This is a genomic window from Pseudomonas sp. Je.1.5.c (assembly GCF_051129895.1).
GTDB classification, from domain to species: domain Bacteria; phylum Pseudomonadota; class Gammaproteobacteria; order Pseudomonadales; family Pseudomonadaceae; genus Aquipseudomonas; species Aquipseudomonas urmiensis.
The window spans coordinates 168995-224577 of record NZ_JBCPSP010000002.1 but is presented as its reverse complement, the minus strand read 5'-3'; the positions used below and the strand labels follow the sequence as shown (position 1 = coordinate 224577).

The following is a 55583-nucleotide window of genomic DNA, read 5'->3' as shown; positions in this document are numbered from 1 at the left end:
CTTGACTGCCTTGAGCCCCTCGACCATTTGCCGGGCGACTTCGGCCGGGTCATCGATGATGATCTGGTAGTGCTGCTGGGCCGCTTCGCCCAGGGTCGCGCCGACGAAGGCGTGCAACTGCTGCAGATAGGCCTCGGCACTGCGTGGGCCGGTCAGCACGACCGGGAATGGCAAGTCGTGGTTGTCCGGGTGCATGAGAATGCCCAGCAGGTAGAGGAACTCTTCTGCCGTACCGGCGCCGCCGGGGAAGATGATGATGCCGTGGCCGACCCGCACGAAGGCTTCCAGACGCTTCTCGATATCGGGCAGGATCACCAGCTCGTTGACGATCGGGTTGGGCGCTTCGGCGGCGATGATGCCCGGCTCGGTCAGGCCCAGGTAGCGGCTGCCATGCATGCGCTGCTTGGCGTGGGCAATGGTGGCGCCCTTCATCGGCCCCTTCATCACGCCCGGACCGCAGCCGGTGCAGACGTCCAGCTTGCGCAGGCCCAGCTCGTGGCCGACCTTCTTGGTGTACTGGTATTCCTCGGTGCTGATCGAGTGACCGCCCCAGCACACGACCATCTTCGGCTCCACGCCCGGGCGCAGGGTGCGGGCGTTGCGCAGCAGGTGGAAGACGTAGTCGGTGATGCCCTGGGAGCTCTCCAGGTCGATGCGCTGGCTGGCCAGCTCGCTTTCGGTGTAGACGATATCGCGCAGGGCGCTGAACAGCATTTCGCGGGTGCTGGCGATCATCTCGCCATCGACGAAGGCATCGGCTGGGGCGTTGAGCAGCTCCAGGCGTACTCCGCGATCTTGCTGATGAATACGGACTTCGAAGTCTTTGTAGGCTTCAAGGATGGTCTTGGCGTTGTCGACATGCGCGCCGGTGTTGAGGATTGCCAGGGCGCATTGACGGAACAGGGTGTAGAGACTGCCGGTACCGACTTCACTCAGTTGCTGGACTTCACGTTGCGACAGCGTTTCGAGGCTGCCTTTGGGGCTGACGGATGCATTGATTACATTGCGTTGGGGCATCTAAGTCTTTCCTGTGCATGTAAAACTCCTACTTAGCCAACACCATACCGACAATTTTGCGCCGCAACGAGGGGGGCAGGGAAAAACCTGCCCCCGTTGATCATCCGAACAGCCGTTGGACACCGAGGGTGATCGCCAGGCCGCCGAACACCAGCCACAGGTTGAGGATCGCCCCCGTTGCCAACGCGCGCGGGCCGGCCTGGCGGATCTGGCTCAGGCGGGTCTCCATCCCCAGGGCGGTCATGGCCATGGTCAGGGCGAAGGTGTCGAGCTGGTTGATCGCGCTGACCGCGCCGCTTGGCAGGATCTGCAGCGAGTTGACCAGCACCAGGGCGAGGAAGCCGAAGGCAAACCATGGGACAGGGATCTTGCCATTGCCTTCGGCCTGGCCTTGGCGTTTCGCGCGGCTGATCCATATGCCTACCACCAGTAACACCGGTACCAGGAGCATTACCCGAGTCATCTTGACGATGGTCGCGACGTGGGTCACTTCAGGGCTGACATTGCTGGCAGCGCCCACCACCTGTGCCACCTCATGCAGGGTGCCACCGAAAAACAGCCCCGCGCCGAGCGTATCGAGTCGCACCCAGCCGCTATTGATCAGCAGCGGGTAAAGCAGCATCGACAGGGTGCCGAACAGCACCACGCTGCCGACCGCCATGGCGCTCTTGTGCGGCTTGGAACGCAGCGCCGATTCGAACGCGAGCACGGCCGCAGCGCCACAGATGGCACTGCCGGCGGCGGTGAGCAAGGCAGTATCGCGATCAAGTTTGAACAGTTTCATCCCCACCCCAAGGCCAATCAGCAGGGTGCTGGAAACGACCAACAGCGACACCGTCAGCCCCGACCAGCCGACCTGGGCAATCTCCTGCAAACTCACGCGCAGGCCGAACCACGCCACGGCGATGCGCAGCAGGCCGCGTGCGGAAAAATTGATGCCGGCCGCCCAACTGGGCGGCACTCCCTGGCGCAACGCGTTGCCGTACAGGGCGCCAGCGATGATGCCGACGATCAGCGGGCTGATGCCCAGGTTGGCAAAAAAAGGCAGTGCGGCAAGTTGGGTAACTGCCAGAGCGAACAAGGCGACAAACAAAATGCCATTGAGCCGCCCACGGGTATCGTGGGTAGGCGCAAGGCTGGGGGTGGCTGGGACCGTGGCCATGGTGTGTCCTCCGATCGAGGTGTTGCTGAGATGGCCTTAGGTTAATTCGGTTATAAGCTTATAAAAAATCGTCATTTGGGATGGCAAGTATCCGCTAAGCTGATATTTTCAATGGATGACCCCAGAACAGCTGATAACCTTCGCCACCGTTGCCGAGCACGGCAATATCAGTCATGCAGCACTCGCCCTGCATTTGTCGCAGCCTGCCGTGTCCGGCCAGCTCAAGCTGTTGCAGGAGGAGTTTGGCGAGCCGCTGTACCAGCGCGCCGGGCGTGGTGTACGCCTGACTGCTGCGGGCGAGCAACTGCTCGGCCACGCCCAGCGACTGCGCGAAACCTTCCGCCAGGCCCAGGCGCTGCGAGATGCACTGCGCGGCCTGGAGCGCGGTACCCTGCGCATTGGCGCCAGCACCACCCCGGCCAGCTACCTGCTGCCTTATCTGATCGCCGATTTCCGTCAGCGCTATCCAGACATCGTGGTTAGCACGGAAAACGGCAACACCGCTGAGATCGTTGCAGCGCTGGGCTCACTGGACATCGCCTTGATCGAGGGGCCACCGGGGCAGGAGCTGCCATTGGGCACGCGTGTCACTGCCTGGCGCGAGGATGAGATCGTCGCCATCGTGCCCAGTGATCATCCGCTCGCCGCAGCGGGCCAAGCGCAGACCTTGCAGGCGCTCGGTGACTACCCGCTGGTGCTGCGCGAAAGCGGCTCCGGCGTACGCCAACTGGTCGAGCGGGCTTTTGCTCGCTGCGGTGTGGCGATGCGCGTGGGGCTGGAGATTGCTGGGGTGGAAGGGGTCAAGGAGGCGGTGCGCGCGGGGATGGGGGTAGGCTTTGTCTCGGCGATGTCGATCCGTCATGAAGATGGCGCGCTGCGTCAGTTGCGCATTGCTCCTGAGCCCCTGACGCGACGGTTCTCGATATTGATGCCGCACGCCGCAACGCCGTCGCGGGTGGCAGCACGCTTCTTCCAATTGTGCGCTGAGCAGTGACTGGGCTAGCCTGCGCTGATAACTCGTGCAGGACGGCTATGCTTTTCCCATGACCAGCCCCTCCCTACGCCAACCCTGCCCGCCAGGCGCCTGCATCTGTGGTCGCGAACGCCTGGAGCAATGCCCTGCCAACGCGCAGCGTATTCTGCTGCTCACCCGCCAGGAAGAAAAACGCCTGCTCGAACGCTTGGAGAACCTCAAGGACTTGGACGACCTGCATCGCCTGCAACTGCGCTTGTACGATCAGTTGGGCATTCGCCTGAGCATTGCCCCTGGCCACAACGAAGTGCGCACCATGCGCGGTATCGTCATCGAACTGGCCGAGCAACCTGGCCTGTGCCGCAAGACCCGCCAGGCCATCCCCGCGGCAATTCGGCGGGGCCTTGAGCGTAATCCTGAAGTCGCTTACCGGCTGCTCGACGTTCACGACCTGCTGCGTGATGCCTAGCGCATCGCCGCTAATTTGATGCCAAACCCGACCAGGCATGCCCCGGCCAAGCGCTCGAGCAGGTTCGACACCTTGGGGCTGGCGCGCATGCGCTCGGCCAGGTGATGGGTCAACAGCACGGCGACCAGGCCATAGAGCAAGGTCAGCGCCGCTACCGTCACCGCCATGAAGGCGAAGGTCACTACGCCCTGGTGGCGCACCGGGTCGATGAACAGCGGGAAGAACGCCATGTAGAACATGATCGCCTTGGGATTGAGCAGGGTGATCAGCATGGTCTGGCGCAGGTAGCGACCGTTGTCCATGCGGCTTTCCCGTGGTGCGCCGCCCGGTTTGCTGAAGACCATGCGCAAGCCCAGCCAGGCCAGGTAGGCTGCGCCTGCCCACTGCACCACGTGGAAGGCTGTCGGGTAAGTTGCCAGCAGGGTTGCGACGCCGGCCACCGCCAGCCACATCAACACCTGATCGCCAAGAATCACCCCGAAAGTCGCCGCCAGGCCACCCTTGATGCCGCCTTTGCCGGTGGCGGTGATCAAGGCGAAGTTACCCGGCCCAGGGATGGCCAGGAGGATGAGGAACGCGATCACGAATGCGCCGTAGTCGGTCACGCCAAGCATGCTGATGACTCCAGGGTGGGCTGGGTAAGGTAGGACAACGATATATGCCATCATCGGCGGCGTTTGCAAAGGCACAGTGTAGGCCTGAGTTGACTAATTTTTCTGAAGCTTCCTACGTTTAGTGAAGAGCCGCCCTGCGCCGGGTGCGCAGCGGCCTTCATCATTCAAGGAGACAGGCAATGACTTCCGTATTCGACCGCGACGACATCGTGTTCCAGGTAGTGGTCAACCACGAAGAGCAGTATTCGATCTGGCCCGACTACAAGGCGATCCCCGCCGGCTGGCGCGCCGCTGGCAAGAGCGGACTGAAAAAGGACTGCCTGGCCTACATCGATGAAGTCTGGACTGACATGCGTCCGTTGAGCCTGCGCCAGAAGATGGCAGAAGCCGTGGCTCAGTGAGACGTTATCGGTGACTGCAGTGAATCTGTTGTGCCTGCCTTACTCCGGTGCCAGCGCCATGGTTTACAACCGCTGGCGGCGCAAGCTGCCGGCCTGGTTGCAGGTGCGGCCGGTTGAGCTGCCTGGGCGCGGTGCGCGCATGGGCGAAGCCTTGCACACCGACATGCAGGCCCTGGCCAGGCAGCTCGCCAGCGAGCAGCGCCTGGCCGCCAGCACGCCCTACGCGTTGCTTGGCCATAGCTTGGGCGCGCTGCTGGCCTTCGAGCTTGCCCATGAGTTGCAGGCACTGGGCTGTGCGCCGCCGCTGGCGTTGTTTGCCTGCGGCACTGCGGCGCCGACCCGGCGTGAGGACTACGACGGCAAGAACTGGCGTGTTGCGAAAAGCGACGACGAGTTGATCGCCGAGCTGCGCGAGCTGCAAGGCACTCCGGAAGAAGTCTTGGCCAATGCTGAGCTGATGAGCCTGACCCTGCCCATTCTGCGCGCCGACTTCCTCCTGTGTGGTCACTATGCCTACCGTCAGCGGCCAGCGTTGCGCTGCCCGCTGCATGTATTGGGCGGCGCAGATGACCGGGCCAGTGAAGAGCAGCTGTTGGCCTGGGGCCAGGAAACGCTGGCTGAGTTTTCCTTGCAGACCTTTCCTGGCGGACACTTCTTCATTCATGAGCACGAGGATCGAGTCCTGGCCGTGTTGGCCCAAGCGCTCGCGCCGCATCGCCTGAGCGCTTGATTGACGGCGTCTCTTGCATGGGCGAGGCTTGAGCTTTTCCCAGGCAAGAGGCTGACAATGCTGATCGATCCGCACCAGGCCACGCTGTTGGTGGTCGACATCCAGGAAAAGCTCATCGGCGCCATGAGCGATCCACAGGGCACGCGCGCGCGGGCACGCTGGCTGCTCGCGGCGAGCGCCGAGCTGGAGCTGCCGACAGTGATTTCCGAGCAGTATCCCAAAGGCCTCGGGCCGACCTTGGCTGAGCTCAAGGCGGCCTCGCCTGGCGCCCAGATCGTCGAGAAAAACCACTTCTCCTGTGTGGCCGCGCAATGCTTGCCGGCCAGTCTGCTGGAGCGTGAGCAGGTGATCGTCTGTGGTATGGAAACCCACGTATGCGTGCTGCAGACCGTGCTGGGCCTGCGTGCGCTGGGCAAGCAGGTATTCGTGGTCGAGGACGCCTGCGACAGCCGCACCCCGGCCAGTAAAGCCGCAGGCCTTGCGCGCATGCGCGATGCCGGCGCCCAGCTGGTCACTGGCGAAATGGTGCTGTTCGAGCTGATGGGCAGCGCCAGCCATCCGCTGTTTCGCCACATCAGCAAGACCTACCTGGTCGGTGAGCAGCCCTGAACGCGCGTATTGCAACGGCAGGGCTGATGGTGCTGGCGCTGCTGCAGGGTTGTGCCGGGCGGCGCGAGGAACAACAGGCTGCTGACCCTGCCCAGGTACGTGCCCAGTTGATGCGCCTGCTGCCTGCCCAGGTCAAGGACCGCCAGGGCTGGGCGCAGGACATCCAAACCGCCTTTCAAGCCCAGCACATCACCGCAAGCAAGAGCAACCTCTGCGCGGTCTTGGCGGTGACCGAGCAGGAGTCGACCTTCAGCGCTGACCCGCAAGTGCCCAATCTTGGGCGGATCGCACGCCAGGAGATCGATCGACGGGCAGCCCGCCTGCACATTCCCCGGCTGCTGGTCGATGGCGCGCTGAATACCCCCTCTGCCAACGGCAAGACCTACCAGCAACGCCTGCTCGCCGTGCGCAGTGAAAAGCAACTGAGTGCGCTGTTCGATGACTTCATCGCCGGACTGCCGCTTGGGCGCACCTTGCTCGATGGTCTCAACCCGGTGCACACCGGCGGGCCGATGCAGGTCAGCATCGCGTTCGCCGAACGCCATGCCAAGGACTACCCGTACAGCTATGCCGGGACGATTCGCCAGGAAGTGTTCAGTCGGCGCGGCGGCATGTATTTCGGCATTGCCCATCTGCTGGGCTATCCGGCCAACTACCAGCGCCAGCTGTATCGCTTCGCCGACTTCAATGCCGGTTGGTACGCCAGCCGCGATGCGGCGTTCCAGGCAGCCTTGAGCCAGGTGACGGGGATTAAGTTGGCGCTCGATGGCGACTTGATCGCGCCGGGGGCCATCATGCCCGGCAGCACCGAGCAGGCAGCGCGCAAACTGGGGCGCCAGCTTGGCCTGCGCAATACCCAGATTCGCAGCCAGCTGGAGGAGAGCGACAGCCTCGAGTTTGAACACACCGAGCTGTACCGCGGGGTGTTTGCCCTGGCCGATGCCAAGGCGGGCAAGCAAGTGCCACGGGCGGTGTTGCCGGGGATCGAGCTCAAGAGCCCGAAGATAACCCGCAAGCTGACCACGGCGTGGTTTGCAGGGCGAGTGGATGAGCGCTATGAACGTTGCATGAGGCGCTAGCCCGGCGGCGCGCAATTGGCGCATAAGGTGTTGCAGCGCGCCGCCGAAGAGGCCCGTGAGGGCCTCTCTACCTACATCAGCCTTGACTCAATGCCCCGACCACCTGCTCGACACTGGCTTTGAGCCCGGCCAGGGTATCTTCTGGATCGCTATCGACCACCAGCAGCTTGGCGCCAGCGGCCTTGATCACCTCGGCCACAGCCGGATCAGGTTGGCGGTGGTGCAGCACCAGCGCCACGTCCTGGCCCTTGAGGTTATCGGCCAAGGCCTTGAGCGCCGCCTCATCCCATTTGTCCTCGGCCGGCAACGGCTGATCGACCACATCCAGGTTCAGCCCGCTGGCCAGATAGCCCAGGCGTTCCGACAAGCTGACCACGCTGAGGTTGTCAGCCTCGGCCAAGCGGCTCTGGCTGCTTGAAATCAGTTCCAGCATCTGCCGCTTGAGGGTGGCGAGGTTGGCCTGGATCTTGTCCTTGTCAGCGGGCGACAGGCGCTCCAGGTCATTGGCCATGACATCGGCCATGCGCCCCAGGTTGGTCGGGTTGAGCCAAGGGTATCCAGCGAAGGCATCGTCACCCTGTACCGCGATGCCTGGCAGTGCACCGTCGACCGGGCGTGCTGCATCGATCTCGACGATGCGGATGTTGCTGCGCCGGGCCATCGGATACAGCGGGTCATCGCGCCAGATCGAGCGCAGGCCAATCACCGCATCGGCCTGCTGCGCGGCTTTGTGCAGGGTCACTGCGCCACGGCCGCTGAAGTACGAAGGCTGGCGGGTCGCCGGCAGGTTGGCCGGCGCGGCACGCTTGAGCTGCACCGAGGTGCCGTCGAGCAGGCTGGCGGCCAGGCTATGGGTCACCGGCAAGGTGGTCAGCACGCTGGTGGCGGCGCTGTTTTGCGCGAGCGCCGCAGGTTGCGCCGCCAACGCCAGGCCAGGCAGGCCAGCCAGGGCGAGGGCCAGGGTCAGATGCTTGAGGTTCAGGGTCATGCCGGGTTTCCTTGCAGGCGGGGGACGAGTGCGCGGGCCAGCGCGGCGAGGCCGAAGCAGACACCGGCGACCAGGATGATCGCAGCGCCCGACGGCACCGGCAGGTCGAAGACGATCGGCAGCAGGATGCCGCACAGGGTGCTCAAGGTCGCGATCACTACCGAGATGAAGAAAAAGCCCTTGAGCGACTGGCTCACCAGGCGTGCGGCAGCGGCGGGAATCACCAGCAGCGCGCCGACCAGGATGGCGCCAATGACTTTCACCGAGGCCACGGTGACCAGGGTCACCAGCACCACGAACAGGTAGTCCAGGGTCTTTACCGCAACCCCCCGCACCGCCGCCAGCTGCGGGTTGAAGCTGGCCAGCATGATCCGGTTGTACAGCGGCAGGGCCAAGGCCAGCACCAGGATCGCAACGATCCCCAGCACCACCAGGTCCTGGGCGCTGACCGTCAGCACCGAGCCGAACAGCACGTTTTCCAGGATGTGCACGTTGATCTTGCCCGCCAGCATCAGCAGCAGGCTTGCACCGAGCGCCAGCGACACCGACAAGAACACCCCGATCAGAGTGTCCGGCGACAGCCCGGTGCGGTTACGCAGGAAGTTGAGCAGGATGCCGAACAGCAGGCAGTAGCCGAACAGGCTGCCATACGGGCCGGTGTAGGGCTCGCCGAGCAGGATGCCGATGGCCACCCCGGTCAAGGCGGCGTGGCCGACTGCTTCGGAGAAGAAGGCAAAACGCTTGACCACCACCAGGGTGCCCAGGCCGCCCAGCACCGGGCCGATCATCAGGCCGGCGATCAGGGCATTGATCACGAAACCGTAGGCCAGCGCCTCCGGTAAGTAGCCAGCGCTGGCCCATTCCTGGACCAGTTGGCGGAAGGCTTCAAAGCTCATCAGGCGAGGCTCTCGCTGCGGGGGTGAACGGAGAACAGCCCGAGCAGGCGTTCTGGGGTCAGGGCCTGGGCCGGCGGGGCGTCGAACAGCACCTTGCGGTTCAGCCCGGTGACCCGATCGGCCAGGCGCAGTACCGCTTCCAGGTCGTGCTCGATCCACAGCACGGTGGTGCCGGCCTGGCGCCAGCTGTGCAGCAGTTGCTCGAACACCTGGATGCCGGCCTCGTCCAAGGCCGACATCGGCTCGTCCAGCACCAGCAGTTGCGGCTCAGGGATCAACCCTTGGGCGAGCAGCACGCGCTGGCGCTCGCCGCCAGAGAGCGCGCCCATGCGCCGTTTGCGCTTGTCGAGCATGCCGACCCGCGCAAGCGCTGCGTCGATGGCCGGTTGCACGCGCCGCGACAGGCCGAGAAAGGCCGGGCGGCGCTGGCACATGGCGGCCATGAAGTCGTCCACGGTCATCGGCAGGCCCCGATCGAACTCCAATGCCTGGGGCACGTAGCCGATCACTTCGTGCTCGCTCGGCCAATTCAAGGTCAGCTGCCCTTGATGGGGCATCTGCCCGAGCAAGGTCTTGATCAACGAGCTCTTGCCGCCGCCATTGGGCCCGACGATGGCGTGCACGCTGCCTGGTGCGACGTTGAACGCGACCTGTTCAAGAATGCGCGTGCGGCCCAGGGTCAGGTCGATGCCGGCAAACTCGATGCGCGGTCCGCTGGCGACGGTGAGGTTGGCCGCCGCAGTCATGCGCGGTTCTCCTGGATGGCCTTGACCACGGTATCGAGGTTGCGCTTCATCTCCACCTCGTATTTTTCCTTGGTGTATTCGCCGTAGGAAATGTGCGTCAGCGGGTACAGGTGCACGCCGGATTCACGCTGGATGGTTTCGACGTAGGCAGAGGGGAAGTCCATCTCCGAGAAGATCACCTTGACGTCCAGTGCCTTGAGCTGGTCGATGGTTTTCTTCAGCTGCGCAGGGCTGGGTTCGATACCGTGGGCTGGCTCGACCACGGCAGTGACTTCCAGGCCAAAGTCGCGCACCAGGTAGTCATAGGCGGCGTGGATGGTGGCCACGCGAAACTCGGCATTGGGCGCCTCGGTTACCTTGGCCAGGGCGTCGGCGCGCAGCTTGCGCAGGCGCTTGGCATAGGCGCGGGCGTTCTGCGTGTAGAACTTGGCGTTGTCCGGGTCGATCTTGCCCAGCTCGCGGGCGATGTTGTTGACCTGGGCGATGGTGGCGCTGATCGACAGGAAAGTGTGCGGATTGACGACCTTGCCGGCGCCGCGTGCAGCGATGCCGGTGGCGGCCAGCAGCGGCACGTTGGCGTTCGATTCGATGGTCTTGATCTGCGGTTTTTCGCTGGCGGCGATCATCCGGTCGGCAAAGTCATCGTGGCCAACGCCATTGAGCACGATCACGTCCAGGGTGCCGATGCGCTTGATGTCTTCGGCGCGCGGCTCGTAGGCGTGTGGATTGAACCCGGCCGGAATCAGCGGCACCACCTCAGCCTTGTCGCCGACGATGTTGCTTACGTAGCTGTAGTAAGGGTGCAGGGTGATGCCGATTCGCAGGGGTTTGCCGTTCTCGGCCTGGGCCAGGGCCGGCAGGGCGCAGGCCAGGAGCAGGGCGAAGACGCGGCGAACGAAGACGGAGCGCAGCATGGGGGAGTCCTTGGATTCAGTGACGGTGTTGGCGGGTGACCCCGGCGTCGTAGTGGCTGACGATTTGCTGCCAGCCGGCGGCGATCAGTGCTTCCTGGCCCAGATCGTCCGGCACCAGCGCTGCGCTGTCGCGACGCAGCCAGACGTCGGCCTGGCCATCGGCGTTAGCCGGCAGGATCAGCAGGAAGCTGCCGGCTACCTGGGCATCCTGGCTGCTTCCCAGGTAGGCGCCGGCGGCAAGCCACTGCCACTGATGACGGCCACGGCTGTCGCTGCTGGCATCGTTGACGAAGGGCGGCAGGCCCTCTTCAGCGAGCGCGGTGACCGTTGGCGCTGCAGTGTTTTCTTCACGCAGCATCTGGATCTCGTCAAACGCTACCCACAGGTCTGTGAAAACACCTTGTTCGGCGGCATTCAGGTCGCGGCGGGCATCGATCTGGTGGTTGGCGATGCTGACCTCGTCCTCGCGTTCGCCGCGCAGCCCGACCACGGTGGCCGCCAGCAGCACGATCAACAATGCGCTCAGCAGCACATACAGCGTTTCATGCCCGGCACCGGCCGGGCGGATGACCTGGGCGCGGCTCATGGCTCGCCTATATCGGCATAGTCGACTTCAACCACATGGCCCGGGCCGGCATCGAACAGCACGTAGAACTCGCCGTCGGGGCGCTTGAAGGTCAGGGTCGAGTCATCGCCCAGTTTGCTGCCGACCAGCACCTGCTCGTCATAGCCGATGACATCCAAGGTCACACCCGGTGCGCCGCTGCCATCGGAGAAACCGCCGGTGCATTTGATCTGGTCGCTGCCGACCGGCTCGCATTCGCACATCGGGTTGTGCGCCAGGGCAGGGGCGGCAGCGACGAGCAGCAGGGGCAGGGCCAGCCTGCGCATCAGGTGTTTCATTTCTTGCCTCCTTGTTTTTCGAGCCAGGCCACAGTGGCCGGCGATGCTTTGGCCAGCGCCACCGGCGCCTGGTGCATGCTGCCGTCCCAGCCTTCGATGGTGATCCAGATCTGCGCATCAGGTTTGGTGCGCGGGGGCACCGGCAGTGAGGTCGCCATGCGGTACGGTGCGCCAAAGAAGATGGTGCCCGCAGCGCGCAGGCTGCGCGGCTTGCCTATGCGCAGGTAAACCGCCTTGACGTCCTTGAGACAGGCTTTGCACAGCGCTGCGTTGAACAGTTTGAAATAGCCTGCCGGACCGTCCGCCCTGGGCGCTTCATCGCGCATTTCGGCCAGATCCAGGGTGTACGGGCCGACCTGGATGGCGCTTTGCTGATTGGCCCCCAGGCCGCTGTCGCCCCGGAACATCGCCGCATCGGCAAAGTACTTGGGCATAAAGCCCAGCGGAATCAGGATCAGCAGGATGTTCAGGTGAAAGCGCCACTTCAGCCAGAATTGCTTCAACGGGCTTGCGGGCAGGGCTTGGGCCTTGCTCATGGCTGGACCTCCACAGGAGTTTCAACGCGTGCTTTACGTGAGGCAGGTGCACGTTCGCTGCGCTTGAGGGCGGCGGCGGTCGCCTGGGCGGTGCGCTTGGTCCAGATCAGCAAGCCGCTGAGGACCATCAAGGTCAGGACCAGGCCGAAAAAGAACCAGACCAGCTTGATGGCCAGGCCGCCAAAGTCGCCGGTGTGCAGCGGGCGCATCGATTCGGTGACGAACTCCAGGGTCGAGCGGTCCTCGAGCAGGAACTTACTGTCGACGGTGCGCGTGTAGGGGTTGACCGCGGCGGTCTGGTACATCAGCGGATACCAGCCGCGACCGCCCATGCTGACATGGCTATAGGACGTCGCGGGCATCATGATAAAGCTGATATCCAGGCCCGGGATGGCGGTGGTTGCAATGCGCGCAGCCTCATCCAGGTCAATGCGTGGCGCCGGGCTGCCATCAGCGGTCTGCGGCACATCTTCGCGGGAAATCACTGGCACCACCGGCTCGGTGGAAATGGTGATGTGATTGTCAGACAGGATCGCCTGGATAAGGAACCAGATACCGGTAATCGAAATGACCGCAATGAACCAGATTGACCAGACCCCCGCCAGGCGGTGCACATCACCCCAAAAGATGCGCGAACCGTGGCCGGTGCGCAGCGGCTTGAAAAAGCCTTTCCAGAACTTCTTGTAGACCACCAGGCCGGTTACCAAGGATGCCAGCATCGGCAGCCCGAGCAGCGATACCAGATACCAGCCCCAGCTAAAGCCGTTGGTGAAGGGCACCAGCCACCAGCCATGCAACGCGCGAGTGAACGCCTCGAAGTTGAAGTCGGGGACCTTGCCCTGGATAGCACCGGTATAAGGGTTCACATACAGCGTCGGTGTGGTGCCATCAGGGTTGGTGACATTGGCGGTCAAGGCGAAGTGCGAGCCGTCAGGCTGCACCAGCCTGCGCACGGCCATCTCCGGCTCGGCCTTGTGCATGGCATCGAGAATCTGCTGGAAGCTCAAGCGCTGGGCGTCGTCACTAGGCTTGCTGGCGCGCACGTCCGGGTTGGCCAGCCAGACGATCTCCTGGCTGACCACCGCGAGCATGCCGGTGAAGCACACGATCAGGACAAAGAACCAGATCGGCAGGGCGAGCCAACTGTGCACCAGAAACCACAGCTTGGACTTGGACTTCTTAGTTTTGGTTGATTGGGCCATCGGTCATCTTCTGAAAATGAGGGTCGAGCGCATGCTCAACCTGTAAGGCTGCATTATTAAGGACGAATGAGAATCAAAATCCTGCCTTTTTAAATGCAAGCAAATGTTTCAGAAAGCGCAAGCCGGCATGCGCGTTGAGGCGACATGCCGGCTTGAGGCCCAGCGTCAGGGCGGTTCAGGCACCGGTCAGGGCGGCTAGCGGTTGTGCATTGCCTTGTCGGGCCAGATCCTTGTACAGCGCCTGGCCGATTTCTGCGGCCCTTGCCGGCAACACCGAGAGCAGGGTGTCGCTCAGGCCGTGGGTGGTCTCGCAGAAGCCTTGCAGGTAGACCGACGCTTGCAGGTCCGGGCTTGCCAGCAGGCGGTAGTTGCGGTCGGCGCTGAAGTCATCCAGATAGCCTTCCAGCGGCGCCAGCAACTCGCGGTGCGAGCGACGCTCATAGCCGGTGGCGAGGATGACCGCATCGTAGCGGTGGGTCTGCTGATGGCCGGTAGCCAGGTCACGCAAAGTCAACTCGATGCCATCGCGCGTCGCCACGACCGCTTCGACATTGCGTCGGCATAGCACGTTATGCCGGAACTGGTGGGAAACCTTCTGCCGATAGAGGATGCCGTAGATGCGATCGATCAGATCCAGGTCGACCACCGAGTAGTTGGTGTTGTGGTATTCGCCGATCAGTTTGCTGCGTTGCTCGGCCGGTTCGTTATAGACCAGGTCGGTGTAGTCGGGGGCGAAGATCTCGTTGACGAACGGGCTGTCATCGGCGGGCTTCAAAGCGGTGGCGCGCAGGATCATGTCGACCTTGACCGAGGGGTAGCTGTCATTGAGGTCGATGAAGGCTTCGGCGGCGCTCTGCCCGGAGCCGATCACTGCGATGCGCATTGGCTTGCCCTCGGTGCAAGGCAGTTTGGCCAGGCTGCTGAGGTACTTGGAGTGGTGAAAGACCCGCGGGTCGTCCTTGAACGCGGTGAACTTCTCGGGGATCTTCGGCGTGCCGCCGCTGCCGATCACCACCGAGCGGGTGCGCCGGCTATGCTCGCGGCCATTGGCATCACGCGACACCAGGCGCAGGTGTTCGACCCGCCCGCCGGTCACTTCAGGCTCGATACGCAACACCTGCTCGCCGTACACCGCTTGGGCCGCAAAGTGCTCGGCTGCCCAGCGCAGGTAGTCGTTGTACTCAAGGCGGCAGGGGTAGAAAGTGCCCAGGTTGATGAAGTCGGCCAGACGCTGCTTCTGGTGCAGGTAGTTGACGAAGCTGTAGGGACTGGTGGGGTTGCGCAGCGAGACCAGGTCCTTGAGGAAGGAAATCTGCAGCTCGCTTTGGGTGGCCAGGGTGTCACCGTGCCAGCGGTAATCGTGTTGCTTGTCGATGAACAGCGCATCGAGCGCGTGGCCTTGGCTTTGGGCAAGCTCTTCCAGGGCGATGGCCAGCGCCAGGTTGGAAGGGCCGAAGCCCACGCCGATCAGGTCTTTGATTGTTTCTGGGGTCTGGCTCATGGCTGCGATTCCCTAAAGTTCGAATGTGGACGCCTGCCGGGGTCCGGCTCCTGCGCCTGATACACACTTGGAACGAGCCAGCTTTCAGGGAATTTAACCGACGACTGTTGCCTGGATGGGCTTGCGCCCTCAAGAACTGCACCGCCCGGCCGATAAGTGAGTCAACGCAAGGACCACCTCAAGGCAGGTTAAGAACATGGTTGGAATTACTGCAGTTACCATCAACAGTAATGCTTCGCTTGAGGCCGCGGCGAAAACCGCTCAGGTAAGCGAAGCCGAGCAGGGTGAGAAAGCGGGCGCAACCACCCAGGCAGACCTGGGCAAAGTCGCCGGTGGCGGCCAAGCGCCGGCAGCAGGCGCCAGTGAAGAAAGCAGTGAGCCTGCGCACATCAAGCAGTTGCGCGAGATGATCAAGCAGCTGCAAAAGCAGATGGCCGAGGAACAGAAGCAACTGGCTGATCTGATGGCGCAGAACACGGACGATACCGTCAAGTTGGCGGCCGTGACCGCCAAGCAGGCCAGTATCGCCACGCTCAATGGCCAGATCATGGCCGCTACCGCGCAGTTGCTCGAAGCACTGAGCAAGACCGGCGGCAGCAGCGCGGGCGGTATGGTCAATACGCAGGCGTGACAGCCGATTCGGGCCGCCGGGCGGCCCGTGTGCACAGGGTGCGCGACAGGCTCAGTCCGCCGCCACGCGATTGCGCCGCTCAGCCTTGTACTGCATGGCCACCGCAGGTGCCGGTTTGGCGGCGCCGGTCTCCAGCCACTGGCGCATGCGGCTGGCATCGGCAAAGTGGGTGTACTTGCCGAATGCATCGAGAATCACCATCGCGACCGGCCGGTTGTCCATCTTGGTCAGCAGCACCAGGCAGTGCCCGGCTTCATTGGTAAAGCCGGTCTTGGTCAGCTTGATATCCCAATTGCTCTTGTTGACCAGGTGGTCGGTGTTACGAAAGCCCAGGGTGTAGTTGGGCTTGCGGAACGCTACGGTTTTTTCGCGGGTGGTCGACAGCTCGCTCAACTGTGGGTACTTGCGCGAAGCCATCAGCAACTTGGCCAGGTCCCGTGCAGTGGAGACGTTCAAGGTCGACAGGCCGGTGGGTTCGACATACCGGGTGTGGCTCATGCCCAAGCTGCGGGCCTTGGCGTTCATGGCCTTGATGAACGCGTTGTAGCCGCCTGGGTAATGGTTGGCCAGGCTGTTGGCGGCGCGGTTTTCCGACGACATCAAGGTGATCAGCAAGGTCTCGCGGCGATCGAGCTGGCTGCCCAAGCGAACGCGGGAATAGACGCCCTTCATCTCCGGGTTGTTGGCGATGGTCATGCTGAGCATTTCGTCCATGGGCTGCTTGGCATCGAGCACTACCATCGCGGTCATCAGCTTGGTGACCGAAGCGATGGGGACCACGCGATCAGCGTGGCTCGAATACAACTCCTTATTGGTGTTCAGGTCGATCAGCAGGGCGCTGCCAGAGGCCAGGTGCAGTTTCGAAGGGTCGCGTTGAACCTGGGCCGGGGGTTGTGCAGCAGCGGTCGACGGAAGGGTCGCAGTTCCTGTGAGCAACAGCAGCAGGCTGAGGATGGACAGGGAAGTTTTCACGTTGAGGCTCACTAAAAGTTGGTATGTCGTTGGCTGTGCAAGGGTTTCCCCCAAAAAACCGTTGCATTGTGGAGTATGGTCGAAGTGCTGTCGATTGCTCGCTCAGAGCCGGCCATGAAATGAAAAAAGCTTCATGCTGGATCGGTTCTTCAGGCGCCGTTCGTCGTCTGATCTTTTGCTTGGCGGGTGTTGGTTTGCGGCTCATTGCGGGGCAAGCCCGTTCCTGTAAGCCTGCGCTGAGCCTATGCCTGGCCTGCGATGAACTGAGGCGCGCCGGTGGCGCTGTCTGCTAGGCTGCGTAATCGATTCAGTGACGGTCAAGGAGTAACCCTGGCGATGACCCCTAGCAGAGACACCGTACTGTGCATTTCCCTGGCCGGCCGCCCCGGCACCTTTGGTGTGCGCTTTCATAATCACCTCTACCAGCAGTTGGGGCTGGATTACTACTACAAGGCCATGACCACCCAAGACCTGCCCGCTGCGGTCGCTGGGATCCGCGCCCTGGGGATCCGCGGCTGTGGGGTGTCGATGCCGTACAAGGAAGCGTGCATGGCCTTGGTCGACGAAATCGATCCGTCGGCGCAGGCGATCGAATCGGTCAACACCCTGGTCAACAGCAACGGCCATTTGAAGGCCTACAACACCGACTACCTGGCTGTGCGCCAGCTGCTTGAGCAGCATCAGGTGGACCCGGCGACAGCTTTTGCCTTGCGTGGCAGTGGTGGAATGGCCAAGGCCGTGGCCAGCGCCTTGCGTGATGCCGGTTTTCGCGAGGGGCTCATCGTTGCCCGCAATGAGCAGGCTGGGCGGCAGCTGGCGGATGTCTGTGGTTATCGCTGGCAGGCCGAGCTGGGTGATCTGGCGCCGCCCATGTTGGTCAACGTGACGCCAATCGGCATGGCTGGCGGGGCTGAGGCCGAGCAGCTGGCATTTGCTGAAACGGCCATTGCCGCAGCCGAGCGAGTGTTCGATGTGGTCGCGATGCCTGCACTCACGCCACTGGTTCGCAAGGCGCAAGCGCTAGGTAAGCCGGTGATTACCGGGCTTGAGGTGATCGCCTTGCAGGCGCTGGAGCAGTTCGTGCTGTACACCGGCGTCAGGCCGACAGCTGAGCAGGTCGAATCTGCCATCGAATACGCGCGCGCTACCTGAATACTTGAACCGCCCGTTATGGGGCCGCTTCGCGCCCCTTCGCGGGCGAGCCCGCTCCCACAGGTACAGCGCTAATCCAGAGAACAGCGCTGTACCTGTGGGAGCGGGCTTGTCGGGACGCCGAACCGCCGCGAAGGGCCGCGAAGCGGCCCCAATTAGTGGGCGATATCATGGCGTTCGTCTATCACCATCGAGCTTTTGATCCACCAGCCATTTGCCGTGGGCCAGAGACGCATGCTGGGCGTTGTTCAGATCAGACAGCAAGGCCATTTTCAGCGGAAGCGCCAAGCGCCTGCTGGTGTGGCCTTCAGGGTCGGTGATCAGGCATCCAGCGGCGTAGGGCAGGGGTGACCCAGGGTGGGCCATGACGCTGGCAGTGATGGTGTGGTCGCGGTATTCACAGTGAAGGGTTTGCATCGTCCTTACCTCGCTGTGGTGTGGAAGCGGTTACTTCCATATACCACAGCAAGGGGCCGGTAGTTCCCGGCCCGACGAGCGCGCCCAGGCGGGCGGCGTGCTTACAGCTCGGTTGGCTGGATCACTTCGACCCAGTAGCCATCCGGGTCCTTGATGAACGCCAGGTGGTTCATGCGGCCATCGGCCAGGCGTTTCTGGAACGGCACGTCGAGCGCTTCGAAGCGCGCGCAGGCAGCCACGACGTCTGGCACCGAGATGCAGATATGGCCGAAACCACGTGGATCGCTGTTGCCGTTGTGGTACGCGAACTCAGGATCGTTCTCGGTGCCGTGGTTGTGGGTCAACTCCAGTACGCCTGGGATCGACTTCATCCACTGGTGGCGGGCCGCGTCATCGGCAGGGATCTGCGCCGGGTCGACCAGGGCCAGGAAGTACAGGCTGAACTGTGCTTCGGGGAAGTCGCGCTTGTCTACCAAGCGAAAACCCAGGACGCGGGTGTAGAAGTCCAGCGACTTCTCGATGTCCTTGACCCGCAGCATGGTGTGGTTGAAGACGAATTGAGCGGTGGCGGTGTCCGGTTGAGCGGTAACGCCAGGCAGGGTGTTCAGATCGTTCAGGCTCATGGGGGCTCCAGAGACGGGGCCGGGCCCTAGGCTTTGTATCCTGGGGCGCCAGCGGTAAAGACAGGCCGGCCATGATACGGGACTGAAGCGATTGCGCAAAATGAAAGCGCCCTGCACGAGGGCAGGGCGCTTGAATTAGAGGCCCGCGTGTGCGGGCGCAGATGGGGTCGCTAATCCTTTAGCTGGTTCGATAGTGCGCCAGGCGCTGTGAAAAAAGTGTGAAGTGTATGTGCACGTTTCATGGGCGCAACCAACTTTCTACCGTCTTGGCGCCATACTCCTCTTTCCAGGCTTTAAGGCCCCGGTGATTGCCACCTTTGGTCTCGATCAGTTCTCCGGTGTGCGGGTTCTCGTAGACTTTCACTACCCGGGGTCGACGCTGCTGTTTGGGCGCCGCGCCCGGCGTCTTGGAAGCCACCTTGCTGCCGGCTTTAGGGTCGAGGATGGCAACGATATCGCGCAGGCCCTTGTCATAGCTTTTCATCAGCCCGAGTAGTTTCTGCTCGAATTCGATTTCGCGTTTGAGGCCGGCATCCTTTTTCAGCGCTTCCAGTTGGGCAATCTGTTCCTGGAGGGCTTTTTCGGCAGCACGAAACTCTGCAAGTCTGGACACTGTCATCACTCCTGTAATTCAACTGTGGCAAGGGCGTGACGAACATTGAAGACGCGTTAAACGCCGGCCACGTGGGTGGGTACAGCTGTTCGCTGTGGTCGAGTGTAGTAGTCGCTGGCTAGTGGGTAAACCGTAAACTTTCAATCAATTGATCTGGAACTAATTTAGTTTTTCGAACGGCAATTTATAACGTCCACGGGTGCCAACCGCCAGTTGTTTAGACCATGGTCCAATTGCCCGCGCCAGAGGCTTTGGGTGAACATTCAAGATGCTGGTCGATATGTCTTCGGCTGTGCTGCAGTACCGCGGCCATTGACGGCGGCGGATTTGTTTTCGCCTTTCTTTTTGGATGTTCCCTCGCATGTTTGCCCCCCTCCCACTCGCCCCCGGGCGTCGTGTTGCCGGCCTGTTCTTGCTGTGTGCCGGTGTCAATGCCCAGGCCGCCGGTTTTGTTGAAGACACCACGGCCAAGCTTGAAGCACGCAATGTCTATTTCAACCGGGATTTTCGTGACGGCCACAGCAGTTCCAGCCAAGGCGCGTCCAAGCGCGAAGAGTGGGCCCAAGGCTTTATTCTCAATGTTCAGTCTGGTTATACCCAAGGGCCGATCGGTTTTGGTGTAGATGCGTTGGGCATGCTCGGCTTCAAGCTCGATTCAAGCCCGGCCGACAGTAACAGTGGTTTGCTGCCCTCCAGCGGGCATGACCCACGCCGCTCTGCCGACCAATACGCAAAGCTCGGTGTGGCCGGCAAGGTGAAAGTTTCCAACACTGTACTCAAGTACGGTTCGATGATGCCGGATGTGCCGCTGCTCAAGTACAACGACGGTCGTTTGCTGCCGACCCTGTTCCATGGTGCGATGCTTACCTCCGAAGAAGTGCATGACCTCAAGTTCACCCTGGCGCGCTTGAACCAGTACACCGCGCGGGACTCCACCGATCGCCAGGACATTCGCGTTCATTGCAAGAACAAGCGCTATGCCTGCGATATCGAAGCCGATCACTTTGACCTGGCGGGCCTGGACTATCGCTTCAACGACCGCCTGAGCGCGCAATACCAGGTGGCCAAGCTTGAAAACATCTACCGCCAGCACTTCCTCGGTGTGGTTGCCAGCCAGCCGCTGGCGATGGGTAGCCTGTCGGCCGACCTGCGCCTGATCAAGAGTGACGACATTGGAAACGCTCGCGCCGGCGAGATCGATCATCGTGCCTTCAGCGGCATGCTCGGCTACAGCCTGGGTGGCCACAAAGTCAGCGCAGGCTGGCAGCGCATGTATGGCGAAAGTGCCATGCCTTACCTCGATGGCAGCAACCCGTACTTGGTCAACTACGCCCAGGTCAACGACTTCGCTGCCGCCCAGGAGCGCTCCTGGCAGCTGCGCTATGACTACGACTTCAAGGCGCTGGGCGTGCCGGGCTTGAGCTTCTTCACCCGCTACATCAACGGCGACCATATCAAGGTCCCGGGCAGCCGCGACGAGGGCAAGGAATGGGAGCGCGACACCGAGCTCAAGTACCAAGTGCAGAGCGGCACTTTCAAGGACGTCAGCGTGCGCCTGCGTAACTCCACCTACCGTAGCAACTATGAGAAGTGGGCACGCGACATGGACGAAACCCGGGTCATTGTCAGCTACAACTTCTCGATCCTGTAAGTCGCTTTGCCAAAGCCCTGCGGCCAGCGCGACAATGGCCGCAGGTTCACAGACGGGCAGAGCGATGAAGCAGCTGTTACTGATCGGCATCGGGCCTGGCGATCCACGCCAGGTCACCTACGAGGCTGTGGATGCACTCAAGCGTGCCTCGGTGTTCTTCGTGCTCGACAAGGGCACCGACAAAGACGACTTGCTGCACCTGCGCAAGGCCATCCTTGAGCGTTACCGGCCGCAGGGCGGCTACCGCCTGGTGCAGGTCGAAGACCCGCTGCGCGACGGCCAGGCGGCCGATTATGTCGGCGCCGTGCGCGACTGGCACCAGCAGCGCGCGGCACTGTATGCGCGTTTGCTCGACGAGCAGTTGCAGCCCGGTGATGTCGGCGCCTTCCTGCTTTGGGGAGAGCCTGGTTTGTATGACAGCACCCTGCGCATCCTTGACCTGGTGCGTGAGCTGGGTGTGCTGCTTGAGCTGCAGGTGATCCCCGGCATCAGCAGTGTCCAGGCCCTTGCCGCGCGCCACCAGATCCCCCTCAATCGCATTGGCGAGCCACTGACGGTGTTGCCTGGTCGGCGCCTGGTCGAACAGGGGCGAATCGACAACGTGGTGGTGATGCTCGATGGCCAGTGCGCGTTCGCCGGATTGGACGATCCACAGCTGCACATCTACTGGGGCGCGTATTTAGGGACGGCGGACGAAATTCTGATCGCCGGGCCCCTGCAGCAGGTCAAGGCGAGGATCGTTCAGGTGCGAGAGCAGGCTCGCCGGCGTAAGGGGTGGATCATGGATACCTACTTGTTGCGCCGAACAATCTAGAGGGATTTTGCCTGTTGCGGCCTCATCGCGAGCAAGCCGGTCCTACACCGTCATCACCCAGATCGGACGCTTAGGGTGCGCCGAGAATCCCCACCACTTTGTCGCGTAGCTGATCGATGCTGAACGGCTTACCGATCATGTGCATGCCTTCAGGCACGTTGAAGCTGTCGGCATAGCCGCTGGCAAACAATACCGGCAGCAACGGGCGGATTTCCCGCGCTTTGCCCGCCAGCTCTTCGCCGCGCATGTCCGGCAAGCCGACGTCGGTCATCAGCAGGTCCAGGGGCTGGTCGGGGTTCTCGAGAATCCGCAGGGCAGCGGTGGCGGTGTCCGCTTCGATGGCCGTGTAGCCCAGCTCGTCGAGCACTTCGACCATCAGCATGCGAACGATGTCGTCGTCTTCGACTACCAGAAGGTGCATTGATCGGGATCCTGTACAAAAGAAGTGTCTCTACTCTGTGCCCAGAGCAGTGACAGAAGTTCCCCAGCATAACGTTGCTGGTAATTCGATGGAACGATTGACGCACGCTGTTCTCAAATACTGGCTAAATGCCCCTGCCAGATGCGGCAAAGCTGGTTAGACTTTGCGCTTGAACCAGTCAGCGCAGCAGCGGGCGCCACGCTACCAAGGGTGTTTCCGCCACATGTATTCAACGGACTTTTTTCGCTCGGGCGTTTTCAGATGATTCAAGCAGCCTCGATGGACCAGCAAAGCTTTCGCAAGCTGTTGAGCCGCAACGTCGGCTTGCCTTTAGGGGTGGGCCTGCTAGGCGCCGTGGCCTTCGTCGCGGTGATCAACTACCTGCTCTCGGCCATGCAGTGGGTCGAGCACACCGACCGGGTGATCGGCAATGCCAATGAAACGGTCAAGCTGTCGATCGACATGGAAACCGGCATGCGCGGTTTTCTGATCACCGGCGATGAACGCTTCCTCGACCCTTATGAGGTGGCTAAACCGCGGATCTTCAGCAGCCTCGAAAGCCTGCGCGAGATGGTCGCGGACAACCCGACCCAGGTTGAGCGGGTTAATCGGCTGATCGCCCTGCAAAGAGCCTGGAATGATTTTGGCCATGAGATGATTGGCCTGCGCCGCACCCAGGGCGACTATCAACTGGCCCTTGGTAACGGTCGCGGCAAGCGGATCACCGACGAAATCCGTAAAGAATTCGACGCCTTGGTTGCAGCCGAACAGCAGCTGCGCCAGGCGCGTAACGAAACGGTCAATACGGTCACCGTGACCGCCATCAGCGCGTTCGTGCTGTTCATCGTTGCCTTGAGTGGCTTGTTGGCCTACCTGGGCCGTCGCGATCTGTTGGCGCTGTCTGATAGCTATACCGAGAACCTGCAAGCCCAGCAGCGTTCGGCTGAGCGCCTGGAACACCAGGCCTGGTTGCGCAACGGCCAGACGCAGCTGGCCGAACAGGTGCTGGGCCAGCTGACCCTGCCCATGCTCGGTGACAACATCTTGCGTTTCTTCGCCACTTATCTGGGCAGTGTGGTGGGCGCCCTCTATGTGCGTAACGAGCATGGCCAGCTGTTGCGAGTGGCCAGTTATGGCCTGAACGCCGAAGAGCAGGCCCGCACCCAGACCCTCGGCTCGCATGACGGCTTGCTGGGCGAGGCTGTACGTCAGGCGCGCATCGTGCGCCTCGAGCAGCTGCCCGAAGACTATTTTCATCTCAGTTCAGGGCTTGGCAGCGGCTTGCCACGCAGCGCGCTGCTGATGCCCAGCCGCGATGATGGCCAGATCAACGGCGTGCTCGAACTGGGCTTCCTGCGACCGCTCAGCGAGCGTGACCAGGAGATGGTGGAGCGGGTCGCGGAAAACGTCGGCATGTCGATCGAGAGCGCCCGCTATCGCCAGCGCCTGCAAGAAGTGCTGGCCGAGACGCAACAGCTCAATGAAGAGTTGCAGGTCCAGCAGGAGGAGCTCAAGACCGCCAACGAAGAGTTGGAAGAACAGTCGCGGGTGCTCAAGGAGTCCCAGGCGCATCTGGAAACCCAGCAGGCCGAGCTTGAGCAGACCAACGAGCAACTGTCCGAGCGCACCGACGCCCTGGATCGCAAGAACAGCGAGCTCAACCAGGCCCAGCAAGAGCTGCAAGCGCGCGCCGAAGACCTGCAGCGCTCGAGCAAGTACAAGTCCGAGTTCCTCGCCAACATGTCGCACGAGCTGCGCACGCCGCTCAATAGCTCGCTGATCCTGGCCAAGCTGTTGGCTGAGAATGGCGAAGGCAACCTCAGCGAGGAGCAGGTCAAGTTCGCCGATTCGATCTATTCGGCCGGCAACGACCTGCTCAACCTGATCAATGACATCCTCGACATCGCCAAGGTCGAGGCCGGCAAACTCGAAGTGCGCCCCGAGACCACTCAGGTCGAGCGTCTGGTCGAGGGCCTGCGCGGCATGTTCCAGCCGCTGGCGGCCGACAAGGGCCTGGACTTCCAGGTGCAACTCGAGCATCCGTTGCCGGCGACCCTGTTCACTGACCGCCAGCGCCTGGAGCAGATTCTCAAGAACCTGCTGTCCAACGCCATCAAGTTCACCGAGCGCGGCCAAGTCAGCATGACCATCAGCCAGCAGGCCGGACTAGGCATTGTGTTCGCCGTACGCGACAGCGGCATTGGCATTGCTGCCGATCAACAGCAAGCGATCTTCGGCGCCTTCCACCAGGTCGACGGCACCAGCAACCGCCGCTATGGCGGCACGGGCCTGGGCCTGTCGATCTCGCGCGACTTGGCGCACCTGCTCGGGGGCCAGATCAGTGTCGACAGTAGCCCCGGACAAGGCAGCGTGTTCAGCTTGATCCTGCCCGAGCGCTATGAATCGGACGCTGAGCAGGTCGAAGTGCAAACCCTGCGTCCGGCCGTGGATCAACTGCCGCCGGCGCCACAGCTGGCGGCGCCGGCGCCGGTGGCCCGGCATAACTTTGCCGACGACCGTGAGCTGGCACCCTTTAGCAATCGCTGCATCCTGGTCATCGAGGACGAGCCGAATTTTGCCCGCATCCTGTTCGACCTGGCCCATGAGCTGGGCTACAGCTGCCTGGCCGCCCAGGGCGCCGACGAAGGCTTCCAGCTCGCCGCACAGTACTTGCCGGACGCGATCCTGCTGGACATGCGCCTGCCCGATCACTCCGGGCTTACCGTGCTGCAGCGTCTGAAGGAACAAGCCAGCACCCGCCACATCCCGGTGCACATCATTTCGGTCGAAGACCGCATCGAAGCGGCCATGCACATGGGCGCAGTCGGCTATGCGGTCAAGCCCACCAGCCGCGAGCAGCTCAAGGAAGTCTTCGCCCGCCTGGAAGCCAAGCTGACGCAGAAACTCAAGCACATCCTGCTGGTCGAAGACGACGACCTGCAACGCGAGAGCATTGCCCGCCTGATCGGCGACGACGATATCGAGATCACCGCCGTGGCCATGGCCCAGGACGCCCTGGAGTTGCTGCGCGAGAACATCTATGACTGCATGATCATCGACCTGAAGCTGCCAGACATGCTCGGCAACGAGCTGCTCAAGCGCATGACCGCCGAGGATATCCGCAGCTTCCCGCCAGTGATCGTCTACACCGGGCGCAACCTCACCCGGGAAGAAGAGACCGACCTGCTCAAGTACTCGCGCTCGATCATCATCAAAGGCGCACGCTCGCCTGAGCGTCTGCTCGATGAGGTCACGCTGTTCTTGCACAAGGTCGAATCGCAGTTGTCCAACGAGCGCCAGCGCATGCTCAAGACCGCGCGCAGCCGCGACAAGGTGTTCGAGGGGCGCAAGATCCTCCTGGTCGATGACGATGTACGGAATATCTTCGCCCTGACCAGCGCCCTGGAGCACAAGGGCGCCATCGTCGAGATTGGCCGCAACGGGCGCGAAGCGCTCGAGCAATTGGACAAGCACGACGACATCGACCTGGTGCTGATGGATGTGATGATGCCGGAGATGGACGGCTACGAGGCGACCCGGCTGATCCGCCAGCAACCGCGCTGGCGCAAACTGCCGATCATCGCCGTAACCGCCAAGGCGATGAAGGACGACCAGCAGCGCTGCCTGCAAGCAGGCGCCAATGACTACCTGGCCAAACCGATCGATCTGGACCGACTGTTCTCCCTGATCCGCGTCTGGCTGCCGCAACTGGAGCGAATTTGACTAGCGAGCGCAACACCGATATCGAGATCCGGCTGCTGATCGAGGCGATCTACCTCAAGTACAGCTACGATTTTCGCAATTACTCCGGCGCTTCGATCAAGCGTCGGATCCTTCACGCCCTGCGCCAGTTCGACTGTCGCACGGTGTCGGCGCTGCAAGAGCGGGTGCTGCACGACCCCGGCATGTTCATGCAGTTGCTGCAGTTCCTCACCATTCCGGTCAGCGAGATGTTTCGCGATCCCGGCCATTTCCTTGCCTTGCGTGAGGAAGTGGTGCCGCTGCTGCGCACCTGGCCCTCGATCAAGATCTGGATCGCCGGCTGCAGCACGGGCGAGGAGGTCTACTCCATGGCCATCCTGCTGCGCGAGGAAGGGCTGCTGGAGCGCACCATCCTCTATGCCACCGACATCAATCCGCACTCGCTGGAAAAAGCCAAGCAGGGCATCTACTCGATGCAGAGCATGCACGGTTACGAAGAAAACTACCGCAAGGCGGGCGGGCGGCGCGACTTCAATGAGTACTACACCGCCGCCTACGGCAACGCCATCATGGACAGCAGCCTGCGCGACAACGTCACCTTCGCTGACCACAGCCTGGCCACCGACAGCGTGTTTTCCGAAACCCAGCTGGTGTCGTGCCGCAATGTGCTGATCTATTTCAACAAGGACCTGCAGGATCGCGCCTTGGGCCTGTTTCACGAATCGTTGTGCCACCGCGGCTTTTTGCTGCTCGGCAGCAAAGAGTCGGTAGACTTCTCCGCCTACAGCGACCGTTTCGAAGCGTTGGTCAAGCCTGAACGGATTTTTCGCAAATCATGAACGGCGTCGATGCGGTAGTCATCGGCGCCTCGGCCGGCGGTGTCGCTGCGCTGTTCAAAGTGCTCGGCGGATTGCCACAGGGCTTTGCCATCCCGGTGCTGTGCGTGCTGCACCTGCCCGACGATCGCCACAGCCAGTTGGCCGAAGTGCTGCAGCGCAAGATTGGCCGCCCGGTGCGTGAGGCGCTGGACAAGGCGACGATCGAGCCGGGGCTTATCTATGTCGCAGGGCCCGGTTATCACCTGTCGGTGGAGGGTGATTTGAGCCTGTCGCTGAGCCAGGAGGCGCCGGTGCATTTCTCCCGCCCGGCGATCGATTTTCTGTTCACCTCCGCGGCTGATGCTTATCGCGCGGGGTTGCTTGGCGTGCTCCTGACCGGTGCCAACGAAGACGGCGCCCAGGGCCTTGCCTATATCAAACAATGCGGAGGCCGGACGGTGGTCCAGGACCCTGAAGATGCACAGGTCGCGCTGATGCCGGAGGCCGCGCTGGCCCTGCACAGCCCAGACCATATACTTTCTCTGAGCGGTATCGGGCAGTTGCTCGCCACCCTGGAAGCTCGCGCATGCTAAGCCAAATCATCGCCAAACTGCTGATCGTCGACGACCTGCCGGAAAACCTGCTGGCCCTCGACGCCCTGATCCACGGCGAGGATCGTGAGGTGCATCAGGCGCAATCGGCCGAGCAGGCCTTGTCGCTGCTGCTCGAACATGAGTTCGCCCTGGCCATTCTCGATGTGCAGATGCCGGGCATGAATGGCTTCGAGCTGGCCGAACTGATGCGTGGCACGGAAAAGACCAAGAACATCCCCATCGTCTTCGTCAGCGCCGCCGGGCGCGAAATGAACTACGCCTTCAAAGGCTACGAAAGCGGCGCAGTGGACTTTTTGCACAAGCCGCTCGATACCCTGGCGGTGAAGAGCAAGGTCTCGGTGTTCGTCGACCTGTATCGCCAGCGCAAAGTCCTCGATCGCCAATTACAGGCGTTGGAGCGCAGTCGCCAGGAGCAAGAGCTGCTGCTCAGCCAACTGCAGGTGGCCCGCGGCGAGCTGGAGCACGCGGTGCGTATGCGCGATGACTTCATGTCGATCGTCTCGCACGAAGTGCGCACCCCGCTCAACGGCCTGATCCTCGAAGCCCAACTGCGCAAGATGCACCTGGCACGGGGCAATCTGGCGGCGTTCAGCGAGGACAAGCTGCAGGCCATGATCGAGCGCGACGAGCGGCAGATCAACAGCCTGATCCGCCTGGTCGAAGACATGCTCGACGTCTCGCGCATCCGCACCGGCAAGTTGTCGCTGCGGCCCAAACCGTTCGATCTCGCCCAGTTGGTGCGCGGCCTGCTGGAGAATTTCGTCGCCCAGGCTACCGCGCTGGACACGCGCATCGAGCTGGAACAGTGCCAGGCCCTGGCCGGCGAGTGGGATGAATTTAGGATTGAACAAGTGCTGGCCAACCTGTTGTCCAATGCCTTGCGCTACGGGCAACGACGACCCGTCAAGGTGCGGGTGTTCGCCCAGGACGGCATGGCTTGGGTGCAAGTCCAGGACCAGGGCATTGGCATCAACGCGGCCAACCAGCAGCGGATATTCCAGCAGTTCGAGCGGGTGGCGACCCAGCAGGCCAGCGGTGGCCTAGGCCTGGGGCTGTACATTTCCGAACAGATCGTCCAGGCCCATGGCGGGCGCATTCAGGTCGACAGTGAGGAGGGCAAGGGCTCGACATTCAGCGTGCTGTTGCCGCTACCGGCGCTGTCGCAACAAACCGACCAGGCGCAGGCAACCTCTGCGTAAGCCTGGGGTCAGATGGCCAACTTATTGAATTTCAAGGCGTTGTCATGAGCGAAGATGCACAAGACGTGGTACTGGTGGTCGAGGATGAACCGGCGATTCGGATGATCCTGCGTGATTACCTGTCCGGTGAGGGCTACCACGTGCTGGTGGCCGAGGATGGCCAGCAGGCGTTTGACATTCTGGCGAGAAAACCGCACCTGGATCTGATCGTCACCGACTTTCGCTTGCCGGGCGGCATTTCTGGGGTGCAGATCGCCGAGCCTGCCGTGAAGCTGCGACCGGATCTGAAGGTGATCTTCATCAGCGGTTATCCGGCGGAGATCCTCGAATCCGGCAGCCCGATCGCGCGCAAGGCACCGATTCTGGCCAAGCCGTTTGATCTGGATACCCTGCACGAGCAGATCCAGATGCTGCTGCGCTGATCATTCAAGGCCTCATCGCACGGGGCAAGCCGCTGCCGCCTTGCCCGCGATCAAGCCCCTACTGGCGAGCCGTCACTGCTGGTAATCGCGCCCTTCGCGATCGAGCTGACGGATCAGTGCATCCCAATGGCGCTGAATGCCTTCTCCAAGCCCATCGGAAAAGCGTTTGGACTGCTCGTGCACCTTGGCAATCGCCGCCGCTGAGGCGTGCAGCAACTCGGCATTGCCGCCCGCCTGCGCTGCCACCTGGATGTTGCAGGCACGTTCCAGCCCGTGCAGTTCACGGAACGCGTGCTCGACGCTGATGCCGCCGGTCAGCAGGCCATGATTGCGCAGGATGAGAATGTTGCTCTGACCCAGATTGGCCACCAAGCGTTGCTGCTCGTCCAGATCCAGCGCCACGCCCTCGTAGTCGTGATAGACCACGCGGCTGTAATAGGCCAAGCCATGCTGGGAAATCGGCAGCAAGCCGTGGCGCTGTGCCGACACCGCCGCACCATCGCGGGTATGGGTGTGCAGCACGGCTTTCAGATCCGGACGAGCGCGGTGGATAGCACTGTGAATGACATAGCCGGCCTGGTTGATGCCCAGCCCCAGCGGATCATCGATGATGCTGCCATCGACGTCGACCTTGACCAGGTTGGAGGCGGTGATCTCGTCGAACAGCAGGCCAAAGGCGTTGATCAAGAAGTGCTCGTCCGGGCCTGGCACGCGGGCCGAGAAGTGCGTGTAGATATGGTCGGTCCAGCGAAACAGCGCCGCCAGGCGATAGGCGGCGGCCAGCTTGACCCGCACCTCCCACTCCTGGCTGCTGACTCGCTGGCGCACCGAGCGGGTGGCATCGGTGACGATAGACAATGAACGCATGACAATCTCCGCTAGAGGGGGTTATGCACTGGTCTGCGCCAGCGCTGCACGACCAACCTGGCCGAGGACTACGTCGTCTTGTGGGGTGTGGATGCGGCTGCACAGCACGTCGCGATAATGCCGCTCCAGCGGGTTACGCCGCGACAGCCCGGGATTGCCAGCGGCTTCGATAGCCAGTTCGACCGCGCTGATGGCGTTGCTGCTGACCAGGTGCTTGATCTGCCCGGCATGCCGCGCATCGACCCGCCCGGCGGCCGCAGAGTCGAGCAGGGTGCGGTTGGCGAACAGCAGCGTGTCGATACGCCCGAGCACTTCCTGGAACCGCGCAAGGCTCGCCAGCGGCGCGCCGAGGTTGCTGGGTGTGCGCGATTGCAGGAACTGCACCAGCCAGTCGCGTGCGGCCTGGGCCACGCCATCGTACAGCGCTGGCAGCAGCACCGACATCCACAGCTGGCCTTCGCCATCGAGCTCCGGGCGTGGCGCGCTGGCCGGGCTGACGTTGACCGCATGATCAAGTGGGATCAGTACATCGTCGAAGCGCACTTCATGGCTGCAGGTGGCGCGCATGCCCAAGTGATCCCAGTCATCGATGATGCGGATGCCGGGGCTGTCCTTGTGCACCAGGAAGCCGCCGATCAGAGGATCGCTGTCGTCACTGCGTGCCCACACCAGGTACCAGGTCAGGCCGTGGCTGCCGGTGGAGTAGATCTTGCGCCCAGACACTCGCCAGCCTTCAGCGGTGCGTCGCGCCACGGTCGCAGGCAGGCCACCGCGCGTCGGCGTGCCCAGTTCTGGCTCGACCCGAAAGGCGTTGATCAGCGCGCCGTTGTCCACGGCATCGCGAGCCACCCGCAGGCGCAGGTGCTCGGGCCAGCGGCCGTGCTCTTGCAAGCGCACGTGTTGCAGATACTGCATCGCCAGGATCAGCGCAGTGGCCGGGTCGCCCTTGCCGACGGCGGCAATCACCCGCCGCGCGGTAGCCAAGTCTGCACCGCCGCCGCCCAGGGCACTGGGTACGGTCAGCCCGAGCAGGCGGTATTGGTGCAGCAGGGCGAAATTGTCGTGAGGGAACTGACCACTGCGGTCATAGCGCTCGGCGTTGGCAGCCAGGGCTTGAGTAAGCTCGGCCAGGGCGCGATCGGAAGGTGGGTGACTCATGGGTATTCATCCCTGGAACACGGTAGATTTGTTAAGACCGTATTCGTCTGGATGAGAGCTGTAAAAGTCTTTTTGGTTCTATGCTAATTATTTGTTTTAAGAATTTAATTCATCCTACTTTATGCGTTTATTTCATTAGTTTGCTTGAGTGAAGCCTTGATCCGCAGCCAAGGGTACAGCGAGGCCTAGCTGCGCAACCGCGCTCCAGCAATTTCGCCAAACAGCTCCACCGGCTCCTGCAAATTGCCCAGGTAGCGCGGATGGAACAGCCACAGATCCACCTGCGGCTTGAAATCACTGACGTTGACCACCTCCAGTTGATCCCTGTGACGACTGGCCAGCAGCAGCGGTTCAGGCACCAGCCCCAGGCCCTGGCCACTGGCGACCAGGCCTAACTGCAAGTCCGTGCCAAAGGTCTCCAGGTTGATCGACAGCGACAAACCCTGCTCGCTGAGCGCCCGTTGCAGACCTGCGCGGAACCCGCAACCATCAGGGTTGAGCACCCAACCTCGGGTATAGCAGTCCTTGAGCTTGTAGTTGCGTTTGCTGGCACTGCCCTTGGCTGCGACCACGCGCAGGGGCATGCGCCCGATCGACTGGCTGGCGATGCCTTCGGGGAAGATCTTGCCGGGCGGGAACAGTGCGGCTGCCGCATCGAGCTCGCCGTTTTCCATGCGCGTGATCAAGCTGCTGCCCCAGCCGCTGCTGACCTGGGTGCGCAACACCGGATAGGCCTCGCGAATCTTCGCCAGGGCATCGAGCAAGACCACATCGCCCAAGGTTTGCGGCACGCCCAGGCGCAGGGTGCCGGAGGGGGCGCCATCGTTGGCTACCAGCTCGCGCAGGGCATCGATTTCACGCAGGATCGCCTTGCACTGCTCATACACCCGCAAGCCCATCGGCGTGGGTTTGAGCGGTTTGGTATTGCGGTCGAGCAGGGTGGCGCCCAGGTCTTGCTCGAAGTTCTGCAGGCGCCGCGTGATGGCCGGCTGGGTCAGTTGCAGGGCTTCGGCGGCAAGGTTGGTCGACTGGCAACGGATAACCGCCACGAAGGCGTCCATGTCATCGATTTTCATATTCGGCGCTCACATATTGAGACGGGAAAACATACCTCTGAAGAATAATCTGCCTACGCTCGGTTGTCACAGTTGGCGTTAATCAGTTACGGCCTTTTCGTGGGCAGTCGTTTGTGCGCTTACTGGTAGGCGTATGTATGTCCCGCAATGCGCTACGGGCACCGCGTTCAGCGCAAGGCGCCTGCCAAAAACGGCGCCGTGCGGCTGTGCCGATGCTTGGCCACCGTCTCAGGCTTACCGCTCACCACCACTTTGCCCCCGGCTGCACCAGCCCCCGGCCCGATATCGATCACCCAGTCGCTCTGCGCAACCACCCGCATATCATGCTCGACCACCACCACCGTGTGCCCGGCGTCGACCAGGCGGTTGAGTTGCACCAGCAGGCGATCGACATCTTGCGGATGCAGGCCATTGGTCGGTTCATCCAGCACATACAACGTCGCGCCGCGCGCCGTGCGCTGCAACTCGGTGGCCAGCTTGATCCGTTGTGCCTCACCGCCAGACAGTTCGGTGGCTGGCTGCCCCAGGCGCAGATAACCCAGGCCGATGTCCTGCAGCACCTGCAAGCTGCGGCGGATAGCGGGCTGTTCGGCGAATACCTCAACGGCTTGGTCAACGGTCATCTGCAGCACCTGGGCGATGTTCATGTCCTGCCAGGTCACCGCCAGGGTTTCGGGGTTATAGCGCGCACCGTGGCAGGTGGGGCAGGGTGCGTAGACGCTGGGCATGAACAGCAACTCGACGCTGACAAAGCCTTCCCCCTCGCAGGTTTCGCAGCGACCTTTGGCGACATTGAACGAAAAGCGCCCGGCATCGAAACCTTGCGCCTTGGCCTGCGCGGTGGCAGCGAACAGCTTGCGCACGTGATCGAACAACCCGGTGTAGGTCGCCAGGTTGGAGCGCGGGGTGCGGCCGATGGGTTTCTGGTCGACCTTGACCAGGCGCTTGATCTGCTCCAGCCCGGCGACGATCTGGCCAGTGCTGGTCGCCTGCGGTTCATCTTCCAGGCTCTGTTCTTCAGCTTCCTCAGGCTGCTGCGGCTGGCCCAGGTGGGCGCCGACCAGTTCCAGCAGGGCCTGGCTGACCAGGCTCGATTTGCCCGATCCGGAGATGCCGGTGACGGCGCTGAAGCAGCCCAGTGGAAACTGTGCGCTGAGCGCATCGAGGTTGTTGCGGGTGATGCCTTCCAGGCGTAGCCAGGCGTGTGCCTGGCGAGGCTGATGTTGGCGGCTGGCCTGCTCTGCGAACAGGTAGGCGCGGGTGCGCGATGCCTGCACCTGGCGCAAGCCTTCGGGGGGGCCACTGTAGAGAATCTGCCCGCCATGCTCGCCCGCAGCCGGGCCGACATCGACCAGCCAGTCGGCACGGCGCATGGTGTCCAGGTCATGCTCGACGACGAACACCGAGTTGCCGCTGGACTTGAGCCGCTGCAAGGCGGCATAGAGCGCTTGGCTATCGGCCGGGTGCAGGCCGGCCGAAGGTTCGTCGAGCACGTAGATCACGCCGAACAGCTGCGAATTGAGCTGGGTGGCCAGGCGCAGGCGTTGCAGCTCACCGCTGGACAGGGTCGGCGTGCTGCGTTCCAGCGCCAGGTAGCCCAGGCCCAAGTCGATGAGGGTGTCGATGCGCTCCAGCAACTCGGCGGCGATACGTTGTGCGGCCAGGCGCTTTTCCAGCGACAGGTTGGGCGTGTGCCGTACATCCGGGCCGCCGCTGTGCGCAGGCTCACCCTTGGCCGCGCGTTGTTGGCGGGCGGCGCGGGTTTGTTGGTGGGTGAGGGTTTCTGAGGTTTGTTCAGGCTGCTGCAGATAGTCGGCTGCGGCAACTTGCCTGAGCACCTTGGCCAGGTCTTGCAGTGGCATCTGTGCCAGCTCGGCGATATCCAGGCCGGCGAAGGTCACGGTCAGTGCCTCGCGCTTTAGGCGTTTGCCTGCGCACAGCGGGCAGGGGCTGGGGCGCATGAACTGAGAGACACGCTTGCGCATCTGCGCGCTTTGCGAGTGCATGAAGGTGTGCAGCACGTAGCGCCGGGCGCCACTGAAGGTGCCCTGGTAGCTGGGTTCGAGCTTGCGCTTGAGTGCAGCGCGGGTTTGCCCTGGGGTCAGGCCGGCATACACCGGTACGGTCGGCGTTTGTTCGGTGAACAGAATCCAGTCGCGCTGCTCCTGGGGCAGGTCGCGCCAGGGAATATCCACGTCGTAGCCCAGGGTCACGAGGATGTCGCGCAGGTTCTGCCCTTGCCAGGCCATCGGCCAGGCTGCGACTGCGCGTTCACGTATGGTCAGCGAAGGGTCCGGGACCATGCTCGCTTCGGTCACCTCGTAGACCCGGCCCAGGCCATGACATTCGGGGCAGGCACCTTGCGGGGTGTTGGGCGAAAAGTCCTCGGCGTAGAGCATCGGTTGCTCGGCCGGATAGCTGCCGGCGCGCGAGTAGAGCATGCGGATCGAGCTTGAAAGGGTGGTGACGCTGCCCACCGAGGAGCGGGCGCTGGGCGTACCGCGTTGCTGCTGCAAGGCCACCGCTGGCGGCAGGCCTTCGATGGCGTCGACATCCGGTACGCCAACCTGGTCGATCAGGCGCCTGGCGTACGGCGCGACAGATTCGAAGTAGCGGCGCTGGGCTTCGGCGTAGAGCGTCGAGAAGGCCAGCGAGGATTTGCCCGAGCCGGACACCCCGGTGAACACCACCAGTGCGTCGCGGGGGATGTCGACGTCTACGTTCTGCAGATTGTGCTCGCGGGCGCCACGCACCCTGACGAAGCCGGAGTGTTGCGGCATGCGGCAGTCCTTTTGCGTAAAGGTTCTACCTTAGCGTGTTTGCCGGGATCTTGGGACTACATGCCTCTGCATGACCCTTGTAGGAGCTGGCTTGTCGGGGCGCCGAACCGCTGCGATGGGCCGCAAAGCGGACCCAAAATGGCATGCCAACAGATTTTCTACAGGCTGCAAGCATTATTGATCACTGCTGCTGATCCCAACCAAGGTGTAGGCTGAAACTCACATCCACCGCAGACTCGCGTAAAGCCAGGAGCCCCTATGTCAGTAGAAAAAGTAGCTATCGTAACCGCCGGCGGCAGCGGCATGGGCGCCGCCGCCGCCAAGCGTCTGGCCGCCGATGGCTTCAAGGTGGCCATCCTGTCTTCGTCCGGCAAAGGTGAAGCGCTGGCCCAGGAGCTGGGCGGCATTGGCGTCACCGGCAGCAACCAGTCCAACGCAGACCTGCAGCGTCTGGTCGACGCGGTCATGGAAAAATGGGGGCGGATCGATGTGTTGGTCAACAGCGCCGGTCACGGCCCGCGTGCACCGATCCTGGAAATCAGCGACGAAGACTGGCACTTGGGCATGGAAACCTACCTGCTCAATGTCATTCGCCCGAGTCGCTTGGTCACGCCGATCATGCAGGCCCAGAAAGGCGGGGTAATCATCAATATTTCCACCGCCTGGGCGTTCGAGCCGAGCGAGTTGTTCCCTACTTCGGCGGTGTTCCGTTCAGGCTTGGCAGCCTTCAGCAAAATCTTCGCCGACAACTTTGCCGGCGATAACGTGCGCATCAACAACGTGTTGCCTGGCTGGATCGACAGCCTGCCGGCCACTGAGCAGCGGCGCGACAGTGTTCCGCTCAAGCGCTATGGCACCAGCGAGGAAATCGCTGCCACCATCGCCTTCCTGGCCAGCGAAGGAGCGGCCTACATCACCGGGCAGAACATCCGCGTCGATGGCGGGGTGACCCGCAGCGTTTGATGACCAGGCGCGCCCCACGCCGCGCGATCTGCGGCCGGGCGCGCCCATTGGGCAACACTGTCAAAGCGTGGGATTACTGGACGTTGTTCAGCTTGATCACATCACCGGAAACCTTGGTGGTGTAGCCATTCAGGACCCAGGCCCAGAACCACTTTTCCTGCACTTGGGTATTGATCAGCGCATCGCCGCCCTTGGCCTTGATCGCCGCGTCCTGTGCACGGACAAAGCGGCTGTTCTGACGGATCGGGATAAGGCCGAACAGCATCAGGCCGGTGGCGCTGGCTTCACTGTGACCCAGCACGGTGTACTGGCTGCTGTCATAGTGGGCCGATTTGATCGGGGCACCGGTGCAACCTGCCAGAACCAGGCCGAATGCGCATGCGGCTACAACTTTACTGAGGTACTTCACTGAACAGCTCCATGGTCCAAAGCCCGGGATCCAATTCCCGGGGGGGCGACACTCTAGCCGGACGATCAACCACTGGTAAAGCGGGGCGTTTTGCCAGCAAGGCGTGGCCGAGCGTGTCTAGGGCGTGCCGTTGCGACCATGCAGGCGAAAACCAGGTCGCTCGCTGAGCCGCTCATAATAGGCCGTGACTGCTGGCAGCGGTGGGTGGGCAAAAGGTGTTGCGAACCAGCGGTGGACCGACAAGCCGATGGGAATGTCGGCCAGTGAAAAGGCGTCGCCGGCCACGTAAGCCCCTGTTGCTTCGAGCTGCTGATCGAGTATCTGCATGTAGTTGGACCATTGCGCCAAGCCAGCGGCAAGCGCCTGGCCATCCTGATGCGCAGGCGATTGCCTGACCAAGGACATGAAGGCATAGCTCCAGGAGCGGTTCAGATCGGAGGCCTGCCAATCGATCCATTGATCCACGCGTGCCCTGGCCCTGGCTTCGGCCGGATAGAGCGCGCTCTGGCCATCACGTGTGGCCAGGTAGCGGATGATGCTGTTCGATTCCCACAGGGTGAAGTCGCCATCCTGGATAACCGGAACCATGGCATTGGGGTTCAGCGCCAGAAACTCAGGCAGCGCTGTCGGTTTGAAGCCCGCGCCCCAGTCCTCTCGTTCAAAGCCGATGTTCATTTCCGCGCAGGCCCATAGCACCTTGCGCACGTTGATCGAGGCCGCTCTGCCCAGTATCCGTAACATGTGGTCGTCCTTGTCTGGCGGGAAATCAATCGTCTATGACAGTCGTACAGCGGTCAACCCGTCGCCGCCGAGGTTCATGGATTGGGCAACTCGAAGCCAGCGATAGCTCGGCCAACGTTCACCGCCTGCGCCCGCAGCACCCGCATCAGGTGCAGCGCTGCTTGCGACGGTGGCTCGAAGCGCGAATAGACGAAGCTGATGTCGAAGTAGATTTCCTCGGCCAGTGGCACCACCGTCAAGCCGCTGTCTTGCGCCACGAACTCATCGATGATGCTCAGGCCCATGCCTTGCTTGACCAACGCCACCGCCTCGACGGCGTTGGTGAACGATAGCAGCGAGTGCAGGTGCAAACCGCGGTGCTCGATCTGTTGCGCGAGCAGTTGGCCAAACGGCATGTCGGGCCTGAACAGCAGCAGTGGCTGGCCCTCAAGCTGCTGCAGCGACAGCACTGGCTGCTGCGCCAGCGGGTGGTCGCCAGCCATCACCACCACCATGCGCCCGCGCATGAATGCCTGCGAATGCAGATGGTCATGCACTACTGGCAAGGCGGCGATCGACAGGTCGACTTTCTTCGACAGGATCTGGTTGGGCATCTCGTTCATCAACGAGGTCTGCCACTCGATGTTCAGTGACGGCGACTCTAGCTTGAGCTGCGCCAGCGCCGTGGGGAGGACCACCGTCGACAATGACGCGCTGCACGACAGGCGCAGGTTGCGCTGTGAGCCAGAACCTAGTGACAGCGCGCACTCGTTGACTGCCAACGCTGCCTGGTAGACCCGCTCGACCTCGCGAAACAGGATCTGTGCCTCGCCAGTGGGCACCAGCCGATTGTTGATTCGCTCGAACAAGCGGTAAGCCAGGCGGCCCTCGATGTAGCCGATCAACTTGCTCACCGCAGGCTGGGAGACATACAGCATTTTCGCCGCCGCGCTGATCGACCCGGTCAGCATTACCGCGCGAAACACCTCCATATGGCGCAGCTTGAACACCATCGTGCTGGACGCTGCAGCTTCTCTGCCGGGGAGCATGGTCATTACCTTTGGTTATGGTTTTCGCCATCTGTGTATGAGCGTTAGTACATCGCCGGCAGTATCGTTAGCCCAAGCCCGCCGCCGTGTCGGCGAACAATAACAAGATCTGCAAAACGCTGCAGTGGCCTTGCCGCTCTGAGCTACGCAGGCCCTTTAGGAGCGGGCTTGCCCGCGAATACGATTCTGGATTCACTGACGTATTCGCGGGCAAGTCCGCTCCTACAGGGGGCGCGTTAACTCAGCAATGGATGGTCGTGCCAGGGGAGAGCCGCGTGAACATCTTTGACGAGCCCAAGATCGATTGCCATAACCATTTGTTTGATCCTGCGCGATTTCCTTATCACCCCGCGGCACCCTATGCCCCCTCCGGCCAGGAGGTCGCAACGCTTGAGCAATTTAGCCAGCTGATGGATGCCTACGGCGTGCGTCACGCCCTGCTGGTTGGGCCGAACAGTGGCTATCACACCGACAACCGCTGCCTGTTGCACGCGTTGGCAGCTGGCCAGGGGCGCTTGCGCGGCGTGGCGGTGGTCGAGCCTGACATCGGCATCGATCAGCTGGCGGCGCTAAAGGAGCAAGGCGTGGTCGGGGTGGCGTTCAATCCTGCGCTCTACGGGGTTGAGGTCATGCAGGGCGCACAAGCCTGTTTGGGCAAGCTTGCCGAGCTGGGCATGTTCGCCCAAGTGCAGGTTTGTGAAGACCAGTTGCTGCACCTGCAAGGACTGCTTGAGCGCAACCCGGTACGTGTGCTGATCGACCATTGTGGCCGCCCGGATGTGCGCGCTGGCCTGCAACAGTCGGGCTTTCAGGCGTTGCTCAAGCTGGCGAGCTGCGGGCGAGTCAGCGTCAAGTTGTCCGGTATGCAGAAATTCGCCGCCAGCGAGGATCTGCTTGGGCAGAGCAGGGCCTACGTGCAGGCCTTGATCGCCGCCTTTGGGCCCGATGCCTGCGTCTGGGGTTCTGACTGGCCCTTCATTCGGCAACGTTTGCGGGTCGATTACGGCCCGCTGCTGAAACTGGCAGAGCAGCTGATGCCCGACCTGCAACTGCGCCGCAAGATCATGTGGGACACCCCACGACGCTTGTTCGGTTTTACCTGACGCGCGCGAGCGGATGCTCCCCCAGGGGTTGCCTGGGCATTGATGACATACCAATAACAAGAGACCCGACATCATGAACTCTGAGCAAAAGATCGGCTTGGCGGTGTTCGACACCCCAGCTCAGCAACATGCCAAGACCCGTACCCGTTTCATGATTCTGGCGCTGATCTCCGGCGGCACCATGATCAATTACCTGGACCGCAGCGTGATGGGCATCGCCGCGCCCAGCATCAGCGCCGACCTGGGCCTGAATGCGGCCATGATGGGGCTGATTTTCTCGGCATTTTCCTGGACCTACGCCGCCGCGCAGATCCCCGGTGGCATCCTCATCGATCGCCTTGGCACCAAGCTCACCTACTGGCTGGCGCTGACATTGTGGTCGTTGTTCACCGGCTTGCAGGGCTTGGCCCAGGGCTTTTTGTCACTGCTTGGCTTTCGCTTTCTGGTGGGCATCACCGAAGCGCCGTGCTTTCCCACTAACAGCCGGGTGGTTGCCACCTGGTTCCCGCAGAGCGAACGGGCCCGGGCGACCAGCATCTATACCTTCGCCGAGTACATTGGCCTGGCCTTCCTCACGCCGCTGCTGTTCTGGGTATTGCATGCCTATGGCTGGCGCTTCCTGCTGATGGCGGTCGGTTTGCTGGGCATCCTCTATGGCTTGGTATGGTGGCGCAAATACCACGAACCACACCAGTCGAGCACAGCCAACCAGGCCGAGCTTGATTACATCGAGCAGGGCGGCGGGGTGGTCGATGGTGGTCAGAAGGCCCACGTGTTCCAGTGGTCGCAGATCCCGGCGCTGCTCAAGCATCGCAACATGCTCGGCATTTGCCTGGGGCAGTTCGCCTGCAATTCGACCAACGTGTTTTTCCTCACCTGGTTCCCGACCTACCTGGTCACCGAGCGGCACATGCCCTGGCTGAAAGTCGGTTGGGTCGCGGTACTGCCGTTCATTGCCGCGTCGCTGGGGACGCTGGTCGGCGGCTGGCTATCGGATGCCTTGCTGCGTCGTGGCTACTCGCTCAACGTTGCCCGCAAGCTGCCGGTAATCGCTGGCCTGCTGACCGCTTCGGTGATCGTTTTGGCCAACTATGTCGAGTCGGACGCCTTGGTCATCGCCATCCTCTGCATCGCCTACTTCGCCCAAGGCATGTCGGCGCTGGCCTGGATGATCGTTTCCGACATCGCCCCCAAGGGCCTGCTGGGTTTGAGCGGCGGCCTGTTCAATTTGTTCGCCAATGCCGCCGGCATCGTCACCCCGTTGACCATCGGCATCATCGTCAGCGCCACCGGCTCGTTCGTCTGGGCCTTGGCGTTCGTTTCCACCATCACCGGGCTGGGTGCGCTGTGTTACCTGTTCATGGTCAGCGACCTGCGTCGCCTGCCCGAAATCCCGTGTGTCGAGAAAGGAGCAAAGCAATGAGCCAGTATCTGGAAGGGCAGGCTGCAATCATCACCGGCGGTATGCGTGGCATTGGCCTGGCGATCGCCCGGCGCTTGCACGCGGCGGGCGCGCGTATCGTCATCTGGGACTTGGCAGTGGAGGGCTGGGACAGTGTCGGAAACGGCTTTGAGCCGGCGCTACGCCAGGCCGTCGATGTCTCGTCGTTGTCCTCGGTGCAGGCGGCGTTCGCCGAAGTGCTCGAGCGCCTGGGGCAGGTCGATATCCTGGTCAACAACGCCGGCATCAATGGCCCGGTGGTGCCTTCGTGGGAGTACCCGGCGGATGCCTGGGACAAGGTCATCGCCATCGACTTGAACGGCGTGTTCTATTGCTGTCGCACCGCCATCGCGCACATGCGTGAGCGCGGCTATGGACGCATCGTCAACATAGCCTCGATGGCTGGCAAGGAGGGCGTTCAGTACATCTCGGCGTACTCGGCGGCCAAGGCTGGGGTGATCGCCTTCACCAAAGCCGCAGCCAAGGAGCTGGCCCAGGATGGCGTGCTGCTCAACTGCGTGGCGCCGGCCATGGTCGAGACGCCGTTGATGGCCGAGATGACCCAAGCGCACATTGATGCGAGCAAGGCCAAGATCCCCATGGGGCGCTTCCTCAAAGCCGAAGAGATCGCCAACATGGTGACTTGGATCGCGGGGCCGGAATGCAGCTTTACCACAGGCTTTGTCTTCGATCTGAGCGGGGGCAGGGCGACTTATTGAGGCCGCTGTTTGCTTCACGGGGCACTGCGGTTGAGCGTGCCATGCGGCGCCAAGCGTGGCAGCAGGTAATCGAGCAGGGCCCTGACCTTAGGCAGGCTTTCACGGCTCTTGAGCCATACCAGGTTCATCGGCAAGCCATCGGTGGCCAGCTGTGGCAGCACCTCGACCAGCGCGCCTGAATCGAGGTGGCGCTGAGTGAGCCAGGTCGGCAACTGGCCGATGCCATGGCCGGCCAGCACTGCCGCGACTTCCCCTTCACCATCGCCAACGGCAATGCGCGCCTGCACCGTTCGGCGCTCCATCTCGCCCGGCTGGCGCCCTTTGAAATACCAGGGGCTGACCAACCCGTCCGCCTGGCCGTAGCCCACGCAGTGGTGCGCATCCAGATCGCGCTCGCTGCGGGGGACGCCATGGCGCTCAAGGTAGGCGGGCGCTGCACAAAAAATCAGCCGTTGCGCGCCGAAGTAGCGATGGCCGAGGTTCGCCGGCCACGCATCCGGCCCGCCTATGCGCACGACGATATCGATGCCTTCGTGAACCGGATCGACGAACCGGTCCGAGAACGAAATGTGCGGCTGCAGCAACGGGTGCAGGCCAATGAAATCGAGAATCAGCGGCAGCACGTGCATCCTGCCGTAGGAGGCCGGCAGGTCGATCCGCACTTTGCCGTGCGGCTCATTGCCCGCGCTGACCAGCGCGTGCTCGACCTCTTCCAAATCTGCCAGTACCGCAGTGCAGGTGCGATAGAACGCGGTGCCTGCTTCTGTCAGTGACAGCTTGCGGGTGGTGCGGTTGAACAGGCGCACGCCCAGTCTGCCTTCCAGACGCGCGACACTTTTACTGACCGCTGAACTGGTCAGGTTGAGCCGCTCTGCTGCTGCGGTAAAGCTGCCAAGGTCAGCAGTCGCGACGAATACGTCGATGCCCTTGAGCCGTTCAGACGAGTACATGCCACGCTCCAATTGATGAATCAAATTCCATTCACTTGAGAAATCTTTGCGCAGATAACCGAAGATTTCTTCAATAGGCTAACCCACACGCAGTATTACTCACTACCTGTGGAGACCTTTCGTGAGCCTGTTCAGCGCATTCCAACTCGGCGATACCGTACTTCGAAACCGCTTCGTCATGGCCCCGATGACCCGTTCGCGTTCACCGGGCGATGTCGCCAATGCACTAACCGCGCTGTACTACACCCAGCGCGCCAGCACCGGCTTGATCGTGTCCGAGGGCACGCCGATCTCGCGCGAGGGCCAGGGTTACTTGTTCAACCCAGGTATCTACACCCCTGAACAGATCGCCGGCTGGCGCCTGGTGACTGATTCGGTACACAGCGTTGGTGGCAAGATCTTCGCCCAGCTGTGGCACGTTGGGCGGGTGTCGCACACCTCGATCCAGGAAGGTGGCAAGGCACCGGTCAGTTCAACCAGCAAAACGGCTGAGGGCGCGTTCGCCTTTGGCTATGCCGACAACGGCGAGCCAGGTTTCGTCTCGACCTCGCAACCACAAGCGCTGTCGAGCGAAGCGGTCGGCCGGGTGGTGCGTGATTTTGCCCAGGCTGCGGCTAATGCGATTGAAGCGGGCTTTGACGGCGTGGAAATTCATGGCGCCAACGGTTACCTGCTGGAGCAGTTCCTCAACCCCAAGGTTAATGACCGCACTGATCAGTACGGCGCGCAGAACCTGGATAACCGCCTGCGTTTCGTCTTCGAAGTGGTCGACGCCGTGTGCCAGCGTATTGGCGCCGGGCGCGTGGGTATTCGTTTCTCGCCGTACGGGCAGTTGATGGACATGCCGCTGTACGATGAGATCGACCAGACCTACAGCGCGCTGTGTGCCGGCTTGGGCGAGCGCGGCATTGCCTATGTCCATGTGATGGACCAGACCCACTTCTTCCTGCGTGCCGAAACGGCCGTAGCGCGCGAAGATGCGCTCAAGGCGTTGCTGGTCAGTTGCCGCAATGGCCTCAAGTCGACCCGCTTGATTCTGGCCGGTGACCTTACCCTGCAACGTGCGCAAGCGCTGGTGGCGTCGGGGCTGATCGACCTGGCTGGATTTGGCCAGCCATTCATTGCCAATCCGGATCTGGTTGCACGGCTGGAAAATGGCTGGCCGCTGGCGGTGGCGAACAAGGACACCTACTACGGTGGTGGGGCAGAAGGCTACATCGACTATCCGCCATATCTGGGCTGAGGACGGCGTTTCAGGGGCCTACCGTTGTGCTGCTGGAGTGGTTGTCTGGGCTGGCCCCATCGCGGGGCAAGCCCGCTCCTACGCAGGCGGCGTCACACCGGTGGGAGCGGGCTTGTCCCGCGATAGGGCCACAGCAGACGGCGTGTTCGTGTGTACTCAGGCAAAACGGTCCCAGGTTGGGACATCTGGGGCGACTTCACGCCAGAGCAACCTCTACGGCACGAAGAAGGGCCACTCGCGGCCGGGGAGGCTGGCCGGCATCTGGCGATTCTGGGTACATGCGCCGCGTTCTTGGGTCAGCCAGCGGATGAGCGGATGGGCGAACCGCAGTGCTCAATGCTCAAATCACCCGCGCACTGTGCAACGCCTCCAGCGCCTCCCCGCGCAACCGTGCCAGGCGCTCGTCGCGGCGGTCGCGTGGGTAGTCGAGTTTGACCCGCAACTCGCGGCACACCGTACCTGGGCGATTGCCAATCACCAGCACCCGATCACTCAGGTACAGCGCCTCGTCCACATCGTGGGTTACCACCAGCAAGGCAATCCGGTGCCGACGGGCCAGGTCCAGGAGCAAGTCTTGGAGCTTGAAGCGGGTAAAGGCATCGACTGCGCTGAACGGTTCATCCAGCAACAGCAACTGCGGTTGCCCGTATAGCCCGCGGGCGATCGCTACCCGTTGCGCCATGCCGCCTGACAAGGCCTTGGGCAGGGCAGCGGCAAAGCCATCCAGGCCGACCTCTTCGATCAGCCCCGCCACACGGGCGCGGTCATAGCCTTGGTCTTGGCTAAAGCCGATGTTTTCGGCCACGCTCAGCCAGGGCATCAATCGCGGCTCCTGGAAGACGAAACCGATCTGCTCGGGCCGGCTGTGCAGTACGCCGGTAAAGTCCTGATCGAGTTGTGCCACCAATCTGAGGAGGGTGCTCTTGCCGCAGCCGCTAGGGCCGAGCAGGCTGACGATTTCACCCGGTTGCAGTTGTAGCTGGACTTGCCCCAGCACTTGGGTCGCACCGAACGCTTTGCCTTCCACCTGTAGGTCAAGCAGCGGTTCAACGGGCGGGGCTGGCTCGGCAATGCGCAGAGGTTGGTTCATGCTTCAGACTCCTGTATCCGTACCGTCGAACGTGTCGCGCCAGGTCAGCCAACGCTGTTCCAGGCTGGCCAGCAGGCCATCGCTGAGCTTGCCCAGCAGCGCCAGGACAATGATCGCCGCCAGTACCAGATCTGGTCGTGAGGTTTCCCGGCCATCGCTGAGCAGGTAGCCAAGGCCACGGGTCGCGGCAATCAGCTCGGCGGCAACCAGGAACATCCAGCTCAGGCTCAGTGCGCTGCGCAAACCGGTGAATACGCCCGGTAGGGCGGCCGGCAGCAAAATACGTCGGGCCAGCCGCAACGGGCTGAAGCCATACATGCGCCCAACCTCAACCAGCTTGCGATCGATATTGCGGATCGCTGCCACGCCATTGAGGTACACCGGAAAAAACGCGCCAATGGCAATCAATGTGACTTTCGAGGTTTCGCCAATCCCCAGCCACAGCAGCAACAGCGGCACCCAGGCCAGGCTGGGAATCGCTCTCAGGCTGGCAAAGGTGGGCTCAAGCCAGGCCTCGGCCTCGCGGCTAAGGCCAACCCAGGCGGCAAACAGTAGCCCAAGTGCCGCACCGATGGCGAAGCCGGCCAATACCCGAGACAGGCTGGCACCGATGTGTTTCCACAACGCACCATCGGCCAGGTGCAGCAGGGTCTGGGCCACTTCGCTCGGAGCCGGCATCTGGTAGGCGGCGATCCAACCAAGGCGCACCACAGCTTCGAGCAGCAGGATGATCAGCACCGGCAGGGCCAGGCCCTTGGCTCGGCGCCGCCAACGGCTCGGTTGCACGGCAGGCGCAATTACCCCCGGCGCCAGGGTCTTGCTGGAGGTGCTCATCACTGGATGCTGGCCTTGGCGAAGGATGGATCGATCAGTTGGTCGATCACCTGATTGACGTCAACACCACGCTTGACCAAGGCTTCGGACACCAGAATGGGGGCTGCTGCCTTGGAGGCGCTGATATCCTGATCAGTCAGTTGCGGCGCGGAAAGGTCGGTCCGCGACAGCTGCAGTTTGGCCACATCCAGCGGCAACTTGGACTCATCGGCCAACAGCTTGGCGAACTCATCAGGGTGGGCGATGGCCCAGTGGCGCGCCTGTTCGTAGGCTTTGATCACTGTGGCGATAGTCTGTGGGTGTTGCTGGGCGAACGTGTCGGTGACGCTGACCACGCCATAGCTGTTGAAGTCTTTGTTGCGATAGAGCAGGCGCGAACCGGCTTGAAGTTCGCTGGCGGCCATGTGCGGGTCCAGGCCTGCCCAGGCGTCGACGTCGCCTTTTTCCAAAGCGGTGCGCCCGTCTGGGTGTTGTAGGTGCAGCAGTTCGACGTCGTCCTTCTCGATGCCGGCCTTGGCCAGGGCGCGCAGGGTGAACAGGTACGGATCAGTGCCCTTGGTGGCAGCGATCTTTTTACCTTTGAGCGCTTCGAGGTTTTGTAACGGCGAGTCTTTGCTGACTACCAGTGCAGTCCATTCGGCGCGGCTGTAGACGTACACCGACTTGATCGGGCTGCCGTTGGCGCGGGCCAGCACGGCCGAGAGGCTGGCCGACGAGCCGAAGTCGGCGCCGCCGCTGTTGAGATACTCCAGCGAGCGGTTGCTGCCTTGGCTGAACACCCAGCTCACTTTCGAGTCGGGCAGGGCTTTTTCCAGCCAACCGAAATGCTTCAGGACCAGGCTCACGGGTGAGTAGTAGGCGTAGTCCAGGCGCACTTCCTTGGGGGCGGTTTCAGCCTGGGCGCTGGGGTTCAGCGCCAGCGCGAACAAGCCAGCGGCGGCCAGGGTCTTGAGGGCGTGGGGAAGGGATAGGGCGAGGGGGGGCAGGCGCATCGGCAAGATCCAAACAGTCGAAGAGGATCAACACCGATTGCATGGGGCATGCCATTCGGCCATCTCCCAGCTGGACGGGGCTCGGCGGCGGGGTAGGGAGCAACTGACTGTGGCGTGAGGCGCAGTCTGTTGATTCGCTGTTGCCTGGCCAACAGTGTGTGCGGCTGCATGCCTGCCGCCACGCGACTGTGCATTAGGTACTGTGAGGGCCCGCTGGCGGCCGGCAGATTCTGGTCCAGACTGGTTGAACTCCCCTGTCATTGATGACGTAGGCTCGCACATGATCGAGCGCCGCCCCGGGCGGTTGTGGTTGCTGGTGCTGTGTTGGGTGTTGACCCCCAAGCTGGCCCTGGCAGCCGACGACTGTCGACACCTGACCGCCACAGGCAATCCTGAATATCCCCCCTATCTGTGGCGTGACCCAGACAACCCAGAGCAGCTGATCGGCGCCAATGCCGACTTGCTCAAGCACCTGGCCAAAACGCTTGGGCTTGAGGTGCAGGTGGTCTATAGCGGCCCCTGGTCACGGGCCCAGGAAGATGTGCGTACCGGCAGCATCGACATGATGGCCGGCTACTTCATCACCCAAGCCCGGCAACAGACCATGGACTTCATCAAACCCGCGTTTCTCTCGACCCCCAGCGTGGTTTGGGTGCGCCGGGGTGAAGGCTTTGCCTATCACGGTTGGGCTGACCTCAAAGGGCGCAATGGCGGCACCTTGGTCAACAACAGCCATGGCCAGGCCTTCGACGACTACGCCAAGGCCAACCTCAACCTCGAAGCGGTGCCCAGCGCCAGCCAGGCGTTTCTGAAATTGGTGCACAAGCGCAACGACTACCTGATCTATGAGCAGTATCCAGGCATGGCGCTGGCGCAGACATTGGGCTTGGACAAGGGGTTGCAGGTCCTGCAGCCGGCGGTTTCCAGTGAAGGATTGTACCTGGCGCTGTCGCAGGCATCGCCCTGCAACCAGCCACGGCTGCGCGAGCAGCTGGCGCAGAAGATGACAGAGATCGTCGCCAGCGACTTACCCCAGCAATGGCTGCAGCGAAATCTGCAAGTGTGGCAGCGCCAGCAGCCACCGCGAGCCGAGCCCCAGCGCTGAACTCAACCGATCCCCGCCTGATTTCGCCGCAAGCATTCGGCTTCGGCATCGGCGCGCAAGTTGAAGGTTGGCTTGAGCCTCATTTTCTCAACGTTGTCGTAGAGGTCGAAGCCGGTGCACAGGCCTGAATAGAAACGCACCCCTCGCTCAAGGTATGGCTTTTCCATAGGCATAGCCGGAACTACAACGAAACGCGGTCGCATGTTAAGTGCCTCCCCAGGCAATTGAATTAACTATTAGCTTCGGACATGCAAGCTCGCAAGAAGGCTCATGCTGGGGCGACCGACGGTATTATTCTGTTTCGCTCTAAGCTTGAGCGGTTGGCAATGGTCGCCGAATGCCGTCGAGCAGCAACTGCACCGCGGCCAACCCTTGCTCAAGTCGCTCAGGTTGGTCAGCGCCATTGGCAATCCACAATGCGGTTTCCGCCAAGGCGCCTTGAATCATCGATGCCAAGGCTTGGGGGGCGGTAGCGACGACGATGTGGTCGGCCATCAAGCCTTCGAGCAGCACCTGCAAAGAACCCACGCAGTGCAACTGTGCCGCTGGCGTGGGGGCGCCAAGCACGGCGCGCGCATCACGTAGCACGATGCGTTGAATTTCAGGTTCGCGGGCCATCTCAAGGTAGGCGCGACAACGGCTGCTGAACCCGGCCCAAGGGTCTTGGGCGTGGTCCGATATGGCTTGCAGGCGGGCGTCCATCTCGGCGTCGATGTGCCCGACCACTGCTTGGAACAAGCCCTTTTTATCGCCGAAATGATGATACAGCGCACCACGGGTCAGGCCGGCTTGGGCGGTCAGGTCATCCAGTGAGACCTCGCTATAACCCTGCTCGCTAAATACCCGGCGTGCGGTTTCGATGAGTAGGGCGCGGGTCTGTTCCATCTGCGCGCGGGTGCGTCTGACCATGCTGTCTCCTGGGTGAAGGGCTTTACATACGATTCGTATGATAATAGAGTTTTTTAACATGCGGTGTGTATGTATAACTCGGCCTTGCGTTTCGGGCCCTATCGATAAGGATCATCGGGCATGGCAAATCCATACCGCGAGTTGTTTCAAGTGCCGGGCGCCAAGGGCTTTACCCTGGCCGGGCTGTTGGCCCGTCTGCCATTGCCCATGACCGGCATCGGCATCATCACCATGCTGTCGCAACTGCGCGGCAGTTATGCCCTGGCCGGCGCGGTGTCGGCCACCTTTGTGCTGACCTTTGCCGTGCTCTCGCCACAGGTTTCACGCTTGGTCGATCAACACGGCCAGCGGCGGGTGTTGCCGCTGGCCGCTGCGCTGAGCGTGCTGGGGATTTTGCTGCTGCTGGCTTTCAGCTATTGGCAGGCGCCGGTCTGGGCGCTGCTGGCCAGCGCGGCGTTGGCCGGCTGCATGCCGAGCATGTCGGCCATGGTGCGCGCGCGCTGGACGGCGCTGTATCGCGGCCAGGCCAATCTCCAGACGGCCTACGCGTTAGAGACCGTCCTCGATGAAGTGACCTTCATCGCCGGCCCGCCGTTGTCGGTCGGTTTCAGTGTGGTGCTGTTTGCCCAAGCAGGGCCGCTGGTTGCCGCCCTGTTGTTGGCCATCGGCGTGTTCGCGCTGGTAGCCCAGGTGGGTACTGAGCCAGCGCTACAGCCAAAGGCGGCGACAGCACAGCGGCAAGCCTCGGTCTTGCGTCTTGGCGGTGTGCAGCTGTTGGCGCTGTTGATGGTCGCCATGGGGGTGATCGTAGGCACTGTCGACATCGTCAGTGTGGCCTTCGCCGAGCAGCAGGGCAGGCCGGCTGCGGCCAGCCTGGTGTTGTCGTGTTACGCCATTGGCTCGTGCGCGGCTGGGCTGGTGTTCGGTGCACTCAAGCTGCAATCGCCGTTGCCCAGAGTGCTTTTGCTCGGTGGGTTGGCCACGGCGGTGACCACCTTGCCCTTGTTATGGGCGGGGAACATCGCGGGCCTGGCCGTGGCTGTACTGGTTGCAGGGGTGTTTTTTGCCCCGACCATGATCGTGGCGATGTCGCTGGTCGAACGCATCGTGCCTGACAGCCAACTGACCGAGGGTATGACCTGGTTGCTGGCAGGGCTGAATGTCGGCGTGGCGTTCGGCGCGGCGGGGGCGGGGCAGATGGTGGATCTGCGGGGTGCCAATGCCGGTTTTCAGCTGGCGTTGGTGGCTGGCGCAGCGGTTTTACTGGTGGCGCTTTTAGGCTATCGACAGATGCGAGGGCAGGTGGCGCGGTGCGCGTGACAGTGTGCGAAGGGGCGCAGTTATCTTGTGTGGCTATCCCGGCCTCATCGCGGGCAAGCCCACTCCTACAGGATCATGTGCGCCGCAACGGCTGTGATCGGCTCGGACACTGTGGGAGCGAGCTTGCCCGCGAAGAAGCCAGCGCGGTGGCTCAGCGGCTTTGCAGCAGCGCGCGGGTTTTGTCGAGTGCCATCTTCGCCCGCTCGAAGGCGCTGACGCCTTGTTCGAGCAACTGCCGGGTGGGGATCTCAAGGCTCAGCGCGATGGCCTCAGGCAGGGCGCTCAACAACCCGTGCAGGTCGCAATCGCCGTCGCCGGGGAAGCGCCGTTCATTACGTGCCTGGCGCAGGATCTCATCCATGTCATCCGGGCGTGGGCCGGCCACATCGCACAACTGCGCATAGCGAAAGCGTTGCGGCTGTTGTGCTACGGCGTTTGCCAGCTGCGCCAGTGACGAGCCGGAGCGATCGAAGTGAAAGGCGTCGACCAGTACTCCGGCGTTGCTGCGCCCGGCGCATTCGACAATTCGCAAGGCCTGGGCCAGATCGCGGGCGTCGGTCCAGGGCATGAACTCCAGGTGCGGGTAAATGCCAAAGGGCTTGGCCAGATCGCACAGCGCGGCGAAGTTCTCCGCCAGCCGCTGTTCATTGGCATCGTTGCCCGCGACCAGCAGTTCGCTCGCGCCAAACTCGGCGCCGACTTCGAGCAGGGCGCGAAAATCTGCCACTTGCGTGTCTGCTTTCAAGCGCAGGATTTCCACGTCCAACACCTTCACCCCGGTGTCGCTCAGGCGCTGGTGGGTCTGGCGGCGTAAGCCGGCATCGGCCATCAACGCAAAGTGCTGCTCCTGGGCGGTTGCCGGCTCCAGGCGCAAGCCTACGTGACTGTACCCGGCGCGGGCGGCGACCTCGACCATGTCAGGTGGGGACAGCTCCAGGACGGTCAGGGCAGCCAGGGAAAATACGCGATCGCTCATGCTCGACTCTCGTTCTCGGTTCGCAGAAATGCGCTTCGCCCGGGCCCTGCCAGGAGGGGCCAGGAGCGGTTGTCTTTTTAGTTAGAACTGAGTTCCAGTTTCAAATCAAGGGAAAAAACCCGTCGCAGGGTAAACGCCGGTTTCGGCCCTTTTTTGCGTTCGGTAACCGCACTCAACTGCACTTGGCGGATTGACTTGCAGCCGTTTCGCCCAGCAAAAACGGGCTAATTGACACTGCGAGCGAAACTGGAATAGTTTTCCAGTCACTTCGCAAAAAACCTCTGCCAGTCAATCCCCGGCGCCCTATGCGCCAAGCAGGAGACCGTTATGCCAAGCGCTGTGAGTAACACCGAATCGACCCACGCAGGCTTGCTCGAGCGTGGCTTGGCGATCCTCGAAATGCTCGCCAGCAGCGCTCAAGGCATCGCCCTTAGCGACATCTCGGACACCCTGCATATTCCCCGCAGCGCCACCCACCGGCTGTTGAACACCCTGTGTGAAAACGGCTACGTGCGTCAGCAACAGGAGCGTGGCACCTATGTGCTGACTTCCAAGCTGCAGGTGCTGGCGTTCACTCACCTGGGCGCCGATGGCACGGTCGATGCGGTGCAGCCGGTGCTCAATCGCCTGGCCGCCGAGGTGGGCGAGCTGGTGCGTCTGTCGGTGGTGGACGAGGACTGTTTGACCTGGGTGGCCCGCGCCCAAGGCGCCCGCGCCGGGCTGCGCTATGACCCTGACATGGGCATGGAGGCCAAGCTCTCCTGTTCGGCCAGTGGCTACGCGTGGCTGGCGACCCTGGATAACCAGCGCGCATTGGCACTGGTCGAGCAGCAGGGTTTTGGTCGGGCAGAACACTACGGTCCTAACGCGCCCCAGAGCGTAGAAACGCTGCTGCCGCGAATCGAATCTGCGCGCACCTTGGGCTATGCGCTGGCGATTCAGACCTTCGCCGATTGGATGGCGGCTATCGCCGTGCCGTTGATGCATCCGCGCAGTGGCAAGGCGATTGGCGTGCTCAGCGTTGCCGGGCCGGTGTTTCGCCTTGGCGAAGCGCGCTTGCACCAGATCGCCCCGGCGTTGCTCGCGGCGGCCGCCGAAATCCAGCAGTTGATTCCCGGCTCGCCCGCCCTGATGAGCCCAGGGCTTGCGGCCATCAACCTCCAACAGGGGACTCAAGCGTGAAGCGTCTGGAGTGTGACTTGCTGGTGATCGGCTCGGGCGCCTCGGGCTTGGCCGCAGCGGTAACCGCTGCTCACCAGGGGCTAAAGGTCATCGTGGTGGAAAAGCACGCAACGTTCGGCGGCGCCAGCGCCTGGTCGGGTGGCTGGCTGTGGGTGCCTGGCAACCCGCTGGCCAAGCGCGCCGGCATCGATGAAGACCCGCAGCAGCCGCGCACTTACCTCAAGCATGAATTGGGCGCGCGCTACGATGCTGAGCGAATCGATGCCTTTCTCGACAATGCACCGCGCATGGTGGCGTTCTTCGAGCAGCACACCTGCGTGAAATGGCTCGATGGCAATGCCATTCCCGATATCCACGGCAACGTACCGGGCGCAGCGCTGCAGGGCCATCAAGTGATCGCTGCGCCTTATGACGCCAGGCAGATGGGTACGCTGATCCGCCGTATGCGCAAGACCCTGCGCGAGACGTCATTCCTGGGTATGCCGATCATGGCCGGCGCCGACCTGGCGGCGTTTCTGAGCATGACCCGTTCGTTCAAAGCGTTCCTGCATGTGAGCAAACGCTTGATCAGGCACCTGCGCGATCTGGCCGTGCATGGCCGCGCCATGCACCTGGTCAATGGCGTTGCGCTGGTGGGGCGCCTGGCCAAGTCAGCGGTTGACCTGGGGGTTGAGCTGATCGAATCCGCGCCGGCGCGCCAACTGATTTTCGAACAAGGCCGGGTGCTGGGCGCGCTGGTCGACAGCCCGGACGGCCCACTGCGCATCCATGCCAGCAAGGGTGTGGTGCTGGCGGCGGGCGGCTTTGCCAACGACAAGGCACGGCGCCAGGCCCTGTTCCCGCGCACCTTTGCAGCGAGCGACCATCTTGCCTTGCCGCCAGAAGAATGCTGCGGTGATGGCATCAGCCTGGGCGAGTCAGTCGGTGCGGTGCTAGAGCTCGATGTCGCCTCGCCAGCGGCGTGGGCGCCGGTTTCGCTGGTACGCCACGTCGATGGCAGCAGCGGACATTTCCCACACATCATCGACCGGGCCAAACCCGGCCTGATCGGCGTGCTGTCCACCGGCAAGCGCTTCGTCAATGAGGCCGACGGCTACTACGACTACACCGCGGCCATGGTCGCCGCAGCACCGGCGGATGAAGAGGTGGCCTCGTGGCTGATCTGCGATCACCGCTTCCAGCGCCGCTTTGGCCTGGGCTATTCGCGCCCGTTCCCGCTACCGGTTGGGCCGGCTGTGCGCAGCGGCTATTTGCAGCGCGCAGACAGCATCCAAGCCCTGGCCAAGGCCTGTGGCATCGATCCGCTAGGGTTGCTAGAAACCGTGCGCGACTTCAACACCCATGCGCGCAGAGGTGAAGACCCGCAATTTGGCCGCGGTTCGACGCCGTATAACCGCAAGCAGGGCGATCCACTGATCACCGAGGGCAACCCTTGTGTGGCGCCTATCGAGCACGCTCCGTTCTACGCGGTAAAAGTGCGGCCCGGCAGCTTTGGCACCTTCGCGGGGCTAAAAACCAACGGCCATGCGCAAGTGCTGGACCGCAACTCAGCGCCAATCGCCGGCCTTTACGCCGTGGGCACCGACATGGCCAGCGTCATGGCCGGCTTCTATCCCTCCGGCGGGATCAACCTGGGGCCGGCGATGACCTTCGGTTATATCGCCGGGCGGCATGCTGCGGGGGGGCACGACAGCCAGTAGCAGTCTCGCACGTGCGCGTAGGCTATTGGCGCTAGCGCGACAAGCAATTAGAATCACTCGCATTCATGTTTCCAGCCCTTAGCGTGCCAACGAATGCCTGACTCTGCCGCGGCACCCCAAGCGTCCCTCAGCACCCTTTATCGCGACCACCGCAGCTGGCTGGAAAGCTGGCTGCGCAGGCGCTTGGGCGACAGCTGGGAGGCTGCCGACCTGGCTCAGGACACCTTCGTCCGGGTGCTGGCCGCCCAGCACACGCAAACCCTGCCGAGTCTGCGTGAGCCGCGGGCCTATCTGCTGACCGTGGGCAAGCGGCTGCTGGTCAATCATTACCAGCGCCGTAGTCTTGAGCGAGCTTACCTGGAAGCGCTGGCCAACCTGCCGCAGGCGCTAGCGCCGTCGCCGGAGCAGCGCTGGTTGCTGCTGGAGACCTTGCACGCGCTGGATGAACTGCTCGATGGCCTGCCACGCGCAGTGCGTCAGGCGTTTCTCTGGTCGCAACTCGAAGGTATCGACTACAGCACCATCGGCGAGCGTCTGGGCGTCTCTGAGCGTACCGTCAAACGCTACATGGCCAAGGCCTACGAGCATTGCCTGCTGGTGGACCTGTGAGCGCCCAGGTCGATGCCCAGGCGCGTCAGCTGGCCCGTGAAGCCGCGCACTGGCTGACCCTGTGCGATGCCGGCGAGCTGGACGCCGAGCGGGCTGCGGCGCTGGCGCAATGGCGTGGCCGCAGCACTGCACATGAGGCGCTTTGGCAAAAAGCCGAGGCGCTGCGCCAGCGCTTTGCCGCAGTGCCAGCGCCGCTGGCGGTGGCCTGCCTTGACCGCCCGCAGCTCGATCGCCGCAAGCTGCTCGGCCAGGCGTTGGCCCTGGGCGCGCTGGCACCGTTGGCCTGGTTCGGCTACCAGCAGCTGCCCATGCAGCGCTGGCGCGCCGACCTGCACACCGCCACTGGCGAACGACGCACCTTGCAGTTGGCCGATGGCAGTCGGCTGCAGCTCAATACTGCCAGTGCGGTCAACCTCGAGGTCGGCGAAGGGCTTGCCCGCGTGCAACTGCTGGAGGGCGAAATCGCCCTCGACAGCCTTGGCCCTGTGCAGGTGAGCCTGCCGCAAGGCTTGGCAGTGGCTACCCGCGCGAGCTTCTGTGTAAGGCTGCAAGCACAGGGCTGTCTGGTGTCGGTTAGCCAGGGGCACGTCAGCTTGCAGCCGCTGCGTGGCGCGCCGGTGCAACTACAGAGCGGGCAGCAGGCGCTGTTGTCGAGCAGCGGGGTCGGCCCGACGCAGGCTTTCGATGCGCAGTTGCCGGGTTGGCGCCAGGGCCTGTTGATCGTCGACAACCAGCCGTTGGGCGACTTTTTGCGGGAGCTTGACCGCTACCGGCCCGGCCTGCTGCGGTGGGACCCGCTGCTCGAGCGCCTGGCGGTGACCGGCACCTTCCAACTGGACGACAGCGAGCGGATCCTCGCCCTGTTGGCCGCCAGCCTGCCGCTCGAGGTGCATTACCGCAGCCGTTATTGGGTGTCGCTGACGCCGCGCAAAAAACTTGCCTGACGCCTGTCCCCTTTTTCCGACTCGCTTGTCATCAGTGGCATCACTCCTCCAACAAGAGCGCTTCGGATGTCCCTCACGCCCCTGCTTCGCCCCTTGACCGCGCAACTGCTGCGCGCCGGCCTCGTGCTTGTCCTCGGCCTGCCTGGCGCTGGCTGGGCAGAGGATGCGCCGCGGCGCAGTTATCAGATTGCGGCGGGCAGCCTGAGCAATGCCTTGACCCGCTTTGCCGGCCAGGCCGGGGTTAGTTTGTCGGTGGACCCGGCGCTGGTGGCCGGGCGCAGCAGCGCCGGGTTGCAGGGCGAGTTCGCCGTGGAGGAGGGCTTCAATGCACTGCTGCGCGGCTCGGGCCTGATGCTGGTCGCGGCGGGTCCGGGCAGCTATACCCTGGCCCGTCAAGCGCTGCAGGATGACCCCGCGCATGTGCTGCCCAGCACCACCATCAATGGCCAGGGCCAGGGCGCTGGCGACGATGCCTACGCCGGCGGGCAGGTGTCACGGCGCGGCAAGCTGGGCATGTTGGGCGAGCGTGATTTCATGGAAACCCCGTTCAGCATGACCTCGTACACCAGCGAGGTGCTACAGAACCAGCAGGCCAGGACCCTGGCGGACGCGGTGGCCAACGACCCCTCGGTGCGCACCACCAACCCCTCTGGCG

The 55583-nt window shown here is 62.7% G+C and carries 58 protein-coding genes (2 of these 58 running past the window's edge); 27 read left to right on the top strand and 31 right to left on the bottom strand.

Going from position 1 to position 55583, the window contains the following annotated elements:
- Nucleotides 1-1017 carry the 5' portion of a nucleotide 5'-monophosphate nucleosidase PpnN gene (gene ppnN, locus AAZU54_RS02970; protein ID WP_186553532.1) on the bottom strand. 357 nt of this gene lie to the left of the window's left edge, so the window shows 1017 of its 1374 coding nt (coding positions 1-1017); the start codon lies at nt 1015-1017; its stop codon lies off the left edge, out of view.
- A 100-nt stretch (nt 1018-1117) separates the two neighbouring features.
- Nucleotides 1118-2179 carry a YeiH family protein gene (locus AAZU54_RS02965; protein WP_434726495.1) on the bottom strand — a complete coding sequence of 354 codons (1062 nt, stop codon included), beginning with the start codon at nt 2177-2179 and terminating at the stop codon, nt 1118-1120.
- Nucleotides 2180-2294: 115 nt separating this feature from the next.
- Between AAZU54_RS02965 and AAZU54_RS02960 the strand changes: the two genes are divergently transcribed.
- Complete coding sequence (locus tag AAZU54_RS02960) at nt 2295-3173, top strand: LysR substrate-binding domain-containing protein (RefSeq protein ID WP_186553530.1); 879 nt, start codon at nt 2295-2297, stop codon at nt 3171-3173.
- A 49-nt stretch (nt 3174-3222) separates the two neighbouring features.
- Nucleotides 3223-3621: a hypothetical protein gene (locus tag AAZU54_RS02955; protein WP_186553529.1), complete on the top strand. Its 399-nt coding sequence runs from the start codon at nt 3223-3225 to the stop codon at nt 3619-3621.
- Here the strand turns inward: AAZU54_RS02955 and AAZU54_RS02950 are convergent.
- Entirely contained in the window at nt 3618-4235 is a 618-nt protein-coding gene (locus AAZU54_RS02950; RefSeq protein WP_186553528.1) for a LysE family transporter, read from the bottom strand. The genes AAZU54_RS02955 and AAZU54_RS02950 overlap by 4 nt on opposite strands.
- A 179-nt stretch (nt 4236-4414) precedes the next feature.
- Here AAZU54_RS02950 and AAZU54_RS02945 point away from each other — a divergent pair, with 179 nt between their 5' ends.
- Genes AAZU54_RS02945 through AAZU54_RS02930 form a run of 4 tightly spaced genes read left to right on the top strand, consistent with a single transcriptional unit; the run spans nt 4415 to nt 7054 of the window.
- Entirely contained in the window at nt 4415-4636 is a 222-nt protein-coding gene (locus AAZU54_RS02945; RefSeq protein ID WP_186553527.1) for an MbtH family protein, read from the top strand.
- 10 nt (nt 4637-4646) lie between these two features.
- Nucleotides 4647-5366: a thioesterase II family protein gene (locus tag AAZU54_RS02940; RefSeq protein WP_428625595.1), complete on the top strand. Its 720-nt coding sequence runs from the start codon at nt 4647-4649 to the stop codon at nt 5364-5366.
- 57 nt (nt 5367-5423) lie between these two features.
- A complete protein-coding gene (locus AAZU54_RS02935; protein ID WP_312155827.1) occupies nt 5424-5975 on the top strand; it encodes a hydrolase in 552 nt (183 codons plus the stop codon).
- A gap of 26 nt (nt 5976-6001) precedes the next feature.
- Nucleotides 6002-7054 (top strand): DUF1615 domain-containing protein, encoded by a 1053-nt coding sequence (locus AAZU54_RS02930; RefSeq protein ID WP_186553524.1) that lies wholly within the window; start codon nt 6002-6004, stop codon nt 7052-7054.
- 76 nt (nt 7055-7130) lie between these two features.
- Here the strand turns inward: AAZU54_RS02930 and AAZU54_RS02925 are convergent, their stop codons facing one another.
- From AAZU54_RS02925 to AAZU54_RS02885, 9 genes are all read right to left on the bottom strand, one after another.
- Entirely contained in the window at nt 7131-8036 is a 906-nt protein-coding gene (locus AAZU54_RS02925; protein WP_405128998.1) for a metal ABC transporter substrate-binding protein, read from the bottom strand.
- Nucleotides 8037-8038: 2 nt separating this feature from the next.
- A complete protein-coding gene (locus AAZU54_RS02920) occupies nt 8039-8938 on the bottom strand; it encodes a metal ABC transporter permease (RefSeq protein ID WP_405128962.1) in 900 nt (299 codons plus the stop codon).
- Nucleotides 8938-9684, bottom strand: coding sequence for a metal ABC transporter ATP-binding protein (locus AAZU54_RS02915; protein WP_392464434.1), 747 nt, complete (start codon nt 9682-9684; stop codon nt 8938-8940). The genes AAZU54_RS02920 and AAZU54_RS02915 overlap by 1 nt, the downstream gene beginning before the upstream one ends.
- Nucleotides 9681-10598: a metal ABC transporter substrate-binding protein gene (locus tag AAZU54_RS02910; RefSeq protein WP_186553521.1), complete on the bottom strand. Its 918-nt coding sequence runs from the start codon at nt 10596-10598 to the stop codon at nt 9681-9683. The genes AAZU54_RS02915 and AAZU54_RS02910 overlap by 4 nt, the downstream gene beginning before the upstream one ends.
- A 16-nt stretch (nt 10599-10614) precedes the next feature.
- Complete coding sequence (locus AAZU54_RS02905; protein ID WP_186553520.1) at nt 10615-11184, bottom strand: DUF6162 family protein; 570 nt, start codon at nt 11182-11184, stop codon at nt 10615-10617.
- The gene (locus AAZU54_RS02900) at nt 11181-11501 is read right to left on the bottom strand and encodes a hypothetical protein (protein WP_186553519.1); all 321 of its coding nucleotides are present in this window, start codon (nt 11499-11501) and stop codon (nt 11181-11183) included. Before AAZU54_RS02900 ends, AAZU54_RS02905 begins: the two co-directional genes overlap by 4 nt.
- Nucleotides 11498-12037, bottom strand: a complete 540-nt coding sequence (locus tag AAZU54_RS02895; RefSeq protein ID WP_186553518.1) for a thiamine pyrophosphate-binding protein — start codon at nt 12035-12037, stop codon at nt 11498-11500. Before AAZU54_RS02895 ends, AAZU54_RS02900 begins: the two co-directional genes overlap by 4 nt.
- A complete protein-coding gene (locus AAZU54_RS02890) occupies nt 12034-13239 on the bottom strand; it encodes a PepSY-associated TM helix domain-containing protein (protein ID WP_186553517.1) in 1206 nt (401 codons plus the stop codon). The genes AAZU54_RS02895 and AAZU54_RS02890 overlap by 4 nt, the downstream gene beginning before the upstream one ends.
- A gap of 175 nt (nt 13240-13414) precedes the next feature.
- The gene (locus AAZU54_RS02885) at nt 13415-14740 is read right to left on the bottom strand and encodes a lysine N(6)-hydroxylase/L-ornithine N(5)-oxygenase family protein (protein ID WP_186553516.1); all 1326 of its coding nucleotides are present in this window, start codon (nt 14738-14740) and stop codon (nt 13415-13417) included.
- Nucleotides 14741-14936: 196 nt separating this feature from the next.
- Between AAZU54_RS02885 and AAZU54_RS02880 the strand changes: the two genes are divergently transcribed.
- A complete protein-coding gene (locus AAZU54_RS02880; protein WP_186553515.1) occupies nt 14937-15371 on the top strand; it encodes a hypothetical protein in 435 nt (144 codons plus the stop codon).
- Between the two features lie 51 nt (nt 15372-15422).
- Here the strand turns inward: AAZU54_RS02880 and pbpG are convergent, their stop codons facing one another.
- Nucleotides 15423-16343, bottom strand: a complete 921-nt coding sequence (gene pbpG / locus AAZU54_RS02875) for a D-alanyl-D-alanine endopeptidase (protein ID WP_186553514.1) — start codon at nt 16341-16343, stop codon at nt 15423-15425.
- Nucleotides 16344-16673: 330 nt separating this feature from the next.
- Here pbpG and AAZU54_RS02870 point away from each other — a divergent pair, with 330 nt between their 5' ends.
- The gene (locus tag AAZU54_RS02870; protein WP_186553656.1) at nt 16674-17495 is read left to right on the top strand and encodes a shikimate 5-dehydrogenase; all 822 of its coding nucleotides are present in this window, start codon (nt 16674-16676) and stop codon (nt 17493-17495) included.
- 168 nt (nt 17496-17663) lie between these two features.
- On the opposite strand, the gene AAZU54_RS02865 is transcribed toward AAZU54_RS02870, so the two are convergent.
- The 3 genes from AAZU54_RS02865 to AAZU54_RS02855 form a co-directional block, all read right to left on the bottom strand.
- Entirely contained in the window at nt 17664-17912 is a 249-nt protein-coding gene (locus tag AAZU54_RS02865) for a hypothetical protein (protein ID WP_186553513.1), read from the bottom strand.
- A gap of 101 nt (nt 17913-18013) precedes the next feature.
- Nucleotides 18014-18535, bottom strand: coding sequence for a lactoylglutathione lyase (gloA, locus tag AAZU54_RS02860; RefSeq protein ID WP_186553512.1), 522 nt, complete (start codon nt 18533-18535; stop codon nt 18014-18016).
- Nucleotides 18536-18773: 238 nt separating this feature from the next.
- Nucleotides 18774-19148, bottom strand: a complete 375-nt coding sequence (locus tag AAZU54_RS02855; RefSeq protein ID WP_186553511.1) for a histone-like nucleoid-structuring protein, MvaT/MvaU family — start codon at nt 19146-19148, stop codon at nt 18774-18776.
- 361 nt (nt 19149-19509) lie between these two features.
- Between AAZU54_RS02855 and AAZU54_RS02850 the strand changes: the two genes are divergently transcribed.
- Nucleotides 19510-20799 (top strand): OprD family porin, encoded by a 1290-nt coding sequence (locus tag AAZU54_RS02850; RefSeq protein WP_186553510.1) that lies wholly within the window; start codon nt 19510-19512, stop codon nt 20797-20799.
- A gap of 64 nt (nt 20800-20863) precedes the next feature.
- A complete protein-coding gene (cobF, locus tag AAZU54_RS02845) occupies nt 20864-21613 on the top strand; it encodes a precorrin-6A synthase (deacetylating) (RefSeq protein WP_186553509.1) in 750 nt (249 codons plus the stop codon).
- A gap of 70 nt (nt 21614-21683) precedes the next feature.
- Here cobF and AAZU54_RS02840 read toward each other — a convergent pair whose 3' ends face one another.
- Nucleotides 21684-22034: a response regulator gene (locus AAZU54_RS02840; protein WP_186553508.1), complete on the bottom strand. Its 351-nt coding sequence runs from the start codon at nt 22032-22034 to the stop codon at nt 21684-21686.
- Nucleotides 22035-22295: 261 nt separating this feature from the next.
- Between AAZU54_RS02840 and AAZU54_RS02835 the strand changes: the two genes are divergently transcribed.
- From AAZU54_RS02835 to AAZU54_RS02815, 5 genes are read left to right on the top strand one after another with little or no spacing between them, the layout of a single operon-like run.
- Nucleotides 22296-25757, top strand: coding sequence for a response regulator (locus tag AAZU54_RS02835; protein WP_434726494.1), 3462 nt, complete (start codon nt 22296-22298; stop codon nt 25755-25757).
- A complete protein-coding gene (locus AAZU54_RS02830; RefSeq protein ID WP_186553506.1) occupies nt 25754-26575 on the top strand; it encodes a CheR family methyltransferase in 822 nt (273 codons plus the stop codon). Before AAZU54_RS02835 ends, AAZU54_RS02830 begins: the two co-directional genes overlap by 4 nt.
- Nucleotides 26572-27147: a chemotaxis protein CheB gene (locus AAZU54_RS02825; protein ID WP_186553505.1), complete on the top strand. Its 576-nt coding sequence runs from the start codon at nt 26572-26574 to the stop codon at nt 27145-27147. Before AAZU54_RS02830 ends, AAZU54_RS02825 begins: the two co-directional genes overlap by 4 nt.
- Entirely contained in the window at nt 27141-28367 is a 1227-nt protein-coding gene (locus tag AAZU54_RS02820) for a hybrid sensor histidine kinase/response regulator (protein ID WP_405128957.1), read from the top strand. Before AAZU54_RS02825 ends, AAZU54_RS02820 begins: the two co-directional genes overlap by 7 nt.
- A 44-nt stretch (nt 28368-28411) precedes the next feature.
- The gene (locus AAZU54_RS02815) at nt 28412-28789 is read left to right on the top strand and encodes a response regulator (RefSeq protein WP_186553503.1); all 378 of its coding nucleotides are present in this window, start codon (nt 28412-28414) and stop codon (nt 28787-28789) included.
- 72 nt (nt 28790-28861) lie between these two features.
- Here AAZU54_RS02815 and AAZU54_RS02810 read toward each other — a convergent pair whose 3' ends face one another.
- From AAZU54_RS02810 to uvrA, 4 genes are all read right to left on the bottom strand, one after another.
- A complete protein-coding gene (locus AAZU54_RS02810; protein WP_186553502.1) occupies nt 28862-29656 on the bottom strand; it encodes a class II aldolase/adducin family protein in 795 nt (264 codons plus the stop codon).
- Nucleotides 29657-29677: 21 nt separating this feature from the next.
- Entirely contained in the window at nt 29678-30814 is a 1137-nt protein-coding gene (locus AAZU54_RS02805) for an acyl-CoA dehydrogenase family protein (protein WP_405128955.1), read from the bottom strand.
- 185 nt (nt 30815-30999) lie between these two features.
- Entirely contained in the window at nt 31000-31890 is an 891-nt protein-coding gene (locus AAZU54_RS02800) for a LysR family transcriptional regulator (protein WP_404689678.1), read from the bottom strand.
- A gap of 167 nt (nt 31891-32057) precedes the next feature.
- On the bottom strand, nt 32058-34670 hold the full coding sequence (gene uvrA, locus AAZU54_RS02795) for an excinuclease ABC subunit UvrA (protein ID WP_434726493.1): 2613 nt from the start codon (nt 34668-34670) through the stop codon (nt 32058-32060).
- A 258-nt stretch (nt 34671-34928) separates the two neighbouring features.
- On the opposite strand from uvrA, the gene AAZU54_RS02790 reads away from it, so the two are divergent.
- The gene (locus tag AAZU54_RS02790) at nt 34929-35633 is read left to right on the top strand and encodes an SDR family oxidoreductase (protein WP_186553498.1); all 705 of its coding nucleotides are present in this window, start codon (nt 34929-34931) and stop codon (nt 35631-35633) included.
- Between the two features lie 73 nt (nt 35634-35706).
- On the opposite strand, the gene AAZU54_RS02785 is transcribed toward AAZU54_RS02790, so the two are convergent.
- From AAZU54_RS02785 to AAZU54_RS02775, 3 genes are all read right to left on the bottom strand, one after another.
- On the bottom strand, nt 35707-36042 hold the full coding sequence (locus AAZU54_RS02785; RefSeq protein WP_186553497.1) for a hypothetical protein: 336 nt from the start codon (nt 36040-36042) through the stop codon (nt 35707-35709).
- Between the two features lie 117 nt (nt 36043-36159).
- Nucleotides 36160-36783 (bottom strand): glutathione S-transferase family protein, encoded by a 624-nt coding sequence (locus tag AAZU54_RS02780; protein WP_405128953.1) that lies wholly within the window; start codon nt 36781-36783, stop codon nt 36160-36162.
- 74 nt (nt 36784-36857) lie between these two features.
- Complete coding sequence (locus AAZU54_RS02775) at nt 36858-37811, bottom strand: LysR family transcriptional regulator (RefSeq protein WP_405128952.1); 954 nt, start codon at nt 37809-37811, stop codon at nt 36858-36860.
- A 275-nt stretch (nt 37812-38086) separates the two neighbouring features.
- Between AAZU54_RS02775 and AAZU54_RS02770 the strand changes: the two genes are divergently transcribed.
- From AAZU54_RS02770 to AAZU54_RS02760, 3 genes are all read left to right on the top strand, one after another.
- Nucleotides 38087-38914 carry an amidohydrolase family protein gene (locus AAZU54_RS02770; RefSeq protein WP_434726492.1) on the top strand — a complete coding sequence of 276 codons (828 nt, stop codon included), beginning with the start codon at nt 38087-38089 and terminating at the stop codon, nt 38912-38914.
- Between the two features lie 73 nt (nt 38915-38987).
- Nucleotides 38988-40337: an MFS transporter gene (locus tag AAZU54_RS02765; RefSeq protein WP_405128950.1), complete on the top strand. Its 1350-nt coding sequence runs from the start codon at nt 38988-38990 to the stop codon at nt 40335-40337.
- On the top strand, nt 40334-41074 hold the full coding sequence (locus tag AAZU54_RS02760) for an SDR family NAD(P)-dependent oxidoreductase (protein WP_404689682.1): 741 nt from the start codon (nt 40334-40336) through the stop codon (nt 41072-41074). The genes AAZU54_RS02765 and AAZU54_RS02760 overlap by 4 nt, the downstream gene beginning before the upstream one ends.
- A gap of 14 nt (nt 41075-41088) precedes the next feature.
- Here the strand turns inward: AAZU54_RS02760 and AAZU54_RS02755 are convergent, their stop codons facing one another.
- The gene (locus AAZU54_RS02755; protein ID WP_434726491.1) at nt 41089-42024 is read right to left on the bottom strand and encodes a LysR family transcriptional regulator; all 936 of its coding nucleotides are present in this window, start codon (nt 42022-42024) and stop codon (nt 41089-41091) included.
- Between the two features lie 121 nt (nt 42025-42145).
- On the opposite strand from AAZU54_RS02755, the gene AAZU54_RS02750 reads away from it, so the two are divergent.
- Nucleotides 42146-43267, top strand: coding sequence for an alkene reductase (locus AAZU54_RS02750; RefSeq protein ID WP_434726490.1), 1122 nt, complete (start codon nt 42146-42148; stop codon nt 43265-43267).
- A gap of 340 nt (nt 43268-43607) precedes the next feature.
- Here AAZU54_RS02750 and AAZU54_RS02745 read toward each other — a convergent pair whose 3' ends face one another.
- The 3 genes from AAZU54_RS02745 to AAZU54_RS02735 are packed head-to-tail and all read right to left on the bottom strand — an operon-like array spanning nt 43608 to nt 46183.
- Nucleotides 43608-44357: an ABC transporter ATP-binding protein gene (locus AAZU54_RS02745; protein WP_264234405.1), complete on the bottom strand. Its 750-nt coding sequence runs from the start codon at nt 44355-44357 to the stop codon at nt 43608-43610.
- Between the two features lie 3 nt (nt 44358-44360).
- Complete coding sequence (locus AAZU54_RS02740; protein ID WP_264234406.1) at nt 44361-45191, bottom strand: ABC transporter permease; 831 nt, start codon at nt 45189-45191, stop codon at nt 44361-44363.
- Nucleotides 45191-46183: an aliphatic sulfonate ABC transporter substrate-binding protein gene (locus AAZU54_RS02735; RefSeq protein ID WP_312155061.1), complete on the bottom strand. Its 993-nt coding sequence runs from the start codon at nt 46181-46183 to the stop codon at nt 45191-45193. The genes AAZU54_RS02740 and AAZU54_RS02735 overlap by 1 nt, the downstream gene beginning before the upstream one ends.
- 280 nt (nt 46184-46463) lie before the next feature.
- Between AAZU54_RS02735 and AAZU54_RS02730 the strand changes: the two genes are divergently transcribed.
- The gene (locus AAZU54_RS02730; RefSeq protein WP_186553489.1) at nt 46464-47288 is read left to right on the top strand and encodes a substrate-binding periplasmic protein; all 825 of its coding nucleotides are present in this window, start codon (nt 46464-46466) and stop codon (nt 47286-47288) included.
- Between the two features lie 2 nt (nt 47289-47290).
- Here AAZU54_RS02730 and AAZU54_RS02725 read toward each other — a convergent pair whose 3' ends face one another.
- Nucleotides 47291-47455, bottom strand: a complete 165-nt coding sequence (locus AAZU54_RS02725; protein ID WP_225915593.1) for a hypothetical protein — start codon at nt 47453-47455, stop codon at nt 47291-47293.
- Between the two features lie 139 nt (nt 47456-47594).
- Entirely contained in the window at nt 47595-48197 is a 603-nt protein-coding gene (locus AAZU54_RS02720; RefSeq protein WP_264234409.1) for a TetR/AcrR family transcriptional regulator, read from the bottom strand.
- 120 nt (nt 48198-48317) lie between these two features.
- Here AAZU54_RS02720 and AAZU54_RS02715 point away from each other — a divergent pair, with 120 nt between their 5' ends.
- The gene (locus tag AAZU54_RS02715) at nt 48318-49517 is read left to right on the top strand and encodes an MFS transporter (protein WP_434726489.1); all 1200 of its coding nucleotides are present in this window, start codon (nt 48318-48320) and stop codon (nt 49515-49517) included.
- Between the two features lie 151 nt (nt 49518-49668).
- Here the strand turns inward: AAZU54_RS02715 and AAZU54_RS02710 are convergent, their stop codons facing one another.
- Complete coding sequence (locus AAZU54_RS02710; RefSeq protein WP_186553485.1) at nt 49669-50493, bottom strand: sugar phosphate isomerase/epimerase family protein; 825 nt, start codon at nt 50491-50493, stop codon at nt 49669-49671.
- Nucleotides 50494-50820: 327 nt separating this feature from the next.
- Here AAZU54_RS02710 and AAZU54_RS02705 point away from each other — a divergent pair, with 327 nt between their 5' ends.
- The 5 genes from AAZU54_RS02705 to AAZU54_RS02685 form a co-directional block, all read left to right on the top strand.
- The gene (locus AAZU54_RS02705; protein ID WP_434726488.1) at nt 50821-51675 is read left to right on the top strand and encodes an IclR family transcriptional regulator; all 855 of its coding nucleotides are present in this window, start codon (nt 50821-50823) and stop codon (nt 51673-51675) included.
- Nucleotides 51672-53375 (top strand): FAD-dependent oxidoreductase, encoded by a 1704-nt coding sequence (locus AAZU54_RS02700; protein WP_434726487.1) that lies wholly within the window; start codon nt 51672-51674, stop codon nt 53373-53375. The genes AAZU54_RS02705 and AAZU54_RS02700 overlap by 4 nt, the downstream gene beginning before the upstream one ends.
- 93 nt (nt 53376-53468) lie before the next feature.
- Entirely contained in the window at nt 53469-53984 is a 516-nt protein-coding gene (locus tag AAZU54_RS02695) for a sigma-70 family RNA polymerase sigma factor (protein ID WP_186553482.1), read from the top strand.
- Complete coding sequence (locus tag AAZU54_RS02690; RefSeq protein ID WP_434726486.1) at nt 53981-54928, top strand: FecR domain-containing protein; 948 nt, start codon at nt 53981-53983, stop codon at nt 54926-54928. Before AAZU54_RS02695 ends, AAZU54_RS02690 begins: the two co-directional genes overlap by 4 nt.
- A 66-nt stretch (nt 54929-54994) precedes the next feature.
- Nucleotides 54995-55583 carry the 5' portion of a TonB-dependent siderophore receptor gene (locus AAZU54_RS02685; protein WP_434726485.1) on the top strand. It continues 1808 nt past the right edge of the window, so the window shows 589 of its 2397 coding nt (coding positions 1-589); its start codon is at nt 54995-54997; its stop codon lies off the right edge, out of view.

Coding starts and splice junctions, on each gene's coding strand:
- AAZU54_RS02890 (WP_186553517.1), bottom strand. CDS start 13,239: ATGGCCCAATCAACCAAAACTAAGAAGTCCAAGTCCAAGCTGTGGTTT.
- AAZU54_RS02865 (WP_186553513.1), bottom strand. CDS start 17,912: ATGCAAACCCTTCACTGTGAATACCGCGACCACACCATCACTGCCAGC.
- AAZU54_RS02820 (WP_405128957.1), top strand. CDS start 27,141: ATGCTAAGCCAAATCATCGCCAAACTGCTGATCGTCGACGACCTGCCG.
- AAZU54_RS02705 (WP_434726488.1), top strand. CDS start 50,821: ATGCCAAGCGCTGTGAGTAACACCGAATCGACCCACGCAGGCTTGCTC.
- AAZU54_RS02790 (WP_186553498.1), top strand. CDS start 34,929: ATGTCAGTAGAAAAAGTAGCTATCGTAACCGCCGGCGGCAGCGGCATG.
- AAZU54_RS02720 (WP_264234409.1), bottom strand. CDS start 48,197: ATGGTCAGACGCACCCGCGCGCAGATGGAACAGACCCGCGCCCTACTC.
- AAZU54_RS02825 (WP_186553505.1), top strand. CDS start 26,572: ATGAACGGCGTCGATGCGGTAGTCATCGGCGCCTCGGCCGGCGGTGTC.
- AAZU54_RS02805 (WP_405128955.1), bottom strand. CDS start 30,814: ATGAGTCACCCACCTTCCGATCGCGCCCTGGCCGAGCTTACTCAAGCC.
- AAZU54_RS02920 (WP_405128962.1), bottom strand. CDS start 8,938: ATGAGCTTTGAAGCCTTCCGCCAACTGGTCCAGGAATGGGCCAGCGCT.
- AAZU54_RS02740 (WP_264234406.1), bottom strand. CDS start 45,191: ATGAGCACCTCCAGCAAGACCCTGGCGCCGGGGGTAATTGCGCCTGCC.
- AAZU54_RS02945 (WP_186553527.1), top strand. CDS start 4,415: ATGACTTCCGTATTCGACCGCGACGACATCGTGTTCCAGGTAGTGGTC.
- AAZU54_RS02840 (WP_186553508.1), bottom strand. CDS start 22,034: ATGCACCTTCTGGTAGTCGAAGACGACGACATCGTTCGCATGCTGATG.
- AAZU54_RS02950 (WP_186553528.1), bottom strand. CDS start 4,235: ATGCTTGGCGTGACCGACTACGGCGCATTCGTGATCGCGTTCCTCATC.
- AAZU54_RS02765 (WP_405128950.1), top strand. CDS start 38,988: ATGAACTCTGAGCAAAAGATCGGCTTGGCGGTGTTCGACACCCCAGCT.
- AAZU54_RS02965 (WP_434726495.1), bottom strand. CDS start 2,179: ATGGCCACGGTCCCAGCCACCCCCAGCCTTGCGCCTACCCACGATACC.
- AAZU54_RS02780 (WP_405128953.1), bottom strand. CDS start 36,783: ATGTTACGGATACTGGGCAGAGCGGCCTCGATCAACGTGCGCAAGGTG.
- AAZU54_RS02760 (WP_404689682.1), top strand. CDS start 40,334: ATGAGCCAGTATCTGGAAGGGCAGGCTGCAATCATCACCGGCGGTATG.
- cobF (WP_186553509.1), top strand. CDS start 20,864: ATGAAGCAGCTGTTACTGATCGGCATCGGGCCTGGCGATCCACGCCAG.
- AAZU54_RS02880 (WP_186553515.1), top strand. CDS start 14,937: ATGGTTGGAATTACTGCAGTTACCATCAACAGTAATGCTTCGCTTGAG.
- AAZU54_RS02745 (WP_264234405.1), bottom strand. CDS start 44,357: ATGAACCAACCTCTGCGCATTGCCGAGCCAGCCCCGCCCGTTGAACCG.
- AAZU54_RS02735 (WP_312155061.1), bottom strand. CDS start 46,183: ATGCGCCTGCCCCCCCTCGCCCTATCCCTTCCCCACGCCCTCAAGACC.
- AAZU54_RS02710 (WP_186553485.1), bottom strand. CDS start 50,493: ATGAGCGATCGCGTATTTTCCCTGGCTGCCCTGACCGTCCTGGAGCTG.
- AAZU54_RS02955 (WP_186553529.1), top strand. CDS start 3,223: ATGACCAGCCCCTCCCTACGCCAACCCTGCCCGCCAGGCGCCTGCATC.
- AAZU54_RS02895 (WP_186553518.1), bottom strand. CDS start 12,037: ATGAGCAAGGCCCAAGCCCTGCCCGCAAGCCCGTTGAAGCAATTCTGG.
- AAZU54_RS02725 (WP_225915593.1), bottom strand. CDS start 47,455: ATGGAAAAGCCATACCTTGAGCGAGGGGTGCGTTTCTATTCAGGCCTG.
- AAZU54_RS02915 (WP_392464434.1), bottom strand. CDS start 9,684: ATGACTGCGGCGGCCAACCTCACCGTCGCCAGCGGACCGCGCATCGAG.
- AAZU54_RS02900 (WP_186553519.1), bottom strand. CDS start 11,501: ATGAAACACCTGATGCGCAGGCTGGCCCTGCCCCTGCTGCTCGTCGCT.
- AAZU54_RS02910 (WP_186553521.1), bottom strand. CDS start 10,598: ATGCTGCGCTCCGTCTTCGTTCGCCGCGTCTTCGCCCTGCTCCTGGCC.
- AAZU54_RS02695 (WP_186553482.1), top strand. CDS start 53,469: ATGCCTGACTCTGCCGCGGCACCCCAAGCGTCCCTCAGCACCCTTTAT.
- AAZU54_RS02885 (WP_186553516.1), bottom strand. CDS start 14,740: ATGAGCCAGACCCCAGAAACAATCAAAGACCTGATCGGCGTGGGCTTC.
- AAZU54_RS02715 (WP_434726489.1), top strand. CDS start 48,318: ATGGCAAATCCATACCGCGAGTTGTTTCAAGTGCCGGGCGCCAAGGGC.
- AAZU54_RS02800 (WP_404689678.1), bottom strand. CDS start 31,890: ATGAAAATCGATGACATGGACGCCTTCGTGGCGGTTATCCGTTGCCAG.
- AAZU54_RS02905 (WP_186553520.1), bottom strand. CDS start 11,184: ATGAGCCGCGCCCAGGTCATCCGCCCGGCCGGTGCCGGGCATGAAACG.
- AAZU54_RS02730 (WP_186553489.1), top strand. CDS start 46,464: ATGATCGAGCGCCGCCCCGGGCGGTTGTGGTTGCTGGTGCTGTGTTGG.
- AAZU54_RS02930 (WP_186553524.1), top strand. CDS start 6,002: ATGGTGCTGGCGCTGCTGCAGGGTTGTGCCGGGCGGCGCGAGGAACAA.
- AAZU54_RS02810 (WP_186553502.1), bottom strand. CDS start 29,656: ATGCGTTCATTGTCTATCGTCACCGATGCCACCCGCTCGGTGCGCCAG.
- gloA (WP_186553512.1), bottom strand. CDS start 18,535: ATGAGCCTGAACGATCTGAACACCCTGCCTGGCGTTACCGCTCAACCG.
- AAZU54_RS02960 (WP_186553530.1), top strand. CDS start 2,295: ATGACCCCAGAACAGCTGATAACCTTCGCCACCGTTGCCGAGCACGGC.
- uvrA (WP_434726493.1), bottom strand. CDS start 34,670: ATGCCGCAACACTCCGGCTTCGTCAGGGTGCGTGGCGCCCGCGAGCAC.
- AAZU54_RS02755 (WP_434726491.1), bottom strand. CDS start 42,024: ATGTACTCGTCTGAACGGCTCAAGGGCATCGACGTATTCGTCGCGACT.
- AAZU54_RS02775 (WP_405128952.1), bottom strand. CDS start 37,811: ATGCTCCCCGGCAGAGAAGCTGCAGCGTCCAGCACGATGGTGTTCAAG.
- AAZU54_RS02835 (WP_434726494.1), top strand. CDS start 22,296: ATGATTCAAGCAGCCTCGATGGACCAGCAAAGCTTTCGCAAGCTGTTG.
- AAZU54_RS02815 (WP_186553503.1), top strand. CDS start 28,412: ATGAGCGAAGATGCACAAGACGTGGTACTGGTGGTCGAGGATGAACCG.
- AAZU54_RS02850 (WP_186553510.1), top strand. CDS start 19,510: ATGTTTGCCCCCCTCCCACTCGCCCCCGGGCGTCGTGTTGCCGGCCTG.
- AAZU54_RS02935 (WP_312155827.1), top strand. CDS start 5,424: ATGCTGATCGATCCGCACCAGGCCACGCTGTTGGTGGTCGACATCCAG.